General features: G+C 70.5%; 51 protein-coding genes and 1 pseudogene (2 of these 52 running past the window's edge). 28 read left to right on the forward strand and 24 right to left on the reverse strand.

What is annotated here, in order from left to right; genetic code table 11:
- From OHA11_RS16280 to OHA11_RS16295, 4 genes are all read right to left on the reverse strand, one after another.
- Positions 1-602 carry the 5' portion of an ABC transporter ATP-binding protein gene (locus OHA11_RS16280; RefSeq protein ID WP_266496844.1) on the reverse strand. It extends 82 nt beyond the left edge of the window, so only the first 602 of its 684 coding nucleotides appear in the window; it begins with the start codon at positions 600-602; its stop codon lies off the left edge, out of view.
- Positions 603-678: 76 nt separating this feature from the next.
- Positions 679-2,157: an ABC transporter permease gene (locus tag OHA11_RS16285; RefSeq protein WP_266496845.1), complete on the reverse strand. Its 1,479-nt coding sequence runs from the start codon at positions 2,155-2,157 to the stop codon at positions 679-681.
- Between the two features lie 254 nt (positions 2,158-2,411).
- Positions 2,412-3,677: an Ig-like domain-containing protein gene (locus OHA11_RS16290; protein WP_266496846.1), complete on the reverse strand. Its 1,266-nt coding sequence runs from the start codon at positions 3,675-3,677 to the stop codon at positions 2,412-2,414.
- A 249-nt stretch (positions 3,678-3,926) separates the two neighbouring features.
- Positions 3,927-4,268: a hypothetical protein gene (locus OHA11_RS16295; RefSeq protein ID WP_266496848.1), complete on the reverse strand. Its 342-nt coding sequence runs from the start codon at positions 4,266-4,268 to the stop codon at positions 3,927-3,929.
- A 110-nt stretch (positions 4,269-4,378) separates the two neighbouring features.
- On the opposite strand from OHA11_RS16295, the gene OHA11_RS16300 reads away from it, so the two are divergent.
- Entirely contained in the window at positions 4,379-4,729 is a 351-nt protein-coding gene (locus OHA11_RS16300; protein WP_266496849.1) for an LPXTG cell wall anchor domain-containing protein, read from the forward strand.
- A 48-nt stretch (positions 4,730-4,777) separates the two neighbouring features.
- A complete protein-coding gene (locus OHA11_RS16305) occupies positions 4,778-6,853 on the forward strand; it encodes a glycosyltransferase family 4 protein (protein ID WP_266496851.1) in 2,076 nt (691 codons plus the stop codon).
- 160 nt (positions 6,854-7,013) lie between these two features.
- Here the strand turns inward: OHA11_RS16305 and OHA11_RS16310 are convergent, their stop codons facing one another.
- From OHA11_RS16310 to OHA11_RS16325, 4 genes are all read right to left on the reverse strand, one after another.
- Positions 7,014-8,591 carry a DEAD/DEAH box helicase gene (locus tag OHA11_RS16310; RefSeq protein ID WP_266496853.1) on the reverse strand — a complete coding sequence of 526 codons (1,578 nt, stop codon included), beginning with the start codon at positions 8,589-8,591 and terminating at the stop codon, positions 7,014-7,016.
- Positions 8,592-8,713: 122 nt separating this feature from the next.
- Positions 8,714-8,917: a cold-shock protein gene (locus tag OHA11_RS16315; protein WP_053661143.1), complete on the reverse strand. Its 204-nt coding sequence runs from the start codon at positions 8,915-8,917 to the stop codon at positions 8,714-8,716.
- A gap of 238 nt (positions 8,918-9,155) precedes the next feature.
- Positions 9,156-10,694 carry a histidine ammonia-lyase gene (gene hutH / locus OHA11_RS16320; protein WP_266507217.1) on the reverse strand — a complete coding sequence of 513 codons (1,539 nt, stop codon included), beginning with the start codon at positions 10,692-10,694 and terminating at the stop codon, positions 9,156-9,158.
- Between the two features lie 105 nt (positions 10,695-10,799).
- A complete protein-coding gene (locus tag OHA11_RS16325; protein WP_266496858.1) occupies positions 10,800-11,942 on the reverse strand; it encodes a diguanylate cyclase in 1,143 nt (380 codons plus the stop codon).
- Between the two features lie 144 nt (positions 11,943-12,086).
- Here OHA11_RS16325 and OHA11_RS16330 point away from each other — a divergent pair, with 144 nt between their 5' ends.
- Both OHA11_RS16330 and OHA11_RS16335 read left to right on the forward strand, forming a co-directional pair.
- On the forward strand, positions 12,087-12,935 hold the full coding sequence (locus tag OHA11_RS16330) for an enoyl-CoA hydratase/isomerase family protein (RefSeq protein WP_266496859.1): 849 nt from the start codon (positions 12,087-12,089) through the stop codon (positions 12,933-12,935).
- 252 nt (positions 12,936-13,187) lie between these two features.
- Entirely contained in the window at positions 13,188-13,907 is a 720-nt protein-coding gene (locus tag OHA11_RS16335) for a hypothetical protein (protein ID WP_266496860.1), read from the forward strand.
- A 63-nt stretch (positions 13,908-13,970) separates the two neighbouring features.
- Here OHA11_RS16335 and OHA11_RS16340 read toward each other — a convergent pair.
- Together OHA11_RS16340 and OHA11_RS16345 are read right to left on the reverse strand one after the other, a co-directional pair.
- Positions 13,971-15,026, reverse strand: a pseudogene (locus tag OHA11_RS16340) (adenylate/guanylate cyclase domain-containing protein); the annotation flags it as partial.
- Positions 15,027-16,046: 1,020 nt separating this feature from the next.
- On the reverse strand, positions 16,047-16,985 hold the full coding sequence (locus tag OHA11_RS16345; RefSeq protein ID WP_266496861.1) for a biotin--[acetyl-CoA-carboxylase] ligase: 939 nt from the start codon (positions 16,983-16,985) through the stop codon (positions 16,047-16,049).
- Between the two features lie 323 nt (positions 16,986-17,308).
- Between OHA11_RS16345 and OHA11_RS16350 the strand changes: the two genes are divergently transcribed.
- Complete coding sequence (locus OHA11_RS16350) at positions 17,309-18,907, forward strand: acyl-CoA carboxylase subunit beta (protein WP_266496863.1); 1,599 nt, start codon at positions 17,309-17,311, stop codon at positions 18,905-18,907.
- 53 nt (positions 18,908-18,960) lie between these two features.
- Positions 18,961-19,170, forward strand: a complete 210-nt coding sequence (locus OHA11_RS16355) for an acyl-CoA carboxylase epsilon subunit (RefSeq protein WP_266507219.1) — start codon at positions 18,961-18,963, stop codon at positions 19,168-19,170.
- 80 nt (positions 19,171-19,250) lie between these two features.
- Here OHA11_RS16355 and OHA11_RS16360 read toward each other — a convergent pair whose 3' ends face one another.
- Complete coding sequence (locus OHA11_RS16360; protein ID WP_266496865.1) at positions 19,251-20,381, reverse strand: SGNH/GDSL hydrolase family protein; 1,131 nt, start codon at positions 20,379-20,381, stop codon at positions 19,251-19,253.
- Positions 20,382-20,533: 152 nt separating this feature from the next.
- On the opposite strand from OHA11_RS16360, the gene mmpB reads away from it, so the two are divergent.
- A complete protein-coding gene (gene mmpB / locus OHA11_RS16365; RefSeq protein WP_143636837.1) occupies positions 20,534-20,662 on the forward strand; it encodes a morphogenic membrane protein MmpB in 129 nt (42 codons plus the stop codon).
- Positions 20,663-20,694: 32 nt separating this feature from the next.
- Complete coding sequence (locus OHA11_RS16370) at positions 20,695-21,315, forward strand: nucleoside triphosphate pyrophosphatase (protein WP_266496867.1); 621 nt, start codon at positions 20,695-20,697, stop codon at positions 21,313-21,315.
- A gap of 37 nt (positions 21,316-21,352) precedes the next feature.
- Here OHA11_RS16370 and OHA11_RS16375 read toward each other — a convergent pair whose 3' ends face one another.
- A complete protein-coding gene (locus OHA11_RS16375; protein ID WP_266496868.1) occupies positions 21,353-21,889 on the reverse strand; it encodes a hypothetical protein in 537 nt (178 codons plus the stop codon).
- 438 nt (positions 21,890-22,327) lie between these two features.
- Here OHA11_RS16375 and OHA11_RS16380 point away from each other — a divergent pair, with 438 nt between their 5' ends.
- Positions 22,328-24,100 (forward strand): biotin carboxylase N-terminal domain-containing protein, encoded by a 1,773-nt coding sequence (locus OHA11_RS16380; protein ID WP_266496870.1) that lies wholly within the window; start codon positions 22,328-22,330, stop codon positions 24,098-24,100.
- Between the two features lie 223 nt (positions 24,101-24,323).
- Positions 24,324-24,890, forward strand: coding sequence for a TetR/AcrR family transcriptional regulator (locus OHA11_RS16385; protein WP_266496871.1), 567 nt, complete (start codon positions 24,324-24,326; stop codon positions 24,888-24,890).
- Between the two features lie 159 nt (positions 24,891-25,049).
- Here OHA11_RS16385 and OHA11_RS16390 read toward each other — a convergent pair whose 3' ends face one another.
- Both OHA11_RS16390 and OHA11_RS16395 read right to left on the reverse strand, forming a co-directional pair.
- Entirely contained in the window at positions 25,050-26,018 is a 969-nt protein-coding gene (locus OHA11_RS16390; protein WP_266496876.1) for a DeoR/GlpR family DNA-binding transcription regulator, read from the reverse strand.
- 190 nt (positions 26,019-26,208) lie between these two features.
- Positions 26,209-27,657, reverse strand: coding sequence for an NAD(P)H-quinone dehydrogenase (locus OHA11_RS16395; RefSeq protein WP_266496879.1), 1,449 nt, complete (start codon positions 27,655-27,657; stop codon positions 26,209-26,211).
- A 151-nt stretch (positions 27,658-27,808) separates the two neighbouring features.
- Here OHA11_RS16395 and OHA11_RS16400 point away from each other — a divergent pair, with 151 nt between their 5' ends.
- From OHA11_RS16400 to OHA11_RS16410, 3 genes are all read left to right on the forward strand, one after another.
- Entirely contained in the window at positions 27,809-28,246 is a 438-nt protein-coding gene (locus OHA11_RS16400; RefSeq protein WP_055615596.1) for a gamma-glutamylcyclotransferase, read from the forward strand.
- A gap of 404 nt (positions 28,247-28,650) precedes the next feature.
- Entirely contained in the window at positions 28,651-29,475 is an 825-nt protein-coding gene (locus OHA11_RS16405) for a purine-nucleoside phosphorylase (protein ID WP_266496883.1), read from the forward strand.
- Positions 29,476-29,771: 296 nt separating this feature from the next.
- Positions 29,772-31,412: a phospho-sugar mutase gene (locus OHA11_RS16410; protein WP_266496886.1), complete on the forward strand. Its 1,641-nt coding sequence runs from the start codon at positions 29,772-29,774 to the stop codon at positions 31,410-31,412.
- Positions 31,413-31,613: 201 nt separating this feature from the next.
- On the opposite strand, the gene OHA11_RS16415 is transcribed toward OHA11_RS16410, so the two are convergent.
- The 4 genes from OHA11_RS16415 to OHA11_RS16430 all read right to left on the reverse strand — a co-directional run bounded on the left by OHA11_RS16415 (position 31,614) and on the right by OHA11_RS16430 (position 36,975).
- Positions 31,614-33,275, reverse strand: a complete 1,662-nt coding sequence (locus OHA11_RS16415; protein ID WP_266496888.1) for a hypothetical protein — start codon at positions 33,273-33,275, stop codon at positions 31,614-31,616.
- A gap of 363 nt (positions 33,276-33,638) precedes the next feature.
- Complete coding sequence (locus OHA11_RS16420) at positions 33,639-34,313, reverse strand: PH domain-containing protein (protein ID WP_266496891.1); 675 nt, start codon at positions 34,311-34,313, stop codon at positions 33,639-33,641.
- A gap of 237 nt (positions 34,314-34,550) precedes the next feature.
- On the reverse strand, positions 34,551-35,120 hold the full coding sequence (locus OHA11_RS16425; RefSeq protein ID WP_266496894.1) for an antibiotic biosynthesis monooxygenase: 570 nt from the start codon (positions 35,118-35,120) through the stop codon (positions 34,551-34,553).
- A 349-nt stretch (positions 35,121-35,469) separates the two neighbouring features.
- Positions 35,470-36,975: an aldehyde dehydrogenase family protein gene (locus OHA11_RS16430; RefSeq protein WP_266496897.1), complete on the reverse strand. Its 1,506-nt coding sequence runs from the start codon at positions 36,973-36,975 to the stop codon at positions 35,470-35,472.
- Positions 36,976-37,081: 106 nt separating this feature from the next.
- Between OHA11_RS16430 and OHA11_RS16435 the strand changes: the two genes are divergently transcribed.
- Complete coding sequence (locus tag OHA11_RS16435) at positions 37,082-37,582, forward strand: MarR family winged helix-turn-helix transcriptional regulator (RefSeq protein ID WP_266496901.1); 501 nt, start codon at positions 37,082-37,084, stop codon at positions 37,580-37,582.
- A gap of 300 nt (positions 37,583-37,882) precedes the next feature.
- Here the strand turns inward: OHA11_RS16435 and OHA11_RS16440 are convergent, their stop codons facing one another.
- A complete protein-coding gene (locus tag OHA11_RS16440; protein WP_266496903.1) occupies positions 37,883-39,073 on the reverse strand; it encodes an FUSC family protein in 1,191 nt (396 codons plus the stop codon).
- Between the two features lie 78 nt (positions 39,074-39,151).
- On the opposite strand from OHA11_RS16440, the gene OHA11_RS16445 reads away from it, so the two are divergent.
- From OHA11_RS16445 to OHA11_RS16465, 5 genes are all read left to right on the forward strand, one after another.
- Positions 39,152-39,682, forward strand: coding sequence for a MarR family winged helix-turn-helix transcriptional regulator (locus OHA11_RS16445; RefSeq protein ID WP_266496905.1), 531 nt, complete (start codon positions 39,152-39,154; stop codon positions 39,680-39,682).
- 189 nt (positions 39,683-39,871) lie between these two features.
- Positions 39,872-40,966 carry an NAD(P)-dependent alcohol dehydrogenase gene (locus OHA11_RS16450; RefSeq protein ID WP_266496908.1) on the forward strand — a complete coding sequence of 365 codons (1,095 nt, stop codon included), beginning with the start codon at positions 39,872-39,874 and terminating at the stop codon, positions 40,964-40,966.
- A 221-nt stretch (positions 40,967-41,187) separates the two neighbouring features.
- Complete coding sequence (gene deoC / locus OHA11_RS16455; RefSeq protein WP_266496911.1) at positions 41,188-42,144, forward strand: deoxyribose-phosphate aldolase; 957 nt, start codon at positions 41,188-41,190, stop codon at positions 42,142-42,144.
- Between the two features lie 6 nt (positions 42,145-42,150).
- Complete coding sequence (locus OHA11_RS16460; protein ID WP_266496921.1) at positions 42,151-43,611, forward strand: aldehyde dehydrogenase family protein; 1,461 nt, start codon at positions 42,151-42,153, stop codon at positions 43,609-43,611.
- Positions 43,604-44,557, forward strand: coding sequence for an aldehyde dehydrogenase family protein (locus tag OHA11_RS16465; RefSeq protein WP_266496929.1), 954 nt, complete (start codon positions 43,604-43,606; stop codon positions 44,555-44,557). The genes OHA11_RS16460 and OHA11_RS16465 overlap by 8 nt, the downstream gene beginning before the upstream one ends.
- 220 nt (positions 44,558-44,777) lie before the next feature.
- Here OHA11_RS16465 and OHA11_RS16470 read toward each other — a convergent pair whose 3' ends face one another.
- Entirely contained in the window at positions 44,778-45,179 is a 402-nt protein-coding gene (locus OHA11_RS16470; protein WP_266496932.1) for a hypothetical protein, read from the reverse strand.
- A 127-nt stretch (positions 45,180-45,306) separates the two neighbouring features.
- Here OHA11_RS16470 and OHA11_RS16475 point away from each other — a divergent pair, with 127 nt between their 5' ends.
- Entirely contained in the window at positions 45,307-45,954 is a 648-nt protein-coding gene (locus tag OHA11_RS16475) for a uridine kinase (protein WP_266496934.1), read from the forward strand.
- 430 nt (positions 45,955-46,384) lie between these two features.
- Here OHA11_RS16475 and OHA11_RS16480 read toward each other — a convergent pair whose 3' ends face one another.
- Entirely contained in the window at positions 46,385-47,146 is a 762-nt protein-coding gene (locus OHA11_RS16480; protein ID WP_266496937.1) for a SigE family RNA polymerase sigma factor, read from the reverse strand.
- Positions 47,147-47,409: 263 nt separating this feature from the next.
- On the opposite strand from OHA11_RS16480, the gene afsQ1 reads away from it, so the two are divergent.
- The 5 genes from afsQ1 to OHA11_RS16505 all read left to right on the forward strand — a co-directional run bounded on the left by afsQ1 (position 47,410) and on the right by OHA11_RS16505 (position 51,386).
- A complete protein-coding gene (afsQ1, locus tag OHA11_RS16485) occupies positions 47,410-48,087 on the forward strand; it encodes a two-component system response regulator AfsQ1 (RefSeq protein WP_217452845.1) in 678 nt (225 codons plus the stop codon).
- A complete protein-coding gene (locus tag OHA11_RS16490) occupies positions 48,084-49,685 on the forward strand; it encodes a HAMP domain-containing sensor histidine kinase (RefSeq protein WP_266496949.1) in 1,602 nt (533 codons plus the stop codon). Before afsQ1 ends, OHA11_RS16490 begins: the two co-directional genes overlap by 4 nt.
- The gene (locus tag OHA11_RS16495) at positions 49,685-50,350 is read left to right on the forward strand and encodes a hypothetical protein (protein WP_266496951.1); all 666 of its coding nucleotides are present in this window, start codon (positions 49,685-49,687) and stop codon (positions 50,348-50,350) included. The genes OHA11_RS16490 and OHA11_RS16495 overlap by 1 nt, the downstream gene beginning before the upstream one ends.
- Before the next feature lie 168 nt (positions 50,351-50,518).
- A complete protein-coding gene (locus OHA11_RS16500; protein ID WP_266496954.1) occupies positions 50,519-51,085 on the forward strand; it encodes a VanZ family protein in 567 nt (188 codons plus the stop codon).
- A 94-nt stretch (positions 51,086-51,179) separates the two neighbouring features.
- Positions 51,180-51,386, forward strand: a complete 207-nt coding sequence (locus OHA11_RS16505; RefSeq protein ID WP_266496956.1) for a PspC domain-containing protein — start codon at positions 51,180-51,182, stop codon at positions 51,384-51,386.
- Positions 51,387-51,475: 89 nt separating this feature from the next.
- Here the strand turns inward: OHA11_RS16505 and OHA11_RS16510 are convergent, their stop codons facing one another.
- Positions 51,476-51,829, reverse strand: coding sequence for an ATP-binding protein (locus OHA11_RS16510; protein ID WP_266496958.1), 354 nt, complete (start codon positions 51,827-51,829; stop codon positions 51,476-51,478).
- A gap of 125 nt (positions 51,830-51,954) precedes the next feature.
- A complete protein-coding gene (locus OHA11_RS16515) occupies positions 51,955-53,121 on the reverse strand; it encodes an adenosine deaminase (protein WP_266496961.1) in 1,167 nt (388 codons plus the stop codon).
- Between the two features lie 113 nt (positions 53,122-53,234).
- Here OHA11_RS16515 and OHA11_RS16520 point away from each other — a divergent pair, with 113 nt between their 5' ends.
- The gene (locus OHA11_RS16520; RefSeq protein WP_266496963.1) at positions 53,235-53,996 is read left to right on the forward strand and encodes an alpha/beta hydrolase; all 762 of its coding nucleotides are present in this window, start codon (positions 53,235-53,237) and stop codon (positions 53,994-53,996) included.
- A gap of 77 nt (positions 53,997-54,073) precedes the next feature.
- Here OHA11_RS16520 and OHA11_RS16525 read toward each other — a convergent pair whose 3' ends face one another.
- Positions 54,074-55,027 carry a LysR family transcriptional regulator gene (locus tag OHA11_RS16525; RefSeq protein ID WP_266496965.1) on the reverse strand — a complete coding sequence of 318 codons (954 nt, stop codon included), beginning with the start codon at positions 55,025-55,027 and terminating at the stop codon, positions 54,074-54,076.
- A 62-nt stretch (positions 55,028-55,089) separates the two neighbouring features.
- Between OHA11_RS16525 and OHA11_RS16530 the strand changes: the two genes are divergently transcribed.
- Both OHA11_RS16530 and OHA11_RS16535 read left to right on the forward strand, forming a co-directional pair.
- Entirely contained in the window at positions 55,090-56,397 is a 1,308-nt protein-coding gene (locus tag OHA11_RS16530; RefSeq protein WP_266496967.1) for an MFS transporter, read from the forward strand.
- A gap of 251 nt (positions 56,398-56,648) precedes the next feature.
- Positions 56,649-57,172, forward strand: partial view of a sigma-70 family RNA polymerase sigma factor gene (locus tag OHA11_RS16535; RefSeq protein WP_266496970.1) — the 5' portion only. Its footprint extends 484 nt past the window's final position; 524 of the gene's 1,008 nt are visible here — the first part of the coding sequence; its start codon is at positions 56,649-56,651; its stop codon lies off the right edge, out of view.

The following is a 57,172-nucleotide window of genomic DNA, read 5'->3' on the forward strand; positions in this document are numbered from 1 at the left end:
TCGTGCGTGACCATGATGAATGTGAGCCCGTGCTCCTTCCACATGGTTTCGAGTACGTCCATGATCTCGTCGCGCATGGACTCGTCGAGGTTTCCGGTCGGTTCGTCGGCGAGGAGCACCTTCGGCTGCTTGACCAGGGCACGGGCGATCGCGACGCGCTGCTGCTGACCGCCGGACAACTCGGCCGGCAGATGCCCGAGCCGCTCGGCGAGCCCCACCGACTCCAGTGCCGCCGCGGCCCGTTCGCGCCGTTCCTTCGCCTTCACTTTCAGCGGTACGAGGGCGGTTTCCACGTTCTCCTGGGCGGTGAGCGTGGGAATGAGGTTGAAGCTCTGGAAGACGAAGCCGATGTTCTCGCTGCGTACGTTGGTGAGTTTGGTCTCGGACAGTTTGGCGAGGTCCGTGCCGTCGAGTTCGACACTTCCCGTGGTGGGCCGGTCGAGTCCGCCGAGCATTTGCAGCAGGGTGGACTTGCCGCCGCCGGTGGGGCCCTGGATGACCAGGCGGTCGCCGTCCCCGATGGTCAGGTCGACCCCGTCGAGCGCGTCGACGGTCTCCTTGCCCCGCTTGTAGCGCTTGGTGACGCCTCTGAGTTCGTACATGGTGCAACTCCTGGGATATGTAAGGGGGTTGGCGCCCGCCGCGACGCGCGGCCGGGACGGGCACCGAGGCGGCGGGCTATTCGACGCGGCGCAGGGCGTCCGCCGGTCGCAGCCGGGAGGCGCGCCAGCCGCCGAAGGCGCCCGCGATCAGGCCGCCGGCGACGGCGAGGCCGACCGCGACGGCGATCGTGCTGAGGGCGACGGGCGCGGTCAGCGCCACGTCGAGGGCCTGGGACGCCGTCTGCCGGGCCGGGCCGCCCATGCCACCGCCGCCGCCCGGGCCACCGCCCCCGGGGCCGCCCAACGACGCGCCGGTGGAGCCGAGTTCGGCCTGGAGCGTCGGGCTGATGGCGGTGACTGCGTAGGCGCCGCCGAGGCCGAGCGCGATACCGAGGGCGCCGCCGACCAGGCCGTTGACGACGGCCTCGCCGACGACCTGCCGGGTGACCCGGCCGGACTTCCAGCCGAGCGCCTTGAGGGTGCCGAACTCCCGTACGCGGCGGGAGACGGCTGATGAGGTGAGCAGCCCGGCGACCAGGAACGCGGCCACGAGCACCGCGATCGACAGCCACTTGCCCACGTTCGAGGCGAGGTCGGAGGCGGTGGAGAGGGAGCCGGAGACCGTGTCGGCGAGGTCGGCGGAGGTGGTGACGGTGGTGCCCGAGATGTTCTTCTGGATGGTCGACTTGACGGCGCTGATCTGCTGAGAGTCGGACGCCTTGACGTAGATCGTGGTGACCTTGTCCTTGGAGTCGCTGAGCGTCTGCGCCTGCTTGAGCGGGATGTAGAGGTTGGCCGCCGCGTCACCGCTGTCCGGCGTCGCGATGCCGATGACCTTGTACTTGACGCTCTTGATGGTGACGGTGTCACCGACGGCGTACTTCTTCTCCTTGGCGTAGGACGCGTCGGCGACGACGACCTTGGCGTTGGTCTCGGAGGAGGTGAACGTCCGGCCGCTGGTGATCTTCGAGGAGGTCAGCGGGCCGAGCGCGGGCTTGGTGACGTCCGTGCCGTAGACGGAGTAGTTGTTGACGTCGAAGTCGGCGCCACCGCCCTCGACCCGGCCCTCCGGGGACTGCTGGGCGCCGGGTCCGCCGCCCTGCTGGTTGCCGCCGCCGCTCTGCTGGTCCTGCTGGAACTGGCCCTGGCGGAACTGGCCGCTGACCTTGACGACTTGGAGGCTGAGCCCGCCGACGGCGTCCGAGACACCGCTCTGCGTGCCGACCTTGGAGACCGTGCTCGTGGCCAGGGTCTGGAAGCCCTGCACCATGACGCGGTCGCTGCTCTGTTCTTCGTCGGAGTCGCTGCCCCGGGCGTCGAACTGGAAGCGCGGGCGTTCGCCCGTGCTCGACTGTGCCTGGGCCGCCTTGGTGACCGTCATGTCCGTGCCCAGTCCGTACAGCGACTGGAGGACCTTGCCCTGCGCCTTCTCCATGCCGGACGACACGGAACTGACCACGATGACCAGGGCGATGCCCAGGGCGAGCCCGGAGGCGACGACGAGCGCCGCCTTTCTGCGGCGGCGCAGTTCGCGCCTCAGGTAGGTGAAGAACATGGCCGAAAGCTAGGGACACCGCGTGATGGCGGGATAAGGCCCGCATAAGAGAAGGATGAGAACACTGTGCGCGGCCGTGGAACCCTGTGAGAACGCCGAGAGCGGCTGCCCGTACGACGCCGAGAGCGGCTGCCCGTACAACGCCGAGGGCGGCTGCCCGTACGCGTACTGGTACGGGCAGCCGCCCTCGGGACGGAATACGTGCGGGTCGGATCGGATCCCGGTTCGGTCGGGTCGGGTCGGATCCGGTCGGCTCAGACGGCCGAACCGGCCTTCCACGCCGCCCAGTCCAGGTTCCAGCCGTTGAGGCCGTTGTCCGGGGCGATGGTCTTGTCGCCGGTGTTCCGCACGTCCACGACGTCACCGACGATCGAGTTGTTGTAGAACCAGGCACCCTCGGTGTCCGGGTCGTTGGCGCCCTTGGTGTCGTTCAGGCCGACGCAGCCGTGGCTGGTGTTGACGCTGCCGAAGATCGAATCGGCGCCCCAGTAGTTGCCGTGGATGAACGTGCCGGAGCTCGACAGGCGGATGGCGTGCGGCACGTCCTTGATGTCGTACTCGCCCTTGCCGTCGTCGTCCGTGAAGCCCACGGTCGCGCCGTCCATGCGCGTCTCCTTGAACTTCTCCGACATCACCATCTTGCCCTGGTACGTCTTGTTCTCGGGCGAGCCGGCGGATATCGGGATGGTCTTGATCGTCTTGCCGTCCTGGGTGACCTTCATGGTCTTGGTCTTGGCGTCGACGATGGAGACCTGGTTGCGGCCGATCTTGAAGGTGACCGTCTTCTGCTGCACGCCGTAGACACCGCTCGCGCCCTCGACACCGTCGAGCTTCAGCTTGAGGGTGACCGTGGAGTTGCCCTTCCAGTACTCCTCGGGTCGGAAGTCGAGCCGGTTGGCGCCGAACCAGTGGCCGACGACCTCCTGGCCGCTGCTGGAGGAGACGGTGATCCCCTTCTGCACGTCGGCCTTGTTGGTGATGGCCTTGTCGAAGTTGATCGAGACCGGCATGCCGACGCCGACGGTGGAGCCGTCCTCGGGCGTGAAGTTGCCGATGAAGCTGTTGGCCGGGGAGACCGTCGTGAACGACGAGTTCTCGTGGGCGGCGCGGCCGTCGGCGTCCTTGGCCGACGCGGCGATCTTGTAGCCGGTGGCGCGCTCCAGCTGAGAGGTGGGCTTCCAGCTCTTCTTGTCCGCGGATATCTCACCCGCGACCGCCGTACCGGACGACGTCTTCATGGTCACGCTGGTCAGCGTGCCCTTGGTCACAGTGACGGCCGCGGCGCTGTTGATGGAGGCGTTGTCGGAGCCGTCCTTGGGCGTGATCTTGATCTGGGCCTCGGAGGACTTCTGGTCCGCCGCCTCGTCGACCTTGGACTGCGAGGTGCCGTCCCCGTCGCCCTTGGGGTCGTCGTCGCCGCCTCCGCTGCACGCAGAGAGCACCAGCACCCCGCCGAGCAGTGCGGACGCGACCGTCAGGCCCTTGCGCCGCTTACTGTCCGTCATCACACGCTTCTCCATCGTTGCCGAATCCCCAGAAACCCCGAGAGCCCCCGTGACACTTGCCCACGCTACGACCGGTTCGTCCCGATCCACACCCTTCTCAGGTGTGGGGCACACCACGTCGATCGCTATCCGGCCACGCCGGATCGTCGTCGATCCGACCGGTGTGGCTGATGCCACTGGTGCGGGTGCCGGTCCCTGCGCCCCTTGAGACGACAAAACCCGGGCGGCGGTTGCCGCCCGGGTCACGATTCCCGCACAGCTGCCTCAGCCGACCACTTCTTCGTCGTCTCGTGCCTCATCATCCTCGTCGAGGTCCCAGTCCGGCGAATCGGGGTCGTACTCGATCTGCTCACTGCTCCAGGAAGCCTGCGCGAGTTCGACCCCGGGCACCTCACTGACCAGGTCGAACGGGTCGACGAGATACGCGAGGGCCTCGGCAGTGTCTTCCGTCACTGTGCTCTCGGCGTGCGCCCGCTCGTCCGGCGCGACGTCGGGATCCTCGGCGACGCGCTCCAGCGCGGCCTTGGTGAGCGCGTTCTCGTCGTCGACCTCGACGACCAATTCCACGCGCAGTCGTACAAAACGTGATGTCTCAGGAGTGCTCATACGTCGGAGCGTACGACTCTTCACCACCGTGACTTTCCCGTGACCCGCACCTTTCACTAACATCGGCCCACACGGCCAATTCGCCAGCGTCACAAGGGGATCGATATTCCGTGTCCGCACGTCGATCGTTGCTGACCGCCACCGCCGCGGGGACCCTCCTGGGTGCCCTGTGGTTCGTCCCGTCCGCCAACGCGACCGGGGACGGGACGGCGGAGCACAGAACACAGACAGCGACGACCACGACCCTGCGAACCGAGGCTGCGGCCGAGGCCAGGACCGAGACGTCCGAGGAGAGCTCGACGTCCGAGGGGAACTCGACCAAGTCTTCCGGCCAGGCACAACTGGCCGACACAGGAAGCTTCGACACGACCCCGTACGTGGTAGGTGGCACCCTTTTCCTGGGTCTGGGAGCCGGTTTCGTGGTGTATTCGGTACGCCGGGAGCGTACGACCCTGTACTGATGGTCTCCCTGCTGTTTCTCCACACCGCGTGCACAGGGAGCCGCCCACGTGAAGATCACCTTCTTGCTGCACAACGCTTATGCCATCGGCGGCACGGTGCGCTCCACGCTCAACCTCGCCGGTGCGCTGGCCACGCGGCATGACGTGGAGATCGTCTCGGTCTTCCGCAGCGAGGAGAGACCCGTACTAGGGGTGGACCGCAAGGTCCGTCTCGTCCCGCTCGTCGACGAACGCCCCGATGCGCCGACGTACGACGGCGGGAACCCGCTCATGGCGCGCTCCTCCACGGTCGTTCCGCCCACCGAGGTCCTCGCCCACCGCTACACCGAGCTCGCGGACGAGCGACTCCGCGACTTCCTCGACCGGACGGACGCGGACATCGTCGTCGCGACCCGCCCGGCCCTGGTGGTCTTCCTGGCCGAGCACGGCTCGCGCCGCTACGTGCGCGTAGGACAGGAGCACCTGTCGTACGACAACCACGTCCCGGGCGTACGCGCCGCGCAGAACGAGGCCATCGCGCGCCTGGACGCCTTCGTCACCGTCTCCGCCCAGGACGCCGCCGACCACCGTATCCACCTGCCAGGGCTGAGCACGCGGATCCTCGACGTCCCGAACGCCGCGCCCCGGCCGAAGGCCGAACGCTCCGACGTACAGGCCCCGTTAGTGGTCGCCGCGGGCCGGCTGACGCGGGTCAAGCGCTACGACCTGCTCATCGAGGCCTTCGCCCGGGTCGTCGCGGTACGGCCTGAGTGGCGGCTGCGGATCTACGGTCAGGGTCCGGAACGGGCCCGCCTGCGCGCCGCCGTCGACGGGCTCCGCCTGAACGACCACGTGTTCCTCATGGGCCCCCACCCGAGGATGGAGACCGAGTGGGCCAAGGCCTCGGTCGCCGCCGTGAGTTCGGACTGGGAGTCCTTCGGCATGACGATCCTGGAGGCCATGCACGCCGGCGTCCCGGTGGTGGCCACCGACTGCCCGCACGGCCCCGGGGAGATCATCACCGACGGCTCCGACGGACTGCTCGTACCGCCGGGAGACGCGGACGCGTTCGCGGCCGGGCTGCTGAAGCTCATCGAGAACGCGGACCAGCGTCGGCTGATGGGCGAGGCGGCCAGGAAGAGCGTTCAGCGGTTCGCTCCCGACACGATCGCGGACCAGTACGAGCAGCTGTTCGGCGAACTGCGCGAGGCCCGGGCCCCGATGGCGACAAAGGTCACACGCCAACTGCGCCGGACACTCGCCGCGCTGCTGCCCCGCGGCACGCGCTCCCGCCCCGTGGAAGCACCACAGACGGCCCCGCAGGCCGCTGAAGGCCAACCGCACGCCCTGCGCCCGACAGCCGACTGCACGACCGACTCGACCGGCGGCGTACGGATCGCGGTGAGCGCGTCAGGGGTGTCCGGCAAGGACCTCACGCTGGTCCTACGTCACCGGCACGGCGACGACAACGAGACCCGCGTTCCGCTGGAACGCCCGAACGGCACGAACTCGCCCTGGACGGCGGACCTTTCCCTGCGTCGGCTCACCCTGGCGGAAGGCCGCTGGGACCTGTACGTCGAGCGCGCCGAGGACGGCGCACGGCGCCGGCTCAGGGCCGAACTGGTAGAGCAGCGCGGCCTGTTGAGCGCGAAACCGGCTCCGGGCAGCCCGTTCGCCTGGTGGATCCCGTACCCGACCAAGGCCGGCCATCTGGCGCTACGGACCTTCCACCGCCCGGCCCACGCGGAGGCCACCGCCCTCCGCACCGACGAGGGCTCCCTGTCCGTGGAAGGCACACTCCTAGGAGCCGCCCTTGGCGAGGGCGCGGCCCTGCTGGGCGTCTCCCGCGACGGCAGACCGTACGACTTCGAAACCCCGGCAACGCTCACGGGGGAACGAACGTTCCGGGCCGACATCACGACCCTGCCCCGCCCCACAGACACCGACAAGCCGCTGTGGGACGTCTTCCTACGCCCCACCGAGGCAGCCGCCCCGGTACGGGTGGGCCGCATCACGGACGACATGGTCGACCGCAAAACCACGACGAAGCACCCGAGCACGACCCTGACCACCCCAACGGGCACGTCAGTGCAGGCCAACTTCTTCTTCACGATCACGAACGACGTGGCGATCCGGGCTACTTGACGCGCTTTCGAGCACAGGGCACGTCTTCAGGGGCGCGGGGCTGTGACATTGTGCGGCTCCTCCCCCACTCTCGGCTTCGCTCGAGCGGGGGGACCCCCATCGTGGGCGCGACAAGCCACATCGGACCCGCAGCCGCCAACCCACATTCCCCGCCGAGCTGTCAGGCGGACCGACGCCCGCCCCCCTGGCCTCCACGCGCACGCGAAGAACCCGCACCACCACGCCCCCGCGAACCCCCACTGGTGCCGGCGCCGGACCGCGCCCCGGCGGGCGCCCCACGCCCACCACCACCCCGCCGAGCCCGCGGCTGCGACTTCGGCTGAGCCTGCGCGGCAACCGGCTCCGGTACGGGAATGACCACAGGCACCCCGGACGGCTCCCGAGCCCCCGTGATCCGTACGAGCTCCTCGTCGCTGGACTTGATCCGAACCGTCCGCGGACTGATCCCGGCGTTGGCCATCAGCTGGGTCATCTCCCGCTTCTGCTCGGGAAGAACGAGCGTGACGACGCTCCCTGACTCCCCCGCGCGAGCGGTACGCCCGCCCCGGTGGAGATAGTCCTTGTGGTCGACCGGCGGATCGATGTTCACGACGAGGTCGAGATCGTCGACGTGAATCCCGCGAGCGGCGACGTTCGTGGCGACGAGAGCGGTCACGAGCCCCGTCTTGAACTGGTCGAGGGTCCGGTTCCGCTGCGGCTGGGACCGTCCGCCGTGCAGCGCGGAGGCCCGCACACCGCTGGCCAGCAGCCGCTTGGCGAAGCGGTCGGCGGAGCGCTTGGTGTCGACGAAGAGGATCACGCGCCCGTCGCGCGCGGCGATCCGCATGGCGACGGCCTTCTTGTCGGTCTCGTCGGCGACGTGCAGCACGTGGTGCTCCATCGTCGTCACCGCGCCCGCCGAGGGGTCGACGGAGTGCACGACGGGGTCCGTGAGGAACATCCGTACGAGCTTGTCGATGTTCTTGTCCAGGGTCGCGGAGAACAGCATCCGCTGCCCGTCCGGCTCGACCTGGTTGAGCAGCGCCGTGACCTGGGGCATGAACCCCATGTCGGCCATCTGGTCGGCCTCGTCGAGGACGGTGATGCCGACCTGGGCGAGGGTGCAGTCGCCCCGGTCTATGAGGTCCTTGAGGCGCCCGGGCGTGGCCACGAGCACCTCGGCACCGCGTCGCAGCAGACCGGACTGCTTGCCGATGGAGAGCCCGCCGACAACGGTCGCGAGCCGCAGGTTCACGGCCGTGGCGTACGGCGTGAGCGCGTCGGTGACCTGCTGCGCGAGTTCGCGCGTGGGGACGAGGACGAGCGCGAGCGGCGCCTTGGGCTCGGCACGTCGGCCGGCCGTGCGGGCGAGCAGCGCGAGGCCGAAGGCGAGGGTCTTGCCCGAGCCGGTGCGGCCCCGGCCGAGGATGTCGCGCCCGGCGAGGGAGTTGGGGAGCGTCGCGCCCTGGATCGGGAACGGCTCGGTGACGCCCTGGGCGGTGAGGGTCTTGGTCAGTGCGGCCGGCATGTCCAGCGCGTCGAAGGACTCGACGGCGGGCAGCGCGGGCGTCAGCGTCTGCGGCAGGGTGAACTCCCGCGGCGCCGTCGACTGCTGGGACGGCTTCTTGCGTACGTTCCTGGCGCCACCGTTCGCGGAAGCCGCCGGGGCTCCGCCGCGCGTGCCACGAGAACCGCGGGTACCCCGGGAATTCGCCGGTCGTTTGCCGACGGGTCGTTCAGGATGTTCGGATCGAGTCATGCTGGATCTGGAATTCCTTCCTGGGCCTCACGGTTACCCGTGTTCAAGAACACACGGACAGCACAAGCCGGGGCCCGCACCCGAAGGTGCGGGCCCCGGCTCGCGTGTTACGCGTCCCGGAATTAGGCGGGGACGATGTTCTCCGCCTGCGGGCCCTTCTGACCCTGCGTGACGTCGAAGGAGACCTTCTGGCCCTCCTGCAGCTCACGGAAGCCCGAGGTGGCGATGTTCGAGTAGTGGGCGAAGACGTCGGCGCCGCCGCCGTCCTGCTCGATGAAGCCGAAGCCCTTTTCCGCGTTGAACCACTTCACGGTGCCAGTAGCCATGTCATTTCTCCAAGATAGGTGGCTCCCATCCGGAAATGACCGGAAAAACAAAACGCGCCTGAGAGAGGATTCCTTTCAGGCGCACAAAGTTAATGGGTACCAAAAACGTTTCGTTAGAGACCCTAGCACAGTTTCCGACGGGGGCGTCGCAACGCGGCGGCGCCCCCGCTCTCGTACACCCGAAGGAACCCCGGAACCCCAGAAGTCCGAGGTCTGGAAGTCCGGAACCCCAAGGCCCCTACGCCAGCGGGCCCGTTACGGGTTCCACGGCCGCGACCAGGTGGCCGCCGCGTACGAAGGCGTCGGCGGCGGCCAGGTCCGGGGCGAGGAAGCGGTCCGGTCCCGGGCCCGCGACACCGGCGGCGCGGGCGGCGGAGATCGCGGCCTGCGAGGCGGGCGCCGGGGTGAGGCCCGTGCGCAGTTCGACGGCCCGCGCGCCGGCGTACAGCTCGATGGCGACGATCCGCGTCAGGTGGTCGACGGCCGTACGGAGCTTGCGGGCGGCCGACCAGCCCATCGAGACGTGGTCCTCCTGCATGGCGGAGGACGGGATGGAGTCGGCGGAGGCCGGGACGGCGAGCCGCTTCATCTCGCTGACCAGGGCGGCCTGCGTGTACTGAGCGATCATCAGGCCGGAGTCGACACCGGCGTCGTCCGCGAGGAACGGCGGCAGGCCGTGCGAGCGGTTCTTGTCGAGGAGCCGGTCCGTGCGGCGCTCGGTGATGGAGCCGAGGTCGGCGGCGGCGATGGCGAGGAAGTCCAGGACGTACGCGACGGGGGCGCCGTGGAAGTTGCCGTTCGACTCGACGCGGCCGTCGGGCAGGACGACGGGGTTGTCGACGGCGGAGGCGAGTTCGCGGTCGGCGACCAGCCGGGCGTGGGCCATGGTGTCGCGGCCGGCGCCCGCGACCTGCGGGGCGCAGCGCACGGAGTACGCGTCCTGGACGCGGGGCGCGTCGTCCTGGTGGTGCCCGGTCAGCTCCGAACCCTTCAGCACGGCCAGCATGTTGGCGGCGCTGGCGGCCTGGCCCGGGTGGGGCCGGATGGCGTGCAGCTCGGGGGCGAGGACCCGGTCGGTCCCGAGGAGCGCTTCGAGGGAGAGGGCCGCGGTGATGTCGGCGGACTTGTAGAGGGTGTCGAGGTCGGCGAGGGCCATGACCAGCATGCCGAGCATGCCGTCGGTGCCGTTGAGGAGGGCCAGGCCCTCCTTCTCGCGCAGCTCGACGGGTTCGATGCCGTGCGCGGCGAGGAGTTCACCGGCCGGGCGAATCGTTCCGTCCGGACCCTCGGCATCCCCCTCACCCATGAGCGTGAGGGCGCAGTGGGAGAGGGGCGCGAGGTCGCCGGAGCAGCCGAGGGAGCCGAACTCGTGGACGACCGGGGTGATACCGGCGTTGAGGATGTCGGCCATGGTCCGGGCGACGGACGGACGGACGCCGGTATGCCCCGAGCACACGGTCTTCAGCCGCAGGAACATCAGGGCGCGGACGACCTCGCGCTCGACGTGCGGCCCCATTCCGGCGGCGTGCGACCGCACGATGTTGCGCTGCAGCTGGGCGCGCAGCTCGGGGCTGATGTGCCGGGTCGCGAGGGCTCCGAAGCCGGTGGAGACCCCGTACACGGGCTCCGGCTTGGCCGCCAGCGCGTCCACGATCTCGCGGGCCGCGGCGAGCGCGGACACCGCCTCGCCGGAGAGCTCGACCCGGGCGCCGCCGCGCGCCACGGCGAGAACGTCGGACGCGGTGACACCCGTCGTCCCCACCACCACAGTGTGCATATCCATATTCAGGAGCGTACGCAGTGAATGCCTCGGTGTCACTAGTGGGTGGCGGGTTGGGTCCTTACACACAGGACCCCACCGGGACGGACGGACGGGGCAGCCCTACCGACGACCGCGGAACCGCCGGCGTTCGGCCGCCGCGGGCGGGGGTGCGTCGGCGAGGCGTACGACGGGGTCGTCCGGCCCCTCGCGGCCCGCGACGACGGGCTTCGCGGCGCGTACGGCCTTGGCGCGGTACTGGGCCGCGTCGGCGAGGCGGAAGAGGCGGCGGGCGGAGCGGACGGGCCCGAGCGGGTCCTCGGTCGACGCGACCCCGCACGCGACACCCTCGCCGAGCTCCAACTCGGCGGCGCGGTGGCACAGTTCGTCGGCGACGCGGACGACCTCGTCGGCGGCCGGGCCCACGGCCAGCAGGCAGAACTCGTCGCCGCCGAGGCGGGCGGCGAGCGTGCCGGGCAGCATCGCGCCGCACAGCGAGAGGACGGACCCGAACCGTTCCAGGAGCCGGTCGCCGACGGCATGGCCCTGGGTGTCGTTGACGCGCTTGAGGCCGTTGAGGTCGCACACGACGAGACTCACGACCACGCCCTCGGCACGGTGGCGTTCGATGGCCTCGTCCAGCCGCATGTCCACGGCACGGCGGTTCGCGAGGCCGGTGAGCGCGTCGGTGAAGGCGAGGCGGCGGGCCTCCTCCAGACGTTCGGTCTGCGCGATCCCGGCGGCGACCACGGAGGCGAGGACGGTCGCGAAATCGGCGTCGGCGCGATCGAAGACGGGGGCTCCGGCAGGCCGGGCCACATACAACTCCCCCCAGGCCCGCCCGTGCAGGACGATCGGCGCGACGACACAGCACCCGCGACCGCGCCTGCGCAGGGCGGCGACGCGCTGATGGCAGTACTCGGCGCGCCCCGTGGCCGGCCCGTCGGCCGTCTCCACCCAGGCGTTGGGTTCGCCGCCGCCGATCCAGAGTTCGTGCAGGAACTCGGTGATCTCCGGAAACTGGTGCACGGGGTATGCCTCGTCCTCCGGGAACTCCTCCTCGTCCCGGGCCCGCTCCCCCACGTTCGCCAGGACGCGCAGCCGCCCGAGCTCCCGCTCCCACACGGACAGCGCGGCGAAGCTCCCGCCGAGCGCCCGGCAGGCTCCGGCCGCCGCCGCGCGCCACGACTCCCGGGGGGCGTGCGCGGCGGCCATGCCCTGCGCCAGCGCCACCACGGCCCTCAATCGCACATCGTCACCGCCCATCACTCCAGGTTAGGTAGTTTTGTATCGTTTTGGGACATCGGGGCGGCGAACAGGGGTCCGGGGCGGGGCTTTCTTTGGAGGCGGGCGGCTGGAATGATCGAAGTGCGGGAGTTAACCGGCGTTAACGTGGACCGGGAGGGTCTCATGTCCGAGCAAGGCGCGGATCAGAGGGCGGATCAGAGCGCGGAACAGCGGGTGGAACAGCGGTTCGGGGAGTACGTCGTGGTGCGGCGCCATGCCTCCTCGTACGTAGCGGAACTCGTCCTGGACCGGCCCAAGGCCATGAACGCGGTGTCGACGGAGATGGCCCGCTCGATCACCGCGGCGTGCGAGGCCCTGGCCGCGGACCGGGAGGTGCGGGCGGTCGTCCTCACCTCCACCCACGAGCGGGCCTTCTGCGTCGGCGCCGACCTGAAGGAGCGCAACTCCCTCACGGACGCCGAGCTGGTCCGTCAGCGTCCGGTGGCGCGGGCCGCGTACACCGGCGTACTGGAGCTGCCGATGCCCACCGTCGCCGCCGTGCACGGGTTCGCGCTGGGCGGTGGCTTCGAGCTGGCCCTGGCCTGCGATCTGATCGTGGCGGACGGTACGGCCGTGGTGGGGCTGCCCGAGGTGTCGGTCGGCGTCATTCCCGGGGGCGGGGGTACGCAGCTGCTGCCGCGGCGGGTGGGGGCGGCGCGGGCGGCCGAGTTGATCTTCTCGGCGCGGCGGGTGGAGGCGTCGGAGGCGCGGGAGCTGGGGCTGGTCGATGTCCTGGTCGCCGTGGGCGAGGACCGGGCGGAGGGGTTGGCGCTGGCCACGCGTATCGCCGCGAACTCTCCGGTGGGGCTGCGGGCCGCGAAGCGGGCGCTGCGGCTTGGGCATGGGCTCGATCTCCGGACGGGCCTGGAGATCGAGGACGCGGCGTGGCGTTCGGTCGCCTTTTCGGGGGACCGGGCGGAGGGAGTGGCGGCGTTCAACGAGAAGCGCCGGCCGGAGTGGCCTGGGGAGTAGTTTTTCGCCCCCGCCGCCCCTACCCATTCCTGTCACTTCTGGGGGCAGCGCCCCCGAGGCAGGGACGGGAATGGGTAGGGGCGGCGGGGGCGAAAGAAACCCCCACGGACCCGCAACCACCCCCAAGCCGTCGGACAACTCCCCGTTCGGGTGACGGCCGACCCGACTCACCCCGAACCACCCCACCACCCACATAACCTGCGCACCGCGACACCGCGCCGGGGGCGAACTCGCATCGGGGAGGGGATCCACATGCCGAACACGGCAACGACGCAAGCAACCACGGCCACACCGGAGACAACACCACCGGAGCCCGTCCTCGACCGCCCCCGCGGACGCCACCGCAAACCCCGCCCCCGCCGAACCCTGTTCGCGGTCGGCGGCCTCGCCCTGGCCGCGGGAGCCCTGAGCCTGCTCCGCATGACGCCCCAGCCCACCGGCGGAGGCACGGGCCTGGAGGCCTCGGACATCGACCCGAGTTCGGCCGGCGCCACGGAGGACACGGCGCAGGACGACGCGGGACCGGCGGCGGGAGACACACCCACGGCGAGCACGTCCCCCTCGGGAACGGCATCCACCTCAAAACCGAACGAACTCAGCGAGATCAACAGGATCAACAACCCGAACGGGCCGAACGGATCGGCACCCCATGGATCACCAGGCGCACCGGGATCACCGGGATCACCAAGCGGAGCCACAGGCCCGACCGGAATCCCAGGTCAGACAGGCACCCACTCGATCCTCAACCCCGCCCCCAACCCCTCCGGCGCCTTCCAGAGCATCCGCCCCATCACCAGCACCACCAACCCACCCACCCGAGCAGGACGACAACCGGCGGCCCCTCGACCCCCCGCCGCCACACCCTCGGCCCCGGCTCCGGCGCCCTCCGGCGCATCCCAGAATCCCGCCCGCCCCGGCACAGGCCTGTGCGTACCGATCGTGGGCTTCTGCCTCGGCGGAAACGACGAGTAGGTCAGGTAGCAGACGAGTAGGTCAGGTAGCAGAGGACGAGCAACCGCTGCCCACTGCGGCTCGTTAATGCGGCTGGTTGCTGCGCCGGCTCAGCAGCCACGGCTCGACCACGCCCAGCCCCCGCACCGCCCGCTGCCACATCGGCTGAAGCACGAAGCGGTACGCCGGCGGCTCCTCGCCCTCCTTCTCCGCGGCGGCGGCTTCCTCCGCAGCCGCGGCCTCGGAGGCGGGCGCGTCCCCTGTCCGCGTGACTTCCTCGGCGAACGCCCCGTCCACCAGGACGGCGTCCTTCGGGGCTATCGAGGTCAACCGGGACGCGAGGTTGACGGTCGTACCGAAGACATCGCCCATACGGGTGGTCACCGTGCCGAAGGCGAGGCCGACGCGCAGCTCGGGCATGGTCTCGTCGTGGGCCATGGTCTCGATCAGGCGGAGCGCGATCTCGGCGGCGAGGCCCGCGTCGTCGGCCGCGTACAACACCTCGTCGCCCAGTGTCTTGATCAGGCGCCCGCCGTGCGCGGCCACCAGATCCGCCGCCGTGGTCTCGAAGGCCTCGACGAGTTCGCCCAGTTCCTCCTCCTCCATGCGGCGGGTCAGCCGCGTGAAGCCGACGAGATCGGCGAAGCCGACGGCCAGCCGGCGGTCGACCATCTCCTCGTCGTCCGCCGCCTGCACGACACGGCCGGTCGCGGCGGCGAGCTGGCGCCGCCAGACATAGACGAGGAACTCCTCCAGCTCGGGCAGGAGCAGCTCGACGAGGGGGTACGTGACCTCGGTGCGGGTCATGCCCGGTTCCGGGGGCTCGGTGAGGCCCTCCAGGAAGGAGTCGATCTGCCACTCGGCCAGCCGGGCGGTGGTCTGGCCGGTGGAACGGGCGACCTGGACCGCCATCGCCTCGCTCAGCAGCCCGGCCTCCACCAGACCGGAGAGCCGACGCAGGGCGAGTACGTCGGCCTCTGTGAGCGCCTTGGCCTGCCCGATGTCCGCAAAGCCCATGGCGCGCCAGAACCGGGTGGCCAGCTCCACGGAGACGCCCGCGCTGCGGGCGGCCTGGAAGGGGGTGTAGCGGCGCTCGGCACCGAGGATGAGCTGTTCGAGGCGCAGGGCCAGCGGGTCATCCTCGGAGGCGGCGGCCTGCGCCTCAGCACGCTCCGACGCCTCACTCCGACCGGAACTCTCCGCCCCACGCGATCCCTCGCCCCGACCAGAGCTCTCCGCGCCACGCGATCCCTCGCCCCGGCCGGAGCTCTCCGCGCCACGCGACGCCTCGCCCCGCCCGGAACCCGCCGTCTCCGCCCCACGCGACGCCTCAGCCCGGCCCGAGCCAGAGGCCCCGCCCCCGCCCCCGCCCGGCACCTCAGGCCGACCTGACATCTCCGACCGACCCGGCGTACCCACCTCGCCCGACGCCCCAGCCCGGCCCGGCAAATCCGCCCTGCCCGACGCCTCCCACCGGCCGGGCATACGTGCCCGCCCCGACGCCTCAGCCCGATCCGGCGCCCCCGCCGCACCCGGCATCCCCGCCACACTCGACGGCTCCGCCCGGCCCAACGATCCCGCGTCACCCGACGATCCCGCGTCACCCGACGCCTCAGCCCGGCCCGGCGTCTCCGCCCGGCCCGGCGTCCCCGCCGCACCCGACACCTCAGCGCCGCCCGACGGTCCCGCCTCGCCCGACGTACTCGCCCCGCCCATCGCCTCAGCCCGGCCCGGCGTCTCCGCCGTGCCCATTCCGCTTTGGCCGTTCTGCGCGTCCACTCGGTCTTGCTCCTCCACCCGCGCGTGCGCCTCGGCCCGATCGACCCGCGTGGCCGCCGTGTCGGCGACAGACCCGGCGGTACGCCCCGACTCACCGTCGGAGGCGGGGTTACCCGTGCCGGAGCCCGTGTCGTCGACAGTCACGCCTGCTGCCCTTCCGATCTGCCGCGGTCAGGTATCGACCGGCCTCAACTCTACGGCAGGTGTGCTCTGGCTCACTCCGGACCGGCGAGGCCGAACGACCCATGACCCCTACTCACGCGTACGACCGGCTGCTCGCTCCCTCTCGTACGACGCGCGCGCCCTCCACGCTCACCACCAGGCACGAAGTGCCCCGCAGACCCTCGCAGGCTCTCGCAGACAACCCGCCGGGCGCGCCCCTCACCGGCCCCCCGCGTCTCCCGCGTCTCCCGCATCCCCCGTGCCCCCCGCCTGCCGCAGATGCACGATGTCCCCCGCCCCCACGGGCTGCTGCACGCCCTCCGCCGTCGCCAGGACCAAGCGCCCGTCGCCGTCCACGGCCACCGCCTCCCCGGTGATCGACTTTCCGCCGGGCAGCTCGGCCCGTACGACCCTGCCGAGGGTGGCGCATCCGGCGGCGTACGTCTCCTGGAGGCCGGACGCGGCAGGGTCGCCGCCCGCATGCCGCCATTTCTCGTACCACTGTTCGAGAGAGCGGAGGACGGCCCGCAGCACCGTGTCACGGTCCGTGGTCGTCGCTCCCGCGAGGGCGAGTGAACCGGCACCCGGCACGGGCAGCTCGTCCTCGCGGAGCGTGACGTTGATGCCGATGCCGACGACGACCGCGTCGGACGATGCACGCTCGGCGAGGATGCCGCCGGTCTTGCGTTCCTGGCCGTCCACGGTGACCAGCAGGTCGTTGGGCCACTTGAGAGCCGTGTCGACCCCGGCCGCCCTGGAGAGCCCCGTCGCGACCGCGACCCCGGTGAGCAGCGGCAGCCAGCCCCAGCGCTCGACGGGCACCCCGGTGGGCTTCAGGAGGACGGAGACGAAGAGGCCCGAGCGGGCGGGCGCCGTCCACTGGCGGTCGAGGCGCCCCCGTCCGGCGTTCTGCTCCTCCGCGACGAGGACCGCGCCCTCGTCCGCCTTGCCCTCCGCGGCGCGGGCGACGAGGTCGGAGTTGGTGGACCCGGTCGCGGCCACCACGTCGAGGGAACTCCACAGTCCGCCGTCTCGCACCAGGGCCCGGCGCAGGGAGGCGGCGTTGAGGGGAGGCCGGCCGAGGTCGGACCAGCGGCTCGGCCCCGGCTCACCCGGCTCGTTGGACGGGTTTCCTTGTGCACCTGGTGGCGTCGTCATGCAACCCACCCTAGGTTTGACATCCTCCGCCCCGCAGAAGGGGACGGATTCCAGCCCTGACGGGCTGAGGTTCACGGGCGCTCAACCACTCTCGTGACGTCACCCCTCCGGCGTGTCCCGCCGCGACGCGCTGATCTTACAACCCGCAAAGGGAAGGGGAGTGTGGTAAACGCCGCACTGCCGAACGGTATGCCCGCCATTACGCTACGGATGAGTAGCCAACCCCCCTTCTGAGCACCGTTCAGCACGTCTCAGCACTTCACCGTCACCTCACGTCACCTCACCCTCACGTCCCCACTGAGCAGGCAGGGAGCCGCGTCCCGATGTCCGAGCCGGAACAGCAGCACGAGATCGACATCCACACCACCGCGGGCAAGCTCGCGGATCTGCGGCGCCGCATCGACGAGGCGACGCACGCCGGCTCGGCACGTGCCGTCGAAAAGCAGCACGCCAAGGGCAAGTTGACGGCTCGTGAGCGGATCGAACTGCTGCTGGACGAGGGCTCCTTCGTGGAGTTCGACGAGTTCGCGCAGCACCGCTCGACGGACTTCGGACTGGCGGACAACCGCCCGTACGGCGACGGGGTCGTGACCGGCTACGGCACGGTGGACGGCCGCCCGGTCGCCGTGTTCTCCCAGGACTTCACGGTCTTCGGCGGCGCCCTCGGCGAGGTCTACGGCCAGAAGATCATGAAGGTGATGGACTTCGCGCTGAAGACCGGCTGTCCGGTCATCGGCATCAACGACTCGGGCGGCGCCCGGATCCAGGAGGGCGTCTCGGCGCTCGGCATGTACGGCGAGATCTTCCGCCGCAACACCCACGCCTCGGGCGTGATTCCGCAGATCAGCCTGGTCGTCGGCCCCTGCGCGGGTGGCGCCGTCTACTCCCCCGCGATCACCGACTTCACGGTGATGGTCGACCAGACCTCGCACATGTTCATCACCGGTCCCGACGTCATCAAGACGGTCACCGGCGAGGACGTCGGCTTCGAGGAACTGGGCGGCGCGCGCACGCACAACGCGGTGTCGGGCGTGGCCCATCACATGGCGGGCGACGAGAAGGACGCGATCGAGTACGTCAAGTCGCTGCTGTCCTACCTCCCGTCGAACAACCTCAGCGAGCCGCCCGCCTTCCCGGAGGAGGCGGACCTGACCCTGACGGACGAGGACCGCGAGCTCGACACGCTGATCCCGGACAGCGCGAACCAGCCGTACGACATGCACACGGTCCTCGAACACGTCCTGGACGACGCCGAGTTCTTCGAGACCCAGCCGCTGTTCGCGCCGAACATCCTCACCGGCTTCGGCCGGGTCGAGGGCCAACCGGTGGGCCTCGTCGCCAACCAGCCGATGCAGTTCGCGGGCTGCCTCGACATCGACGCGAGCGAGAAGGCGGCCCGCTTCGTCCGCACCTGCGACGCCTTCAACGTCCCCGTCATCACGTTCGTGGACGTCCCCGGCTTCCTCCCCGGCGTCGACCAGGAGCACACGGGCATCATCCGCAGAGGCGCGAAGCTGATCTACGCGTACGCGGAGGCCACGGTCCCGCTCATCACGGTCATCACCCGCAAGGCCTTCGGCGGGGCGTACGACGTCATGGGCTCCAAGCACCTGGGTGCCGATCTCAACCTCGCCTGGCCGACCGCCCAGATCGCCGTGATGGGCGCGCAGGGCGCGGTGAACATCCTGCACCGCCGCACCATCGCCGGGGTCCCGGACGACGAGCAGGAAGCCACCCGGGCCCGCCTGATCCAGGAGTACGAGGACACGCTCCTCAACCCCTACACGGCGGCCGAGCGCGGCTACATCGACGGCGTGATCCTGCCGTCCGACACCCGCTCCCACGTCGTACGCGGCCTGCGCTCGCTGCGTACGAAGCGGGAGTCCCTGCCGCCGAAGAAGCACGGCAACATCCCGCTGTAGAACGCCGGCCGAGAGTGTCGAGAATTGAGAATCAAGAGTCGAGAGCGGGAACGATCATGATCAAGGTCGTACGGGGCAATCCGACCCCCGAGGAGCTGGCCGCCGCACTGGCGGTGGTCCAGGCCCGCGCCGCGGCGGCGGCAACCGCCCCGCCCGGCGCGACACAGGAACGAGCAGCCTGGTCCGACCCATCCAGAGTGGCCCAGAGACGCCTGCCCACCCCGGGCCCACGCACATGGGCCCGCACCTTCTGGCCCGGTTAAGGAGCGCCCCCTGAGGGGCGCGGGGCTGTGACATATGCGGCTCCGCCGCGTGGGCGCGACAAGCCACAGCGCACCCGCAGTCAAAGAACGGCGGCAACGACTTCGGCCATCACCGCGTACCCGGCATCATTCGGGTGCAAGTGATCGCCGAAGTCGTACGCACCCCGCAGCACATCCGGCGAGGCGGGATCACCCAGCGCCCGGTGGAGATCGGCGACCACGTCGTACTCCCCCGAGCAACGAATCCATTCGTTCAGCTCATGACTCACCTTCGCCGCCCGCTCCCCCCAGTGGTCAGACCCCCCGAAAGGCAGCAGGGTCGCCCCCACGACCCGCACCCCCCGCTCCCGGGCCTGCCGTATCAACTCCCGGTGCCCCGCGATGAGTTCACCCACTTCCACCCGCGGCGCGGGCCGATACGTGGGCTGTTCGTCCGTCTCGCTGAAGCCGATGTCGTTGAGCCCCAGCAGAACGACAAGCGTGTCGACGCCCGCGAGCGCGAACACGTCCCGCTCGACACGCCGGACGCCCTTCTCCCCGTACCAGGCCGAGTCGTTGAGCAGCAGGTTCCCGCCGATGCCCGCGTTGAGAACGGGCCGCCGCGTGCGCTCGGCGAGGGCGTCGGACCAGCGCCGGTTCGCGCCCGGCGTGGACCCGAACCCGTCGGTGATCGAGTCGCCGAACAGGGCGACGGCGTCCGTACGCCCCGCGGAGACGTCGACGCCGGACAGGAAGTACCAGGATTCACTGACCTCGTCGAAGGCCTCGCCCCCGGTGTCCTCCAGGAGATCGCCCGCGCCCCGGTAGCTGGTGGTGAAGGCCTGCGCATGGAAGGTCGCGGGTCCGGTGACGGCGTCCAGATGAAGGGTGACCGTCACCGAATCGCCTGATTCCAGGGCGAGTTCGGCCGCATCGCCGATGATCTCCCCGCGCGCCGGGACGTCGGCGGACGCGGACCCCGCGAAGGTGAGCCGCCGGACCGAGTCCGGCCGCACGGCGGCTCCGCGGGCCGTACGGGCGACCGTCGCCCCCGCGATCCGCAGCGGCGAGGTCCCGTACGCGTTCGAGAGGCGGATACGGACCCGGTCGCCGCCCGCGCCGAGGCTGACGACCTGACGCAGGGACTGCCGCCAGAAGCCCTCCTGCGACCAGTTCGGCGTGAAGCCCGTACTGGGCGACTGGGGCGAGGCGGTCCAGGCGGTGGTGAACACGACACATCCCTTCCTAATGGGATCAGAGTCCCTTTAGTTACGCCGGGAACGGTAGCAGGGAGGCGAGCTCTAATGAAACCCCAGGCCCTTTTAGTCAAGATGAGTACGCGTACTCAGGCGTCCGGGACCGCACCGGAGTCACGATCGTTCGCATGCTGTGGTCCGACCCGGAGAACGAGCCGCCGAAGGAACTGCGCGACATGCAGGACATGTTGCGGCGGCTGGGCGTTCTCCTGGCGCTGGCAGCGGTGCTCGCGATGATCGTGCTCGGCGTGATGTGAGGCCCCCGCGGCCCCGCCGATACCCTGGCCGCATGACTGATCAGCCACTCCGCCGACTCGTCCTCGCCTCCCAGTCCCCCGCCCGGCTCGGGCTGCTGCGCCAGGCCGGACTCACCCCCGAGGTCATCGTCAGCGGGGTCGACGAGGACGCCGTGACCGCCCCGACCCCCGCGGAGCTGGCGCTCGCGCTGGCCGAGGCGAAGGCGTCCGTGGTGGCGGCGAAGCCGGAGGTCAAGGGCGCCCTGGTGATCGGCTGCGACTCGGTGCTCGAACTGGACGGCGTGGCGTACGGCAAGCCCGCCGACACCGAGGAGGCGACCGCGCGCTGGAAGGCGATGCGCGGCCGGGCGGGCACGCTGCAGACCGGCCACTGCGTCTGGGACACGGCGGCCGGACGGTATGCCTCGGGGGTCGCCTCCACCGTGGTCCGCTTCGGCGAGCCGAGCGACGCCGAGATCGCCGCGTACGTGGCGTCGGGCGAGCCCCTCCACGTCGCCGGGGCGTTCACGCTCGACGGCCGCTCGGCCCCGTTCATCGACGGCATCGACGGCAGCCACGGCAACGTGATCGGGATCTCGCTGTCGTTGGTACGCCGTCTGCTGGCCGAACTGGGCGTCGGAATCACGGAGTTGTGGACATCGAGCGAAGCGTGACGGGACGCGGAAGCGGAAGCGGAAGCGGGACGGGCGGTCAGGAGGTCGAGGGCGTCGGAGGCGGTATGACCGGCGTTCCGCCATTGCCGCCACCCGCGACACCACCATCCGTGGCGCCGCCACCCGTGGCACCACCGTCCGGCTTGGCGTCGTCCAGGCCCGCGTCGGAGGCGGCGGCACCGCCCTGACGGTCGTACGTCATGAAGATGAGCACGATCAGGCCGAGCACCACCATCATGAAGGCGAACGCGCCCCAGCCCACCAGGCCGACCGTGAACGCGCCGAGCAGGGCGTGCACCACCGCGGCGCTGAACAGCAGGATGCGGCCGAGGCCGGCGGGGGCTCGGTCGCGCAGGCCGACGCGCAGCGCGACGACACCGCAGAGCGCGAAGTAGAGGCCGAAGAGCAGGCCCGCGACCTTCGAGGACATGGACATCACGTCGGGGTCGAGCCCCGCCAGGGACATGTCCTGCCGGTCGACGACGACCCCCATGAACCAGTTGACCAACGCGATGCCGATCGCCTCCACGAAGAGCACGATCGCGGTCACCCACGCCACCGGTCTGCGGACCACCGGTCCCCACCCACTTTCGACTGCCACTCGATTGCCGCTCGATCAAGACTGCTGTTACCTCAAGTGCTCCCACCCGCCGCCCGACCACCGCCCCTCAACGGGGCCCTTCGGGCCGCAGACTTTCTTCAGCAGCGTGCACGCTACTAACGGGTAAACCGCGGGACAAGGGATCTGCGGCGGGCAAAGATTCATTGGGCCATTCGTAGGGACTCCACAAAGAAACGCGGTGGGCGGCAGCACGCTCTCACAGAGACCTTGCCCACATCGGAGGGCTAGGGTTCTTGGGAAGCCCCCTGCGTACCGCGGTGCGACAAGGGATTTCGTGGGCGAGCAGGCCTCGTATCACGCTCCGTGTGGGCAAGCTCACCACCGGGGACGGGTCGATACGTCGTGTCGGCAGTCCCTAAACTCGGCTTGTTTCAAGGAGAGGGAGCCAACGTGCGCAAGGTGTTGATCGCCAACCGTGGCGAAATCGCTGTCCGTGTCGCCCGGGCGTGCCGAGACGCCGGTATCGCGAGCGTGGCGGTGTACGCCGAGCCGGACCGGGACGCACTGCATGTGCGGGCCGCCGACGAGGCGTTCGCGCTGGGCGGTGACACCCCCGCGACCAGCTACCTCGACATGGCCAAGGTGCTGCAGGCGGCCAAGGATTCCGGGGCAGACGCGATCCACCCCGGGTACGGCTTCCTTTCCGAGAACGCCGACTTCGCGCAGGCGGTCCTGGATGCCGGGCTGATCTGGATCGGCCCGCCCGCGCAGGCCATCCGCGACCTCGGCGACAAGGTGGCGGCCCGCCACATCGCCCAGCGCGCCGGTGCCCCGCTGGTGGCGGGTACGCCGGATCCGGTGTCGGGCGCCGAGGAGGTCGTGGCCTTCGCCGAGGAGCACGGCCTGCCGATCGCCATCAAGGCGGCCTTCGGCGGCGGCGGCCGCGGCCTGAAGGTGGCCCGCACCCTCGACGAGGTCCCGGAACTGTACGACTCGGCCGTCCGCGAGGCCGTCGCCGCGTTCGGCCGGGGCGAGTGCTTCGTCGAGCGCTACCTCGACAAGCCCCGCCACGTCGAGACCCAGTGCCTGGCCGACTCCCACGGCAACGTGGTCGTCGTCTCGACGCGTGACTGCTCGCTGCAGCGCCGGCACCAGAAGCTGGTCGAGGAGGCCCCGGCGCCGTTCCTGTCCGAGGCCCAGAACGCCGAGCTGTACGCCGCCTCCAAGGCGATCCTCAAGGAGGCCGGTTACGTCGGCGCGGGCACGGTGGAGTTCCTGGTCGGTACCGACGGCACGATCTCCTTCCTGGAGGTCAACACCCGCCTTCAGGTGGAGCACCCGGTGACCGAGGAGGTCGCCGGTATCGACCTGGTCCGCGAGATGTTCCGTATCGCCGACGGCGAGGAACTGGGCTACGGCGACCCGGAACTGCGCGGCCACTCCTTCGAGTTCCGCATCAACGGTGAGGACCCGGGCCGGGGCTTCCTGCCCGCTCCCGGCACGGTGACCACGTTCGCGCCGCCGTCCGGCCCCGGTGTCCGGCTGGACGCGGGTGTCGAGACCGGCTCGGTCATCGGCCCGGCCTGGGACTCCCTCCTCGCCAAGCTGATCGTCACCGGCGCCACCCGCGAGCAGGCCCTTCAGCGGGCCTCCCGCGCGCTCGCCGAGTTCACCGTCGAGGGCATGGCGACCGCCATCCCCTTCCACCGCGCGGTGGTCACCGACCCGGCGTTCGCTCCCGAGCTCACCGGCTCCGGCGACCCGTTCACGATCCACACCCGCTGGATCGAGACCGAGTTCGTCAACGAGATCAAGCCCTTCGCGGCCCCCACGGACACCGAGGTGGAGGACGAGCCGGGCCGCGAGACGGTCGTCGTCGAGGTCGGCGGCAAGCGCCTGGAAGTCTCGCTGCCCATCTCGCTGGGCATGTCGCTGGCCCGCACCGGCCTCGCGGCGGGCGCCAAGCCGAAGCGCCGCGCGGCCAAGAAGTCCGGCCCGGTCGCCTCCGGCGACACCCTCGCCTCCCCCATGCAGGGCACCATCGTCAAGGTCGCCGTCGAGGAGGGCCAGGAGGTCAAGGAGGGCGACCTGGTCGTCGTCCTGGAGGCCATGAAGATGGAACAGCCCCTCAACGCCCACCGCTCGGGCACCGTCAAGGCCCTGGCCGCCGAGGTCGGCGCCTCCGTCACCTCCGGCGCCGTCATCTGCGAAATCAAGGATTGACCCCCACACACCGTCCCGAGGCGCCCGGCAGACAGGCTTAGCCTGTCTGCCGGGCGCCTCGCCCTTTAGGGGCGCGGGGCTGTGACATATGCGGCTCCGCCGCGTGGGCGCGACCAGCCACACACAACCCGCAGCCCCCGGACGACAGCAATGGGGCAGACGAAACGGGCATCGGGCAACCACATCCCGACCCCCGGCACGCAGGAGAGGCTAGGTGAATCACATGGCCAAGCCACCGGCAGGCCTGCGCGCCGACGCACGCCGCAACCACGACCGGCTGGTCTCGGAGGCACGGACCACGTTCGCGGAGTACGGCGCGGACGCGTCCCTGGAAGACGTGGCCCGCCGGGCCGGCGTCGGCATCGGCACGCTGTACCGGCACTTCCCGAACCGGCACGCCCTGCTGAGCGCGGTCTTCTCGGACGCGGTGAGCGATCTGCTGGACCGCTCGCGCGAACTGCTCGACGACCCGCACCCGTGCACGGCGCTCGTGACGTGGCTGCGCGCCATCATCACCCATGCGGGTGAGTACCGCGGTCTGTCGCGTGCGCTCATGACGGCCTCGCACGACGACACCTCGGAACTCGCCCGGTGCAGCGGTCCGATGCGGGAGGCGGGCAGCGCCCTGCTCGCCCGGGCACAGCAAGCGGGCGCCGTACGCCCCGATGTCTCCATCGGCGACCTGCTCCAACTGACCAACGCGATCGCGCTGGCCGCCGAAGAGACCCCGGGCGACCCGGAGTTGGCCGACCGCCTGCTGACACTGACGCTACGGGGCCTCAAGGCCTGACGCCCCGACACGTACGTACCGCCGACCTGCACCTTCACACCTGCACCTGCACCTGCACCTGCACCTGCACCTGCGTTCTGCCGCGAACGCGGTACCTGACGTACGAACTGGACCGTCGTCCGTCAGAGCCGACCGGCCGCCAACGGCCTCGGTGGCCCGTCAGCGTCGGCGCAGGTCCGCGACCCGTGCCCGCTCGCTCTGGGGCTGTTCCCGTTCCCCCACAACCGCGGCCGCACTGCGCAACTGCGGGCTTCCACCGGGGACCTGACCCCGCCTGGGGCCGGGCAGCGGCATGTCCCGGCGTGGCGGCTGACGCCCCGCCGGGACCGTATCCCCGCCCTCACCGCCGGCTCCGGCCACCGCGATCTGTACGCCCTGGTCTGCCAGGGCCTGCAGTTCGGTGCCCGCGCGGTCGTCGTGGGCGGGCGGCTCGTCGGTGACGAGCCGGGTGATGACGTCGGTCGGCACGGTCTGGAACATCGTGTCGGTGCCGAGCTTGGTGTGGTCGGCGAGGACGACGACCTCGCCGGCCGCCTGCACCAGCGCGCGGTCGACGGACGCCGACAGCATGTTGGAGGTGGACAGACCGCGCTCGGCGGTCAGTCCACTCCCCGACAGGAAGGCCCGGGAGACCCGCAGCCCCTGGAGGGACTGCTCGGCCCCGCTGCCGACCAGGGCGTAGTTGGAGCCGCGCAGGGTGCCGCCGGTCATCACGACCTCCACGCGGTTGGCGTGGGCCAGCGCCTGGGCCACCAGCAGGGAGTTGGTGACGACGGTCAGACCGGGAACCCGCGCGAGCCGGCGGGCCAGCTCCTGTGTCGTGGTTCCCGCCCCCACCACAATGGCCTCGCCCTCTTCGACGAGACTTGCGGCGAGATCGGCGATGGCCGTCTTCTCGGCGGTCGCGAGATGAGACTTCTGCGGAAAGCCGGACTCCCGCGTGAACCCGCCCGGCAATACCGCACCGCCATGCCGGCGGTCGAGGAGTCCTTCTGCCTCCAGTGCGCGCACGTCCCGCCGTACGGTCACTTCGGAGGTCTGGACGACGCGGGCGAGCTCACGGAGCGACACGGCCCCATTCGCTCGCACCATTTCGAGGATCAATTGGCGACGTTCTGCAGCGAACACGAAACTGACAGTAACCCCAACGACCGTCTGCTTTCAGCAGTTTGCGCCGAATAACAGAAGTTGTTCGCACGGTGGGGCACGAAGTGGTATACGGGCCTAATCGCCACGCCTATGCCGTACGAATGGTCGGCGACTCCCCGTCACCAAATGCCCCACGATCCCGTGACCAGCGGGGAATCGCCTTTCGGCGTCAGGACTCGCCCTCGGTCTTGCGGGTGTGCAGCTGCCGCGCGACCTCGGCGATCGAGCCCGACAGGGACGGGTACACGGTGAAGGCGTTCGCGATCTGTTCGACGGTCAGGTTGTTGTCGACGGCGAGCGAGATCGGGTGGATGAGTTCCGAGGCGCGCGGCGAGACGACCACACCGCCGACGACGATACCGGTGCCCGGGCGGCAGAAGATCTTCACGAAGCCGTCGCGGATGCCCTGCATCTTGGCGCGCGGATTGCGCAGCAGGGGCAGCTTCACGACCCGGGCGTCGATGACGCCGCCGTCGACGTCCGCCTGGGAGTAGCCGACGGTGGCGATCTCGGGGTCGGTGAAGACGTTCGACGACACCGTCTTCAGGTTCAGCGGGGCGACCGCGTCACCCAGGAAGTGGTACATGGCGATCCGGCCCTGCATCGCGGCCACGGAGGCGAGGGCGAAGACACCGGTCACGTCACCGGCCGCGTACACGCCCGGGGCGGTGGTCCTGGAGACCTTGTCGGTCCAGATGTGCCCGGACTCCTGGACCTTGACGCCGGCCTCTTCGAGACCCATGCCCTGGCTGTTCGGGATGGCGCCGACGGCCATCAGACAGTGCGAGCCGGTGATGACGCGGCCGTCGGCGAGCGTCACCTCGACGCGGTCGCCGACGCGCTTGGCGGACGCGGCGCGCGAGCGGGCCATGACGTTCATCCCGCGCCGCCGGAACACGTCCTCCAGGACGGCCGCCGCGTCCGGGTCCTCGCCCGGCAGCACGCGGTCGCGGCTGGAGACGAGCGTGACGCGCGAGCCGAGCGCCTGGTAGGCACCGGCGAACTCGGCACCGGTCACACCGGACCCGACGACGATGAGCTCCTCGGGCAGCTCGTCGAGGTCGTAGACCTGGGTCCAGTTGAGGATCCGCTCCCCGTCCGGCTGCGCGTCGGGCAGCTCGCGGGGATGCCCGCCGGTGGCGATGAGCACGGCGTCGGCGAGGAGGGTCTCCTCGCTGCCGTCGGCGGCCCGGACGACGACCTTGCGCGACCCGTCCAGGGCCTGCATGCCTTCGAGCCGTGCGCGGCCCCGCAGCACGCGGGCACCCGCGCGCGTCACCGAGGCGGTGATGTCGTGCGACTGGGCGAGCGCGAGCCGCTTCACACGACGGTTGACCTTGCCGAGGTCGACACCGACGACCCGCGCGGGCGTATCGATGTGAGGAGTGTCATCGGCGACGATGATCCCCAGCTCCTCGTACGACGAATCGAAGGTGGTCATCACCTCGGCCGTCGCGATCAGGGTCTTCGACGGCACGCAGTCGGTGAGCACCGACGCACCGCCCAGACCGTCGCAGTCGACGACGGTCACCTCCGCGCCGAGCTGGGCGGCCACCAGGGCCGCCTCGTATCCGCCGGGTCCGCCGCCAATGATCACGATCCGAGTCACGTACTCCATTCTCCCGCACGCCTCAAGGTGCTTCCGCCCCGGGGGGCGCCGACGGGCTGCCGACGGGTGCCCCATGGGCCGCCCATGGGGCAGGGATCACGGAATCCCGGTGCTCCGGTTACGGGAGAGGCGTACGCGTTCGCTGCCGTACTCTCGATCCATGTCGCTCTACGCCGCGTACGCCGGCAATCTCGACCCGCGGCTCATGACGCGCCGCGCTCCGCACTCGCCGCTGCGCGCCACGGGGTGGCTGAACGGCTGGCGGCTGACGTTCGGCGGCGAGCACATGGGCTGGGAGGGCGCACTGGCCACCATCGTCGAGGCCCCGCGCTCGCAGGTCTTCGTCGCCCTGTACGACATCGCGCCCCCGGACGAGGAGTCCATGGACCGCTGGGAGGGCGTCGGCCTGGACGTCTACCGGCGGATGCGGGTACGGATCCACACGCTGGAGGGCGAGGAGGCGGCGTGGGTGTACGTCCTCAACGGCTACGAGGGAGGGCTCCCCTCGGCCCGCTACCTCGGCGAGATCGCGGACGCGGCGGAATCGGCGGGGGCCCCGCACGACTACGTGATGGAGCTGCGCAAGCGCCCTTGCTGACGGCCTCGCCGACCGCGGCGCCCTCGGAGGGCTTGACGGCCGCGGATGGCTCGACGGCCGGGGAAGGCTTGACGTCTCGGCTGACTTGACGGCCGCGGAAGGCTTTACGCCCTCGACTGGCTCGTCGGCCTCGGAAGGCTCGACGGTCGGGGAAGGCTTGACGTCTCGGCTGACTTGACGGCCGCGGATGCCTCGACGGTCTCGGATGGCCTGACCGACTCAGCTGGCTCGACGGCCGCGGAAGGCTTGGCGGTCCCGGGTGGCTTGATGGCTTCGGAGGTCTTGACGGTTTCGGCGACCCCGGTCGCCCTCGGCGACCTTGGCGGAAACAACAAGACAACGATCGCAATCCGGTGACCATCACCATCTACGCGCGTAGGCCCGGACCGGCTACCCTCGTGCGCGTGAACGCATCTCTTCTTCCGGACGACATCCAGGGCGACCCGTACGCCGCCGCCGACGCCGCCGCCGCGCGCGTACGGGAACTGACGGGCGCCGAGACCCACGACGTCGCCCTCGTGATGGGCTCCGGCTGGGCACCGGCCGCGGACGCCCTCGGCGACCCCGCGGCCGACTTCCAGGTCACCGAGCTGCCCGGTTTCCCGCCGCCGGCGGTCGAGGGCCACGGCGGCAAGGTCCGCTCGTACCAGATCGGCGACAAGCGCGCGCTCGTGTTCCTGGGCCGCACGCACTTCTACGAGGGCCGCGGTGTCGCCGCCGTCGCCCACGGCGTCCGTACGGCCGTGGCCGCCGGCTGCAAGACGATCGTGCTGACCAATGGCTGCGGGGGGCTGCGCGAAGGCATGCGTCCCGGGCAGCCGGTCCTGATCAGCGACCACATCAACCTGACGGCGGCGTCGCCGATCGTCGGCGCGAACTTCGTCGATCTGACGGATCTGTACTCGCCGCGGTTGCGGGCGCTGTGCAAGGAGATCGACGGGACGCTTGAGGAAGGGGTGTACGCGCAGTTCCCCGGGCCGCACTACGAGACGCCTGCGGAGATTCGGATGGCGCGGGTCATCGGGGCGGATCTGGTGGGAATGTCGACGACGCTCGAGGCGATCGCCGCGCGTGAGGCGGGGGCGGAGGTGCTCGGTATCTCGCTGGTCACGAATCTCGCCGCGGGGATGACGGGCGAGCCCCTCAACCACGAGGAGGTCCTCCAGGCGGGCCGCGACTCGGCCACGCGGATGGGGGCGTTGCTGACCCAGGTCCTGGATCGGCTGTAGGTTTCTCGCCCCCGCCGCCCCTACCCATTCCCGTCACTACTCGGGGGCCAGCCCCCCGAACCCCCCGCTCCGCAAACGCCGGAGGGGCTGATCTTCAGCCCGTCCGGCGTTTGAGGACGAGGCCGTTCAGGCCGATACGGGGGTCTGGGGGCGGAGCCCCCAGAAAGGACGGTGGGGGTCCCCCCGCTCGAGCGAAGCCGAGAGTGGGGGAGGGTAGGGGCGGCGGGGGCGAGAAACCGGGTACACAGGACGCCAGGACTCCAGGACACCAGGACAAAGAGAGAGGTTGACCCGACGTGCAGGACGGACTCATCGCGCGGGCCAAGGCCTGGCTGGCCGAGGACCCCGACGCGGAAACCCGTGAGGAACTCGCCAAGCTGATCGACGCCGAGGACACCGCGGAGCTCACCGCACGCTTCAGCGGCACCCTCCAGTTCGGCACAGCGGGCCTGCGCGGCGAACTCGGCGCGGGCCCGATGCGCATGAACCGCGCGGTCGTCATCCGCGCCGCCGCGGGCCTCGCCGCGTATCTCAAGGCGAAGGGACAGACGGACGGCCTCGTCGTCGTCGGCTACGACGCCCGCCACAAGTCCGCCGACTTCGCCCGCGACACGGCGGCGGTCATGACCGGCGCCGGCCTGCGCGCGGCCGTACTCCCCCGTCCCCTCCCCACGCCCGTACTCGCGTACGCCATAAGGCATTTGGGCGCGGTGGCGGGCGTGGAAGTGACGGCCAGCCACAATCCCCCGCGCGACAACGGTTACAAGGTCTACCTCGGCGACGGCTCCCAGATCGTGCCCCCGGTGGACGCCGAGATCGCCGCGGAGATCGCCGCGATCGCGAGCCTGGCCGACGTCCCCCGTCCGGACAGCGGCTGGGAGACCCTCGACGACGGCGTCCTGGACGCCTATCTGGCCCGTACGGACGCGGTTCTGGCCGCCGGCTCCCCGCGTACCGCCCGCACGGTCTACACGGCCATGCACGGCGTCGGCAAGGAGACGCTCCTCGCGGCCTTCGCCCGTGCCGGTTTCCCGGAACCGGTCCTCGTCGCCGAACAGGCCGAGCCCGACCCGGACTTCCCCACCGTCGCCTTCCCCAACCCGGAAGAGCCCGGCGCGATGGACCTCGCCTTCGCGAAGGCCCGTGAGACCGACCCCGACCTGATCATCGCGAACGACCCGGACGCGGACCGCTGCGCGGCGGCGGTGAAAGACGACCGGGACGGCGGTCACTGGCGCATGCTGCGCGGTGACGAGGTGGGTGCGCTGCTCGCCGAGCACCTCGTCCGCCGTGGCGCGCGGGGCACGTTCGCGGAGTCGATCGTCTCGTCCTCCCTTCTGGGCCGGATCGCCGGGAAGGCGGGCCTCGCGTACGAGGAGACGCTGACGGGCTTCAAGTGGATCGCCCGGGTGGAGGGCCTGCGGTACGGCTACGAGGAGGCGCTGGGCTACTGCGTCGACCCCGAGGGCGTACGGGACAAGGACGGCATCACGGCGGCCCTCCTGATCACGGAACTGGCCTCGGAGCTGAAGTCCGAGGGCCGTACCCTCCTCGATCTCCTCGACGACCTCGCGGTCGAGCACGGGCTGCACGCCACGGACCAGCTCTCGGTCCGCGTGGACGATCTGTCCCTCATCTCGGACGCGATGCGCCGGCTGCGCGAGCAACCGCCCACGCTGCTCGCGGGCCTGTCCGTCACGAAGGCCGAGGACCTGACGAAGGGCACGGACACGCTCCCGCCCACGGACGGCCTGCGCTACACGCTGGACGGCGCCCGCGTCATCGTCCGCCCGAGCGGTACGGAGCCGAAGCTGAAGTGCTACCTGGAGGTCGTGGTCCCGGTGGGCACCCACGCCGGCCTCCCGGCGGCCCGCGCGAAGGCGACGGAGCTGTTGGCGGCGATCAAGCGGGATCTCGCGGCGGCAGCCGGTATCTGAAGACCCGGCGGATGCCCGACGGGGGTCGCACCATCACGGCCCCCATCGCGGCCTCGATCGCGGTCCCCATCGCGGCCTCGATCGCGGTCCCCATCGCGGCCTCCATCACGGACCTCTGTCGGACATACCGGTCAGCGGCGAGGCGTCAGAGGCCGGACCGGCTCTCCACCTCGCGCTCTGGGTCTCGCACTCTCGCTCTCCTCAGCCCCACACCACCAGCACCGCCGCCCACACCAGCGCCAGCAGCACGGCCAACGGCCAGAGCGGACGGCCGCGTTCGGGTGCGGTGCTCTCGCCGGTGGGCCGCAGCGCGGGGTCCGTACGCATGGCCGTGAGCTCGGCCGCCAGCGCGTCGTACGGATGGACCAGGCCCTGGCGTCGCTCGAACCACGCCCAGCGCGGCGCCGCGACCGACCAGTCGTCGCCCCGCCAGCGGAGCTTCAGTTCGAAGGACCGGCGGCGTACGGAGCGAATGTCGTCCCAGGGAACGTGCTGCGGGCCGCGCAGCCCGGTGACCCACAGACCCGAGCGGTCGGCGGTGATGCGCCAGGCGAGTTTCACGGGGACGCGGGCGGCACCGTAGAGACCGAGGGCCAGGACGGCGGCCAGCTCCCAGATCGGCCGGCCGGAGTCCGTGAACCAGACCCAGCACATCCAGACACCCCACTGCACGAGCAGCGCGGCCGCCAGCCAGTCCAGCCAGCCCGCACGCCACCGGCGTACCGGGACGGGCGGCCGGTCCACGACCAACTCCCGTGCCTGCTCCTCCAGTTGACGACTCTGCGCCGCCCGGGCCTGCTCCTTGGCGACCCGCCTCATGCCCGCGCTCGCCGACAGCGGCCGGACCGGCCCCGCCGACCACTCCGTCAGCGGCGGCTGGTCCGGGTCCTCGTCGGCGCTGACGATCACGAGCTCGGCGCCGTCGAAGGGAGCGCCGTAGAGGACGGCCTCGCGGACGGGCCCGGGGGTGTCGTCGTTCACGGCGTCGAGAAGCCGCTCCAGCTCCTCGTGATCCGCTGCGGCGTCTTCGTCGTCCTCGTCGTCCTCGTCGTCGTCCGGCTCCTCACCGTCGTGCGACGTCAGGTCCACCGTGAAGAGGGGGCGCACCGCGGCGAGGTCGTCGGCCGCGTACACCTCCGTGGTGCCCTGGGCGTCGTCGCGTACGAGGACGCGCAGGACGGGCGCGGGGGTCCGGCGCAGGGCGAGGGCCCGGTGCCGGCCCAGCCACGCCGAGACGAGGGCGGTCAGGGCGAGCCCGGCGAGGTAGAAGGCCATGACCCAGGAACCGCGTTCGTCGTCGACCGTGCCCCACAGGCCCGCGGTGGCGCCGGTGAGCACGCCGAGCCCGAGCACCACGAGACCGAGCGGAAGCAGGAACCGGCCGCGCCGCACCACGGCGTCCGCGCCCGGGATCCGTGCCGTACCGTCCCCGGCGGCCTCCAGCGCCTGTTCGAGCTGACCGCCGCGAGCCCGCAGGCGTACGGCGACGGCGGCCCAGGTGACCACCACGACGAACGCCACGACACCGGTCACGACCCACGGCAGCGACCGCGCCTCCAGCGCGAGCGCCAGCAGCAGGACGGGCGCCCCGGCCCAGACCAGCTCGGGCCGTGCGAGCACCCACAGGACGTACACCGCGAACGCCGCCGCGACGAACGGCCACAGCCCGCCGAGCATCGCGGCCCAGGCGCCCACGCACAGCGCGAACGTGGTCACGGCTCCCGCGATCGACCTGCGCACCCGCAGGAACGTCCAGCGCGGCGGCAACGCGGCCGACCAGCCCGCCGCCCGCCCGGCCGACCAGTCCCGGCAGCCGTCGGGTATCGCGGCCACGGGCAGTCGCAGCGGCTCGTCGTACGACACATGCACTCCTGGATCACGTGGGATGGCCGGTGGTGACACCGGCGCAGGCACAGGTGGTGACAGTAGCGACCGAGCGCCCCTGCGCGGACCGCCCGGCCACCTTCGCCACCACCGAGGTACCGCCCTCTCGTACGGCCGGACGCGCCCATCGCCTCAAACGGGCGGGGACGTCGAGCCACGAAATGCCATACGAAGCCTCACCAATTCACGAGAACCGAGCACGCGCCCCGGGCGCCCCCGCCCCAGCCGACGTCGACGACCTCAGCGGGCCCCGCCCCTCCCCCGGCGCTCTCAGCCCATCCGGTCTCACCGACCTCGCCGGTGACACCGACCTCGCTGGTGGCGCAGGTGGCGCAGGTGGAGTCAGCCCACCGCGAGCAGAATCGCCAGCAGCACGGCACCGGCCACCGCCGGCGCCACGATCTCGTACGCCCACCGCACCGACACGTCGCCCTGTGCCCTCGGGTCCTTGCCCCGGGCCTCCAGCAGCTCGCGCAGCTCGTGCATGGTCTGGTCGGCCTGGGCGCGTACGGGTCCGGCGGGTCCGGTGGTCACCGCCGCGGGATGGCGCTGCTGACCGCCGCGGGCGGCGTCCGCGGCCCCGCGGCTCTCCCCACGCGCCTCCCGCCGGGCGGCCCTCTTGCGGGCCCGCAGCGAGACGGGCACGGCCCACACCTGGTACTTGGTGCCGGAGGTGTCGAGCACCTCGTTGGAATAGCCCGACTTGAACGTCTCCACCGTCCCCCAGGGCAGCACGATCACCCGGAAGGGGTTACGGATACGCAGCCGCTGCTCGTTGGCGTAGACGGCGGGACGCAGGGTGAACGCGGCGACCAGCGGGACCAGGAAGATCAGCGAGGCCAGCGCCACCCACGGCGTACGTCCCTCACCGGTGACCAGGGCGTCGATTCCGAGCCAGCCCACGATCGCGAGCAGCAGCACACCGCCCGCGATACCGGAGGGCGACCGGTAGACCCGGTCCTTGAACTGGGGATCCGGTGCGTCCGGTGCGGATGGCTGATGGTCCGGGGTCGTCATGGCCCCGATTCTGCCCGACGCGCTCCGGGGCCGATTTCCAGCACCCGCACGTGGCCTTTGCCAATCGGCTGGGCGATGGGCCCCCGCCTGCCCCGAACCGCACTTGATCGGCCGCGGCACCTCGCCAAGACCGCGGACTGCCTCAGCCTGGCGGATGCCGGCGAGACCGCCGGACGAGAGCTCGATACGGCCACCCGCGGCCGGCGGGAGGCTGCGACAGGGTGAGGGATCCGGCGCTCAGTACAGCCAGCGTCGCAGAACCCGCGTCACGGTCGGCATGACCAGGTAGGTCATCAACCCTCCTATCAGCACGTTGGTAATGACGTTGGTCAAGTAGAACGACCAGGATCGCGGCACCCATGCCATCTCGAGCGGGATGATGACCGCCGTCAGCCCGTAGACAGCACCGATGGTCACCAGTGCCATCTTCCACTTCTTCGGTGGCGGTAACGCGGGAGCTTCACTGATGGAGAACCACGTTTCCATCCCGGTCGCAGCCTGGCGCTGCGAGGTCGAGAACGCGTCTGCCTCGGCTGAGAGTGCATGGCGAATATCGGAGTCCTCCCACGCCCGGAGAGATTCCTGGTCGGTAAAGCGGTGAACGAGCCGGAAGACGTTCGACTTACCGGGCGTCGGGGCGAGCACTGCCGTCCCAAGGTTGTTGGGGAACTTCTCGGCAGCGTTGATCAGCCGCACCAGCCAGTGCTTGTAGTCGTCCTCGCGCCCGGGATGGACGGTGCGGGTAATCATCACGGAAGCCGGATCGGACTGCACGGCTTCGACCGATTGGCCTGTTTCGATCGGCATCTCACCTGCTCCTGTTCTCCAACGGGTAACTGCTGCGGCACGTGCAAGGCGCGCCGGGCCGTTGTTGGGCCGCGCCGCGCTCCACCGTGCTTGGCCGGTCGGCCGGCGATCTGGGCCCTGGTATCGGATGTGGTCGGACTACGGAGCCTTCAATTTCGTCTCACCGGTGGGGATCCGGCTCAGGGAAGACCGGTCGGCGCGGTTGCGGGACCGGCGAAGGCCGGGGTCGAGGCGACATGCTCGGGGCGGACGACCCGCAGACTGCCGTCGGCGTGGTCGGAGGCACTCCTTGGCGCGAGGACGGCCGGACGCCTTCGGGCTCGCTCGGGTCACGCCGCGCCTGTGGCGATCAGCCGAAGTAGTGGCGCGGAGTGCGCTGGACGCTGATCCAGTGAACGGTGGTGAACTCCTCCAGAACCCACTGACCGCCGAACCGGCCCAGCCCCGAGTCCTTCTCGCCGCCGAAGGCCACGTGTGCTTCGCCCTCGGGTGAGGCATCGTTCACGTGGGTCATGCCGGCCTCGATCTGCTGGGCGAAGACCACACCGCGGTCGAGGTCGCCCGTGAAGACCGCGCTGGACAGCCCGTAGTCGGTGGCGTTGGCGATCCGAAGCGCGTCAGCCTCGTCCTCAGCGCGGATGATCGTGATGACCGGGCCGAACACCTCTTCGGCGGCGGTCGGGGTCTCGTTGTCACCGACGATGATCTGCGGGGGCAGCAGCAGCCCGGAAGGTCCCGTGGGCTCACCGCCGAGGATGTGCTTCGCGCCGGACTGGCGGGCCCGCTCCAGTTTGTCGAGGATGCCGTCCAGTTGACGACGGTTGATGACCGGACCGATGAACGTCGACGGGTCGGCGGGGTTGCCGACCGGCAACGACCGCACCTTCTCGACGAACCGGTCGACGAACCGGTCGAAGATCGGCGCCTCGACGATGAGGCGGTTGCCGGACATGCAGATCTGACCCTGGTGGTGGAAAGCCGAGAAGGCCGCACCGTCCACCGCCTGGTCGAGATCGGCGTCCGCGAGGACCACGATGGGGGCGTTGCCGCCGAGCTCGAGAGCCATCCGCTTGATTCCGGCCTTGCGGGTGATGCCCCTGCCGACGTTGGTGGAGCCGGTGAACGAGATGAACCTCGGGATCGGGCTGGTGGTGATGGCGTCGCCGACCGCTCCGGCGTCCTCGCGGGCATGGGTGACGACCTGCAGGACTCCCGCGGGCACGCCGGCCTCCTCGAACACCTTGGCCAGGAAGAGACCGCCGGTGACGGGGCTTTCCTCGGAGGGCTTGAGCACCACCGAGTTCCCCAGCGCGATGGCCGGTGCCACCGACCGGGTCGTGAGGTTCAGCGGGAAGTTCCAGGGGCTGATCACGGCGATGACCCCCAACGGGGCCCGGTAGACGCGGTTCTCCTTACCGGGAATGTCGGACGGAAGGATCTGCCCGGTGACGTGGTAGGACATCGACGCGGCCTCGTAGACCTCTCCGCGGGCAACCTCCCACTCCACCGTGGCCTTGCCGACGGTGGATCCGACCTCGCGGACGGACCAGTCGATGAACTCCTGCTTGCGGGCGGTGAGGATGTCGCCGGCTGTTCGCATCACCTGTGCGCGCAGGCCCGGACTCGTCTTCGCCCAGTCACGCTGAGCGTCCCTGGCGGTCTCCAGCGCCTCCTGCACATCCCGCACGGTGGCCCGTGCGATGGGGGTGATGCTGTGGCCCGTCCAGGGGTCGAGGTCGTCGGTGTACTGGCCCGCTCCGCCGGAACGCCACATCCCGCCCACGTAGAGGGTGTCGAAGCCCTCATAGCGGACGTTGGCATCTATCGGCGATCCGACGGTGGGGGTCGTGGTCATGATGTCGCCTTCCCGGGTGGTCAACCATATGGAAGTTTTCCATATGGAAGTTAGGATACTGCTTGTGCCGCCGTTTTTCCCAGACTTGACGGCTAGGCTCGGGCCCATGACCACGCGCCGCACTCGCGACATCGTCGACACTCTGGGGTTGCTGTTCGAGGCGTCGAGATATCTGGAGCTGCGGGTCACCGCGGACATCGAGCACGAGACAGGTTTGCCCGCGAAGTGGTTCGAGACCCTGATCCGGTTGCGCCGCAGCCCCGAGGGAACAGCCCGGATGGCTGAGATCGCCGCCCGCGTCTTCCTCCCGCCGAGCAGCTTCAGCCGACTGGTGGATCAGATGGAGTCCGCGGGCCTGGTCAGCCGCGCACCCGACCCGTCGCACAGACGGGCCACGCTGGTGCGCGTGGAGTCGGCCGGAGAACGCGCCCTCGACGACGCCTTGGGCGCCTGCGTCACGAGCGGCCGGCGGCACATGGTCGATCTGCTGACCGACGACGAGCTCGACCAGCTCGAGCGGATCACCCACAGGCTCAGGGACGCGAACCAGCCTGGGCGGTGGCCAGAACGGGAGACCCGGCACCGGCCGCCGGCGAATTCATCGTGATTCTCGCCGGCCACTACGGTCTCGGGTGGTCTCGGGTGGTCTCGGGTGGTCTCGGGTGGTCTCGGTCTCGGGTGGCCTCGGTCTCCGGTGGCCTCGGGTGGCCTCGGTCTCGGGTGGCCTCGGTCTCGGGTGGCCTCGGTCTCGGGTGGCCTCGGTCTCGGGTGGCCTCGGTCTCGGGTGGCCTCGGGTAGTCCTCGCCACCGCCATCCTCGACCGGCCCCTCCATCACTGCGAAGGGGGTCGACGGCCAGGCGGAGTCGGTACCCGCGGTGGCCGGCGTCGCGGATGCCCGGCGGGAGATCAACGACCGGGATCCCTGCCAGCCCCGGGCCCCCGGAAGGGGCGAGGATCTGACAGGCCGTGAACGGCCGGCGGCCGGCTGACGGCTGAAGCGGGCGGATGAGATGCGGGGGCGGGCTCGGGGTGCTCCGCGGACCCCGCGGCCGTCGGGGGGTGGCGGACCGGGTGCGTTGCCAGGATGGCGATCACGGCAGCAGCCACCCCTATCGCGGTCTCCGCACCACGGTCGATCAGCAGGGTGGGCAACGGCGCCCCCTCCCCGACGAGCGCCATGCCGATGGTCATCGGGGTGAGGAACAACAGAGCGCCGGCATAGTTTCGGGCCGCCAGCATCTCCGTGCAGGCCATCAGGGCCACCAACACGACCAACAGAACCGTCTGGCTCATGCGGATCTGAAACAGCAAGCCGGCGGGCGCGATGCCGGCGATGGTGCCGACGAAGCGGTGACCGGCGCGCGAGATCTGCGCGTAAGTGGTGGCTCCGACGATCGGGGCGATAGCGGAGACCATGGCCCAATAGGGCCGGTCGAGACCGAAGGCGGCCGCGGTCAGTCCGGCCGCGAGAGCGGCCAGCAGGCACGCGAGGGCCTGAACGGCGATGACGGGATTGCGCAGCCGTGCCGGGACCGGCGTGTTCGTGTCGCTCGGATGCGTGATCGGGGAGTCCAACGCGGTCACGGCAAGCACTGTCGCCGCGGACGCCGCCGAGACGGCGAGCGCGATCAGGACACTCGACCGGGTTCCGTCGGGGAGGCTGGCGCACACGGCCAGCGCGAACACGAAGAAGAGAGCACCGGGCGGGTTCCATTGGAGGATGTCCGCTACCGCCGCGGCTGCGGCGGCGATGACCGCGGTGCAGACCACGAGGACCCACGGGGCAACGCTCGCTGTGGCCAGCGCCGCCCCGGCGACGATCAGCAGCACTTGGGCGACCGCGACCTGGCACTGAATGCGAAGTCGCACTCCGGGCGGGCGTCGGCGTCCATAGATGGAGACGGTCGCAGTCAGGAGTGCGTAGGCCGACCAGTCCTGGTGGCCCATGGCACAGAGCACGATGACGGGCAGGAGCGCCGAGATCGCCAGGCGGATCGCGACACGGTGAGCCCCGGCGTGCGGGCCGAGCCGCACCAGGTCGACCGGATACGGGATCGCTTCGCCGGCCCGAAGCCGCGGCTGAGAGTCCGATGACACGCCTTCCACCCCTTCCTTGACAGAGAAAAGTACTTCGCCAGCTAGGTTATTCCTTAGCCAGCGAAGTATATTGGGGGTGTGGCAGACGCGATTGACATCATTCGAGCGCAGTGGGCGGCGGCAGAGCCGGATGTGGACACCAGTCCGGCAGAGGTCGTCGTTCGCGTGCTGCGCATCGCCCGAATCCTGCAGCGGCGCAGCGATGAGGAGCTGGAGCGACTCGGGGTGACCCGCGCCGAGTTCGACATCATCTCCTTGCTGTTCCGAGCCGGAAGACCGGTCAGCCCGACGGAGATCTCCGACCAGTTGTGGACGTCGGGAGCCGGGACCACCAAGCGGTTGCACAAGCTCACCGACACGGGCCTCGTCGTCCGCGTCCCGAACCCGGAGGACGGCCGCAGCACGCTGGTGCAGGCGACCGATGCCGCCAGGGAGCGGCTGTTGCCGATCCTCCACGAGCTGACCCGCTTCGAGGGGGAGATCCTCGACCGGCTGGGAGACTCCCGGGACTCGGTGATCGGCGCGCTCCGGACCCTGCTGGCCGCGGTCGACGACGACCATGACCGGCTGACCGGGCAGCCGCTTCTGCCCACCGGCCGCCCGACGTAAGCCGACGGACGTCGCAGCCGACAGACGCTGCAGCCGGCTGCCCGCCCGGACGAAGGACAACCCCGTCGCGCAACCCCGTCGCGCGATGACTCCGCCTCAGCCCCGCTCCCGGCCGGCGCGGGGGCCGGACGACTCTGCCGCCCCGGGCCCCTGCTCACGTGCCATTTCCCACCAGCGAAAGGAACGTCCATGGTCGCCGTCACCGCCGCGGTTCTGCGCGGCACGGGCTCCCCGTTCACCTTCGAGGAGCTTGAACTGTCGCCCCCGCGGTCGGACGAGATCCTCGTCAAACTGTCCTCAAGCGGGCTGTGTCACACCGATCTGGCTTTCGCGCACGGAGACATGCCGGCTCCCACTCCCGTAGTCCTCGGACACGAGGGCGCCGGAATCGTTGTCGAGACCGGCTCAGCCGTGACGGACTTCGAAGTCGGCGACCGCGTCGCCGTCTCCTTCGCCTCCTGCGGCCGCTGCCCCATGTGCCTCGCCGGGAAGGAGGCGTACTGCGCCATCTTCGAGCCGTTGAACTTCGGAGGCGCACGGGAGGACGGGTCCACGACGCTGACCGCCGCCGACGGCTCGGTGGTCCACGGCAGCTTCTTCGGCCAGTCCTCGTTCGCCACCCACGCGCTCATCTCCGCCCGCAACGCGGTGAAGATCCCCGAGGCTGTCGACCTCGACCTGACCGGGCCGCTGGGCTGCGGCATCCAGACCGGAGCGGGCGGAATCATCAACGCGCTGAAGGTCGGAGCCGGCAACAGCGTGATCGTTTCCGGTACCGGGGCGGTGGGACTGTCGGCCGTGATGGCCGCCAAAGCGGTGGGCGCGACCACGATCATCGCCGTCGACGTGCTGGAACCGCGTCTCGACCTCGCTCGCGAGTTGGGCGCCACCCATGCGGTCAACGGCAGCGAGGAGGATGCCGTGGCCCACATCAAGGAGATCACCGCCGGGGGTGCCGACTTCGCCCTCGACACCACAGGCGTGCCCAGTGTGATCCTCAACGACATCAACGCGGTCACGTTCGGCGGCACCATCGGCCTGGTCGCCATCGGACCGAGCACCGCCACCATCCCGATTCCCGCGATCACCGGGAAGACCATCCGCCACATCAGCGAGGGAGATTCCGTACCGCAGGTGTTCATCCCCCGGCTGATCTCCCTCTACCGGCAAGGTGCCTTCCCGTTCGACAGGCTCATCACCACCTACCCGTTCAAGAATCTCGATCACGCCATAGCCGATACACGTTCCGGCGCAGCCGTAAAGGCCGTGCTCATGTTTGATTAGCAGCGCCGTCGACCCCGCGTCCGGGCGGTTCCCCACGCGCGGACGCGGGGCGCCCGGCCGAACCGTTCCGTCGCTTCACGCCACCGCCGGCAGGTGCGGCGGGGGCGAAACCCGCATCCACCTGCGCACCCACACATCCAGACCCGCCCCCGAACGCAGACCTACACCCACCCCCAGGGCTGTACAGCCGCTACGCGCGTAGATATGCTCGTCTAGTGACCATGTCCACCACCGCATCCGCCGCACCCGCATTCACGGACGTGACCGCGTCCAACAGCACGCTGCGCCGCTTCCTCCACGGGCTGCCCGGCGTCGACACGGTCGGGCTGGAGGCGCGTGCCGCCTCGCTCGGCACGCGTTCCATCAAGACGACCGCGAAGGCGTACGCCATCGACCTCGCCATCTCGATGGTCGACCTGACGACGCTCGAAGGCGCGGACACCCCGGGCAAGGTCCGGGCGCTCGGCGCCAAGGCCGTCCGCCCCGACCCCACGGACCGTACGACCCCGACGACGGCCGCCGTCTGCGTCTACCCCGACATGGTGGCCACCGCCAAGGAGGCCGTCGCCGGCTCCGGCGTGAAGGTCGCCTCCGTCGCGACCGCCTTCCCGGCCGGCCGCACCGCGCTCGACGTGAAGCTGGCCGACGTGCGGGACGCCGTCGCCGCGGGCGCCGACGAGATCGACATGGTCATCGACCGCGGGGCGTTCCTCGCGGGCAACTACCTGAAGGTGTACGACGAGATCGTCGCCGTGAAGGAGACCTCGGGCGCCGCCCGCCTGAAGGTCATCTTCGAGACCGGCGAGCTGTCGACGTACGACAACATCCGGCGCGCGAGCTGGCTCGGCATGCTGGCGGGCGCGGACTTCATCAAGACCTCGACGGGCAAGGTCGCCGTCAACGCGACGCCCCCGAACACCCTCCTCATGCTGGAGGCCGTCCGTGACTTCCGCGCGCAGACCGGGGTACAGGTCGGCGTGAAGCCCGCCGGCGGCATCCGCACCTCCAAGGACGCCATCAAGTTCCTGGTCCTGGTCAACGAGACCGCGGGCGAGGACTGGCTGGACAACCACTGGTTCCGCTTCGGCGCGTCCTCACTTCTGAACGACCTGCTGATGCAGCGTCAGAAGCTGGCCACCGGCCGCTACTCCGGCCCCGACTACGTGACGGTGGACTGATCCAACATGGCATCCACACCCGCATCCACATCTGCGTCCGCTTTTGAGTACGCACCGGCTCCCGAGTCCCGCTCGGTCGTCGACATCGCGCCTTCCTACGGCCTGTTCATCGACGGCGAGTTCACCGAGGCCGCCGACGGCAGGGTCTTCAAGACCGTCTCCCCCGCCACCGAAGAGGTCCTCTCCGAGATCGCCCAGGCGGGCGAGGCGGACGTCGACCTCGCGGTGGCAGCCGCCCGCAGGGCCTTCGGCACGTGGTCCGCGCTCCCCGGCTCCGAGCGCGCCAAGTACCTGTTCCGCATCGCCCGGATCATCCAGGAACGCTCCCGCGAGCTCGCCGTCCTCGAAACCCTCGACAACGGCAAGCCCATCAAGGAGACGAGGGACGCCGACCTCCCCCTGGTCGCCGCGCACTTCTTCTACTACGCGGGCTGGGCCGACAAGCTCGACCACGCCGGCTTCGGCGCGAACCCGCGCCCCCTCGGCGTCGCGGGCCAGGTCATCCCCTGGAACTTCCCGCTCCTGATGCTGGCCTGGAAGATCGCCCCGGCGCTCGCGACCGGCAACACGGTCGTACTCAAGCCCGCCGAGACGACCCCCCTCTCCGCCCTCTTCTTCGCGGACATCTGCCGCCAGGCGGGCCTGCCGAAGGGCGTCGTCAACATCCTTCCGGGATACGGCGACACGGGCGCGGCCCTCGTCGGGCACCCGGACGTGAACAAGGTGGCCTTCACCGGCTCCACGGCGGTCGGCAAGGCCATCGCGCGCCAGGTGGCGGGCACGAGGAAGAAGGTCACGCTCGAACTCGGCGGCAAGGGCGCGAACATCGTCTTCGACGACGCCCCCATCGACCAGGCCGTCGAGGGCATCGTCTCCGGCATCTTCTTCAACCAGGGCCAGGTCTGCTGCGCGGGCTCCCGGCTCCTGGTCCAGGAGTCGATCCAGGACGAGCTGCTGGACTCCCTGAAGCGACGGCTCGCGACCCTGCGCCTCGGCGACCCGCTCGACAAGAACACGGACATCGGCGCCATCAACTCCGCCGAACAGCTCTCGCGCATCACCACGCTCGTCGAACAGGGCGAGGCCGAGGGCGCCGAGCGCTGGTCCCCCGCCTGCGAACTCCCCTCCGCCGGCTACTGGTTCGCCCCGACGCTCTTCACGAACGTCACCCAGGCGCACACCATCGCCCGCGACGAGATCTTCGGCCCGGTCCTGTCCGTCCTCACCTTCCGCACCCCGGACGAGGCGGTCGCCAAGGCCAACAACAGCCAGTACGGCCTCTCCGCGGGCATCTGGACGGAGAAGGGCTCCCGGATCCTGGCCGTCGCGAACAAGCTGCGCGCGGGCGTCGTCTGGTCCAACACGTTCAACAAGTTCGACCCGACGTCGCCGTTCGGCGGCTACAAGGAGTCGGGCTTCGGCCGCGAGGGCGGTCGCCACGGCCTGGAGGCGTACCTCGATGTCTGAGAAGCCCAAGAACACCGAGAAGCCGAAGAACACCGAAAAGGCGGAGCAGCAGCGCCTGAGCGTCTTCAAGACCTACAAGCTGTACGTCGGGGGCAAGTTCCCCCGCAGCGAGAGCGGCCGGGTGTACGAGGTGACCGACACAAAGGGCGAGTGGCTGGCCAACGCGCCACTCTCCTCCCGCAAGGACGCCCGTGACGCGGTCGTCGCCGCCCGCAAGGCCTTCGGCGGCTGGTCCGGCGCGACCGCGTACAACCGCGGCCAGGTCCTCTACCGCGTCGCCGAGATGCTGGAGGGCCGCAGGGACCAGTTCGTACGGGAGGTCGCGGAGGCGGAGGGCCTGTCGCCCTCGAAGAAATCAGACACGGTGAAGGCGGCCGCGATCGTGGACGCGGCCATCGACCGCTGGGTCTGGTACGCGGGCTGGACCGACAAGATCGCCCAGGTCGTGGGCGGCGGCAATCCGGTCGCGGGCCCGTACTTCAACCTCTCCACTCCCGAGCCGACGGGTGTGGTGACGGTCCTGGCCCCCCAGGATTCGCCGTTCCTCGGTCTGGTCTCGGTGATCGCCCCGGTGATCGCGACCGGCAACACGGTGATCGTGATCGCGAGCGAGAAGTCCCCTCTCCCGGCGCTGTCGCTGGGCGAGGTACTGGCCACCTCCGACGTGCCGGGCGGTGTCGTCAACATCCTGTCCGGCCGTACGGCGGAGATCGCGGCCCCGCTGGCCGCGCACCAGGACGTCAACGCGATCGACCTCGCGGGCGCCGACGACGTACTCGCGAAGGAACTGGAGGTCGCGGCCGCGGACAACCTCAAGCGGGTCGTCCGTCCACAGGCTGTGGATTACTCCGTGACACCGGGCCTCGAACGCCTGACGGCCTTCCTGGAGACGAAGACGGTCTGGCACCCGACGGGCGCACTGGGCGCCTCCGGCTCGTCGTACTGAGGGGCCACCGCGCTCGTCGTACTGGCAGCCACCGTGCCCGTCGCGTACCGACGTCCGCCGCGCCCGTCGTACTGACGGGCCACCGTCCGTCGTGCCGACGGCCGCCGAAGACGGGAGAGCCGCGCTTCCCCTCCGTCCGGGGGAGGCGCGGCTCTCTCTTCGGCCTTCGCACGGATCGCCGCCGCACAACGGGACGCCGTACTACGGGCTGTCGCACGGCTCAGCGCAGCAAGCCCGTCGCCGGGCCCAGTACCGGAACGGCGCCCAGCGACTGGGCCTGGGCCACCGGTGCCGTCAGCGTGGTCGTCGCCAGCGGCGGGAAGTCGGCGACCTGCGTGGCGAGTCCGTTGTCGAGGGGGTCGACACCCGTGCCGGCCAGCGGGTTGGGCTTCAGTCCCGCGACCGGCCCGGTCACATGGCCCACGGTCCCGGTCGGCGCCTGGACGCCCGCCTGCGGGTCGATGTCGCCCACCGAGGTGGGCCGGGTGCGGACCCCGTCCACGGCGGGGCCGGTGGCCGCGGCCACCGAGGTAGCGCCCGCGCCCACCGCGATGCCCGCGGTCGTGAGGGCCAGCAACACGCGCCGGGCGGTCGGGTTCTGGGAGTCCGAGAGTCGTGCCATGGCTGCTGCCGCCTTCTGCCGCGCAAAGTAATCAGGTTGACACTAAGGGTAGTTGAGGTGTGATGCCCACTCCAAAAGCGACCCGCGGGGTCGGCCGGGGACGCGCGATACGTCAGACTGGTGACTCGTGAGTTCCCATCTCCCGAATTCCGCGACAACCGCCCGCGTCGTGCTGCTGTGCGGCCCCTCCGGCTCCGGCAAGTCCCTGGTCGCGGCCCGCTCCGGCCTTCCGGTGCTGCGGCTCGACGACTTCTACAAAGAGGGCGACGACCCGACGCTGCCGCAGGTGGCGGGGAGTTCGGACATCGACTGGGACCACCCGCTGTCCTGGGACGCGGACGCCGCCGTCGCGGCGATATCGGAGCTGTGCCGGACGGGGCGTACGAGCGTTCCGATGTACGACATCGCCCTGAGCGCGCGCAGCGGTGAGGAGACCGTCGCCATCGAGGGAGCGTCGGCCTTCATCGCGGAGGGCATCTTCGCCGCGGAGATCGTGGCGCGGTGCCGCGAGGCCGGAGTGCTCGCCGACGCGCTGTGTCTCAACCGCGGGGCGGTGGCCACGTTCCGGCGGCGGTTCCTGCGGGATCTGCGGGAGGGGCGCAAGTCCGTGCCGTTCCTGCTGCGTCGCGGCTGGCGGCTGATGCGGGCCGAGCGGTCGATCGTGGCCCGGCAGACCGCGCTCGGCGCGTACCCCTGCGACAAGGCCGAGGCCCTGGACCGGCTGGCCGCGGCGGCAGCCGGGCACCACGCGGCACCACGCCCGACAACGGCGTAGCGACGACGGCGTGGGGACGACGGCGTGGCGACGACATCACCGGCGGCGCGGAAGCAAGTGCCGTAACCAGCGCGCACACGATGCGCACGGGACGGCGCACCCGACGGCACACGCGAAACGACGGCACACACGAAAGAAGGTCCAAACAGACCCCCCGGTCTGTCTGGACCCGCTCTCGTTTCCCCGTGATCCCCCGCGGTCCCCCGTGACCCCGTTGGTTCCCCCCGGTAGTGCTCCCCCGTGCTGTCCGCCGCCTCCCCCCGGAGTGGCGAACATTCTCCGTCCGTCGCCTCCCCCGAAGTGACGGACACCCTTTGCCCGCCGGCTCCCCCCGGAGCGGCGAACGCCTTGCTTGCCCGCCGCCTCCCCCGAAGCGACGAACATCCTGCCCGCCGCCTCCCCCCGGAGTGGCGGACATCCCCCGCAGCCTTCAGGCGACAAGCTCCCCGAAGGACTCCTCCTCGTCACGGCCGAAGCTGAGGACCTGGTCCTCGCGCATCCGGCGGAGCGACCGCCAGATGCTGGACTTCACCGTGCCGACACTGATGTCGAGGATCTCAGCGATCTCCGGGTCCGTGCGGCCCTCGTAGTAGCGGAGGACCAGCATGGTGCGCTGGAGTTCGGGCAGCCGGGCGAGCGCCTGCCACAGAACGGCGCGCAGCTCGGTGCCGCGCATCGCGTCCGTGTCGCCGGCCGTCTCCGGCAGCTCCTCGGTCGGGTACTCGTTCAGCTTGCGGCGGCGCCACGCGCTGATGTGCAGATTGGTCATCGTGCGGCGGAGGTAGCCCCCGACCGCGGCCTTGTCGCTGATCCGGTCCCAGGCTCGGTAGGTCGAGAACAGTGCGCTCTGCAGCAGGTCCTCGGCCTCGAAGCGGTCACCGGTCAGGTGGTAGGCGGTTGCGTACAGGGAGGCGCGGCGCTCCTGGACGTAGGCGGTGAACTCCGCCTCCGACGCCGAACGACGCTCCCCCGAGCCCTCCCCGTACGCTGCCCCCGTTCCCCCGTGGGCAACCCCCGTGTTGCTTCCCCCCACCTGCGCGTCAACCACCGTCATGTACGACCCGGTGTGCTGACGCCCGGTGCCGCGAGCGCACCCCCGCCCGCTCACGGCACCGGACTTCTCCGTGCTCCTCGTGACGTCGTGGAGACGCGTGACAACTGCGCCAGTGTTGGTGCTGTGCAGCGTGTTCATCTCGCGCCCCCCGTCGTGGAGTTCCGGTTCTGCGGTGCTTCCTTGCCTGTGACGAAAAGCTTGCCGGGGCCACTTCATGACGGTGTCCCCCGACTGTCACAGACCTGTCACAGGGGTTCAGCCCAGTCACCTCACAGACCGATCACAGAGAAGCGTCGTACGGCTACTCATCCGGCACCTGTTCCCCCTACTCGTACGCGGGACATGTGTGGGAGCGCTCCAACAGTCGATACACCGCCACGTCATGGGACAGAATGACGTCCGTGCCTTCCCTGTTGCTGATCGAGGACGACGACGCCATCCGGACGGCCCTGGAGCTCTCTCTGACGCGCCAGGGACACCGGGTGGCCACCGCTGCCACCGGCGAGGACGGTCTGAAGCTGTTGCGTGAGCAGCGGCCGGATCTGATCGTCCTCGACGTGATGCTGCCCGGCATCGACGGCTTCGAGGTGTGCCGACGCATTCGGCGCACCGACCAGCTGCCGATCATCCTGCTGACCGCACGCAGTGACGACATCGACGTCGTCGTCGGACTGGAGTCCGGCGCCGACGACTATGTCGTGAAACCCGTGCAGGGGCGGGTGCTCGACGCCCGGATCCGGGCCGTGCTGCGCCGCGGCGAGCGCGAGGCGAACGACGCGGCGACGTTCGGTTCGCTGGTCATCGACCGCGCGGCGATGACCGTGACGAAGAACGGCGAGGATCTCCAACTGACGCCCACCGAGCTGCGGCTGCTCCTGGAACTGAGCCGGCGGCCCGGACAGGCGCTGTCCCGCCAGCAGTTGCTGCGGCTGGTGTGGGAGCACGACTACCTCGGCGACTCGCGGCTCGTCGACGCGTGTGTGCAGCGGCTGCGCGCGAAGGTGGAGGACGTGCCGTCGTCCCCCACCTTGATCCGTACCGTCCGGGGTGTCGGCTACCGGCTGGACAATCCTCAGTGACCAAACCGCAGGACAAGCTCCGCGGCTGGGCCGCGGCGCGCAAGAGGATACTGGCGGGTCTGCGCTTCACCAGCCTGCGGCTGCGCCTGGTCGTGGTGTTCGGGCTGGTCGCGCTCACCGCCGCCGTGTCGGCGTCCGGGATCGCGTACTGGCTCAACCGCGAGGCCGTGCTCACCCGTACGCAGGACGCGGTGCTCGGCGACTTCGAGCAGGCGATGCAGACCCGCGCCAGCACGCTGAGGCCGCATCCCACGCGGGGGGAACTGCAGCGCGCCGCCGGGCAGATGGCGAACAGCAGCCAGCGCTTCAGCGTGCTGCTGCTCGCTGAGGACGAGAACGGCAAGACCGTGCGCGGGAACTCCGACCTGGACACCTTCACGCTGGAGGACGTACCGAAGTCCCTCCAGAAGGCGGTGAACAAGGAGCAGGAGATCTCCTCGAACAACAAGTACACCTACCACCTGTACTGGCAGCGGATAGTCCAGGGCGACAAGCCGTATCTCGTGGGCGGCGCGAAGGTGATCGGCGGCGGGCCGACCGGCTACATGCTCAAGTCGCTGGAGCCGGAGGCGAAGGACCTCAACTCCCTGGCCTGGTCGCTGGGGATCGCGACCGGGCTCGCGCTGATCGGCTCGGCGCTGCTCGCGCAGGCCGCCGCGACGACCGTACTGAAGCCGGTGCACCGGCTGGGCACCGCGGCCCGGCGGCTCGGCGAGGGCAAGCTGGACACCCGGCTGCGGGTGTCGGGCACGGACGAACTCGCCGATCTGTCACGGACGTTCAACCGCACCGCGGAGTCGCTGGAGAAACGGGTCGAGGACATGAGCGCCCGCGAGCAGGCTTCCCGGCGGTTCGTGGCGGACATGTCGCACGAGCTGCGGACGCCGCTGACCGCGATCACGGCCGTGACCGAGGTGCTGGAGGAGGAGCTCGACGCGGAGACCGGCAGCGTCGACCCGATGATCGAGCCCGCGGTCCGGCTCGTCGTCAGCGAGACCCGGCGGCTGAACAACCTCGTGGAGAACCTCATGGAGGTCACCCGCTTCGACGCGGGCACGGCCCGGCTCGTCCTCGACAACGTCGACATCGTCGACCAGATCACCGCGTGCATCGACGCGCGGGCCTGGCTGGACGCGGTGGACCTGGACGCCGAGCGCGGCCTCATGGCGCTCGTCGACCCGCGCCGCCTGGACGTGATCATGGCGAACCTGATCGGCAACGCCCTCAAGCACGGCGGCTCCCCGGTGCGCGTGTGCGTGCGCGACGAGGGCAATGACCTGGTCATCGAGGTCCAGGACCACGGTCCCGGCATCCCGGAGGACGTCCTGCCGCACGTCTTCGACCGCTTCTACAAGGCGAGCGCCTCCCGGCCGCGTTCCGAGGGCAGCGGCCTCGGCCTGTCCATCGCCCTGGAGAACGCCCATATCCACGGCGGTGAGATCACCGCCACGAACTCGCCCAAGGGCGGCGCCGTCTTCACCCTGCGGCTGCCGCGCGACGCCTCGGAGCTCCGGGACCCCGACAGCCCTGACAGCCCCGAGAACGCCGTGCACGCGGACCCGGCCGACGTCGGCGACCGCACCGAGGGGGGCGCGTGATGTTCGGACGACATGCATGGGGCGTACGCCGGACGCGTGCGGCCTCCGCACGGGGCCGCCGGACGCGTGCGGCTCGTCTCGTGCTCGCCGTGCCGTTGCTGGCCGTGGCCCTCGCCGGGTGCGGGATCCGGGCGACGGAGGTGCCGACCGACTTCGGTCCCGCGCCCTCCCGGGTGCCGTGCACGCTGACCGCCCCCGACATCGGTACGCAGTCCTCGCGCGGGATCCTCGTCCAGGTCTTCCTGCTCTGCTCCTCGCAGCTGGCGCCGGTGGACCGGACCGTGCGCATCGGGGCCGGACCGGCGGACACGGACCGCGTACGGGGCGCGCAGGCGCTCCTCGACGAGCTCTCCGAGCCGCCGTCGGACGCCGAGCAGCAGGCGAACTACACGACGAGCGTGCCGGACGGCCTGACGGTGAACGGCCCGAACCGCGGCGACCCGGACGACACCCTGCGTCTGAGCACCCGGCCCACGGACCTGTCGTCGTACGCGCTCGCCCAGATCATCTGCACGTTCAGCGACTCGGCGGCCGCCGCCGACGGCGCCATGGTCACACTCGGCGGGCCCGGTACGGACACCCCGCGCCGCTACGAGTGCACGGAGGCGGTGCGCTCCCGCCCGGGCACGGAGACCCCGCCGCAGACGGAGACCGAGGGGACCTGAGCTTCCCGGCCAAGCCCCCGCCAGGCCTCCGTCAAGCCCCCGCCAGACCCCTGTCAGGTCCCCGCCAGGCCTCCACCGGGCCCCCTCTGTGGCGCACGCCTCACCCGTGCAGGCCAAGCGCCGCCGTCACACGGAACCGATCCTGCCGGTGGCAGCGTCTTGGGTGGCGTGCAGCGTCAAGGCTCGGACGGCAGCAGCGCCGTGATCCGCTTCCGTGCGACGGGGAGTGTCCTCCTCGTCGCACATCTCGCGCTCGTTGCCTGGTGCACGCTGCGGCCCCTGGACGTGCCCTGGGTGAGCGCCGCGAACCTGCGTCCGTTCGCGAGTATCCGGGCCGATCTGGCGCTGGGCCCCGAGGCCGCCGCCCGCGCCATCGGCAAGGGCCTGCTGCTGCTCGCCCCGCTGGGTGTCCTGCTGCCCCTGGCGGGCGGCAGACTCGCCGTCTCCCCGCTGCTGTCCCTGCTGCGTACGGTCGCCGCCGGCGCCCTGCTCTCGCTGGGCATCGAGCTCCTGCAGACCGGGGTGCCCGGGCAGGTCGTGGATGTCGACTCGCTGCTGCTGAACACCGTGGGCGTGGCACTGGCCCACGTCGCCGTGGTGCCCGCCGCCCGGGCCGTACTGCGCCACCGGGCCGAGATGCTGCGCCGGGCCGCCGCCCTCCGCCGGAAGGAAGCGTCCGAGGAGACGACTCAGGGTCGGACCCCGACGATTCCCAGGGTCGGGATCGCCCCGTAGAGCGACGCTTTGCCCCCTTCGGATCCGTAGCGTTGACGACAGATGAGGCAGCCACAGGGGAAGCCTCGGACCGACGCTCACGAAGGAGCCGTTCATGAACCGCCTTGCCCGCCCCACCGACGGCCGGATGATCGGCGGAGTGTGCGCCGCGCTGGCTCGGCGCTTCGGCACCTCCGCGACCACGATGCGGGTGATCTTCCTGGTGTCCTGCCTGCTGCCTGGCCCGCAGTTCCTGCTCTACATAGCGCTGTGGATCCTGTTCCCCTCCGAGGACAAGGCCACCACCCGTACCGCTTGGTGACGCGCTCCGCACGCACAGACGCCGATGGGGCGCACCCGAGCGGGGTGCGCCCCATCGGCGCGTACGAGGGTGGCGCCCAGGTGCCGGACTCAGCCCAGCGGAATCCCGTTCACCGGCTGGCCGTGCGTGGGCAGGCCCTGGGGCGGCAGGCCCCCGAGCAGACCGGCGGCCGGCGCGGCCGGACCCTCGGCGAGGGGATTCGCGACGGCCGGCTGGGCGGCGGCGAGGCCGCTGCCGAGCGCGTTCTCACCCTGGGCGACCGACTCACCGGCGCCGGGCAGGGTCTTGGTGACCCCGTCCACCGGCAGCGTGCTGGTGGCGGTGGAGAGCACCGAGGTGGCGTCCGGAACCGCCGGGGCCGCGTTGGCGGCACCCGCGCCCGCGGCGGCGAAGGCGGCACCGAGAGCGGCGACACCGAGGGTCTTGGCAGCAGACTGCTTCATCTTCGTCCTTGCATGCTGTGACGGGGATTGGAGCGGTCCGAAACGGTAATCACGTGCGAGCTCGCGCCGCAAACATCGAAAAACGGCCGAGTCGTCATCACCCGGCCGCTTCCCGTACCTCTTCTTCAGCCCTCTTCGCTCACAGAACCGCTGGTGGAAGCGGTTTGCTGGAACAGCCATTCGGACTTCAGCTCGGCATAACCGGGCTTGATGACGTCATTGATCATGGCCAGTCGTTCATCGAAAGGAATGAATGCTGATTTCATCGCATTGACTGTGAACCACTGCATGTCGTCGAGCGAATAACCGAAAGCGTCGACAAGGTGCTCGAATTCCCGGGTCATGCTGGTGCCGGACATCAGACGGTTGTCGGTGTTCACGGTCGCCCGGAAGTGCAGCCGCCGCAGCAGCCCGATGGGGTGCTCGGCGTACGAGTCGGCGGCGCCCGTCTGGAGGTTGGAACTGGGGCACAGCTCCAGCGGGATCCGCTTGTCGCGCACGTACGAGGCGAGGCGGCCGAGCTTCACGGAGCCGTCCTCGTGGACCTGGATGTCGTCGATGATGCGCACGCCGTGGCCGAGCCGGTCGGCGCCGCACCACTGGAGCGCCTGCCAGATGGAGGGGAGTCCGAAGGCCTCGCCCGCGTGGATCGTGAAGTGGTTGTTCTCCCGCTTCAGATACTCGAAGGCGTCGAGGTGACGGGTGGGCGGGAAGCCGGCCTCGGCGCCCGCGATGTCGAAGCCGACCACTCCGCTATTGGGGCCGGGGCCGCGGTAGCGGTTGGCGAGTTCGGCGATCTCCAGGGAGCGGGCCGCGTGCCGCATGGCGGTCAGCAGGGCGCCGACCCGGATCCGGTGACCGTCCTCGCGGGCCCGCCGCTCACCTTCCCGGAAGCCCTCGTTGACGGCCTCGACGACCTCTTCGAGGGTGAGCCCGGCGTCGAGGTGCTGCTCGGGCGCGTACCGCACCTCGGCGTAGACGACGCCGTCCTGGGCGAGGTCCTCGGCGCACTCGGCGGCGACACGGACGAGCGCCTCGCGGGTCTGCATGACGGCACAGGTGTGCGCGAAGGTCTCCAAGTACCGCTCCAGTGACCCGGAGTCGGCGGCCTCCCGGAACCAGATGCCGAGCTTGCCGGGGTCGGTCTCGGGGAGATTGGCATAGCCCGTGTCGCGGGCCAGGTCGACGATCGTCCCGGGGCGCAGGCCCCCGTCGAGGTGATCGTGCAGAAGGACCTTCGGCGCCTGGCGGATCTGCTCCGAACTCGGAGTGTTCTTGGTCTGGCTCGTCATCTCCGCACCCTAACGCCTACGCGCGTAGATCGCCTGTTGTGAGGAACCGTCGATACCCAATGGTGACCGTGCGGACGGATGGCGTACAGCATGGCTTCTGACACTGTTCTGTCATGGCACAGCAAGCGACGCCGGTTCGCACGGCCCGGCTCGGGCGGGCACTCGGTACGGAACCGACGGCGGTGAGCGGTGTGGTGCTGCTGTTGCCGGGCGGCGAGGAGGCCTCGGCCCGCAGACCGTCACCGATGCTGGCGACCGCGTCCGTACGGGCGTTGGGGCGCCGGCTCACCCGCGCGGGGCGGGACGAGGGGCTGGTCGTGCACGTGGTGCACTACCGGTTCCGGGGCTGGAACGGTGCGGAGGCGCATCTGGCGCGGGATGCCTCATGGGCCGCGGACGAGGTCGTACGGCGGTACGGGGACGTGCCCGTGTGTCTCGCGGGGGTGGACATGGGCGGGCGGGCCGCGCTGCGCGCCGGTGGCCACCCCGCCGTCAACTCCGTGCTGGCGTTGTCCCCTTGGCTGCCCGAGGAGGATGTCGCCGCGCCGCCCGAACCGGTGAAGCAGCTCGTGGGGCGGCGGGTGCTGATCGTGCACGGCACGAACGACGAGCGGACCGATCCCGAGCTGTCGTTCCGGCTGGCGGCCCGGGCGAAGAAGGCGAACCGGGACATCTGCCGGTTCGAGGTGCACTCCGACGGGCATGCGTTGCACGCGTTTCGCGATGAGGTGTTCGCATTGGCGGAGGATTTTGTGATGGGGGCGTTGTTCGGGCGGCCTTTCGCCCGGCCCGTGGAGGATGCGCTTGCGGCTCCGCCGCCGTTGGGGTTGCGTATGCCGCTTGCCTCCGGATTTGGGCGGTCCCTTCGCCGTTGATGGCTGGGGCCCCGGGGGTGTGCGGGTTCGTTGTGGCTGGTCGCGCAGTTCCCCGCGCCCCTGAAGGGCCGCCCTCGTCACTCTGGGAGCAAGGTTCCCCTCTTTGACAGTAGGAACTTCTTGAAGGCTGCCACGGGAGGCGTGTCCGGGTGACCGTCCAGCCAGGCCACGCCGATTTCTCTTGCCGCTCTTGGGGCTGTGACCGTCAGTTCCACAACTCCTGGGCGGGGTACCGCCGGTGGGGGCAGGAGGGCTACGCCCAGGCCCGCTGCCACCAGGCCCCGCAGTGTTTCCGCCTCCTCTCCCTCGAACGCCACCCTTGGGCGGAAGCCCGCCTGTTGGCAGAGGTCGTCGGTGATGCGGCGGAGGCCGTAGCCGGGTTCCAGGGTGACGAAGGTTTCGTCGGCGGCCTCGGCCAGGCGGATGCGGCGGCGGGAGGCGAGGCGGTGGTCCGCGGGGACGACCAGGCGGAGTTTCTGTTCGTCGAGGCGGCGGGCCACGAGGTCGGGGGCGTCCGGGACGGGGGACGTGAGACAGAGGTCCAGTTCGCCGGAGCGCAGGCCCTCGATCATGGCCTCGCCGTAGTTCTGGACGAGGCTGAAGCGGACCCGGGGGTGGTCGGCGCGGAAGGCGCGGATCAGGCCGGGGACCGTCTCGGAGCCCATCGTGTGCAGGAAGCCGAAGGCGACCTTGCCGGTGGCCGGGTCGGCGTCGGCGCGTACCTCGTCGGCGGCCCGCTCGATCTCGGCGAGGGCTCGCTCGACCGAGGCGAGGAACGTGCGGCCGGCCGGAGTGAGGGAGACCGTGCGGCCACTGCGGGCGAACAGGTCCACGCCCAGGTCCTGTTCCAGGCGGACCATCGCGCGGGACAGCGTCGACTGCGGGACCTGCATCTCGTGTGCGGCCCGCGTGACGTGCTCGGTACGGGCGACGCCGGCGAAGTACGCGAGGCGTGGGGCGAGAATCGCGACGATGTCTTCTGTGTCACTGGACGGTGACAGGCGGGTCTCTGACCTCTGCTGATGCATCACGGGAACGATTATGACGATTCCATGCATTGGACGGATGAGGGAGAGGGTTTTAGGTTCGAAACATGCCTTCCGCAAGTACCGAGGCGCCCGCCACCGTGGGCGCCTCCGCAGCCACCATCGTTCGCTCCGAAGCCGCTCCCGTCGCAGCCGTCGCCGTCGACTCCCGTATGACCCCGGGCGGGCCCGGCTACCGCCGGATGAGCCTCGCGCTCTTCCTCGCGGGTGTCGCGACCTTCGCGCTCCTCTACTCCACACAGGCCCTGCTGCCGCTGATCTCCGGCGACTTCGGGGTCACCGCGAGCACGGCGAGCTGGACGGTGTCGGCGGCGACCGGTGCGCTGGCACTGTTCGTCCTGCCGCTGAGCGCGGTGTCGGAGCGGTTCGGCCGTCGCACGGTGATGACGGCGTCCCTGGCGATCGCGGTGACCGTCGGACTGCTGGTGCCCTTCGCCCCTTCGGTCGGCTGGCTGATCGGGCTGCGGGCGGTACAGGGTGCGGCGCTGGCCGGGCTGCCCGCCTCGGCGACCGCGTATCTGGCGGAGGAAGTCCGGCCGAAGGCGCTGATCACCGCGATCGGCCTGTTCGTGGCGGGCAACAGCGTCGGCGGTATGAGCGGCAGGGTCATCACCGGCTGGGTCGCGCAGGAGTGGGGCTGGCGGGTCGCCGTCGGGACCATCGGACTGCTCGCGGTGGGCTGCGCGGTGGCCTTCCGGCTGCTGCTCCCGGCGCCGAAGCACTTCAAGGCCGGTTCGCTGCGGCCCACGGTGCTGGCCCGTACGGTCCGCGGCCACCTCGCGAACCCGCTGCTGTGCAGGCTGTACGCGATCGGCGCGCTGTTCATGACCGTGTTCGGCGCCGTCTACACGGTGATCGGCTACCGCCTCACGGACGCCCCGTTCTCGCTGCCGCAGGGCATCATCGGCTCGGTCTTCCTCGTCTACCTGGTCGGCACGGTCTCGGCCTCGACGGCCGGGAAGCTGGTGGGCCGGCTCGGGCGGCGGGGCTCGCTGTACCTGGCGGGCGGTACGACGACCGCGGGTCTGCTGATCTCGCTGGCGGACTCCCTGCCGCTGGTGCTGCTCGGCCTGGTACTGATCACCGCGGGCTTCTTCGCGGGCCACGCGGTCGCGTCCTCCTCGGTCAGCCACACCGCCAAGGAGGGCCGCGCACAGGCCTCCGCGCTCTACCAGTCCGCCTACTACCTGGGCTCCAGCGCGGGCGGCACGCTCGGCGCGATCGCCTTCCACTCCGGCGGCTGGGCCGGGACGGTGGCACTCGGGCTGCTGGCGGTGATCGGGGTCGTGACGATCACGGTGGTCGGCTCGCACGCGGCGCGGGCGCAGCGCCGCCTGGTGGCCGTACACCACTGAAGACATCGCGGGCGCACGGCGAACGCACCGAGGGCACACCACGGGCGCACCGCGGGCGCACCGCGGGTCGGCTTTCGAATATCGGCGAGCTTTCGAACATACGGGTGCAGGTCGGGACGACAAACTGTCCTGACCTGCACCTTTTCCGTCTCGGGGAGCCATTGTCAGTGGGCTGCGGTAGCTTCCGAGGTGCCGGCATCGCAACGGTGCGGTGAAGGTGACGACGAACATGCCACAGGGGTGGGTTGGCCATGAGCGACGGTACGGCGACGGTGGAGGACCTCGACGTCCGGCTTGAGAAGCACCGGGTCGAGTTGACGGGGTACTGCTACCGAATGCTCGGCTCGTCCTTCGAGGCGGAGGACGCGGTCCAGGACACACTGGTGCGCGCCTGGCGCAGCTACGACAAGTTCGAGGGCCGCTCCTCGATGCGCTCGTGGCTGTACCGGATCGCGACGAACGTATGCCTGGACATGCTGACGGCGGGCAACAAGCGGGCCCGCCCGGTGGACCTGACGGACTCGACCCCGCTCGCGCAGGCGGCACTGACCCCGCGCCCGGACAACACCTGGCTGGAGCCGATGCCGGACGCGCGCGTGCTGCCGACGGTCGCCGACCCGGCGGAGGCCGCCGTCGCCAAGGAGTCGGTGCGCCTCGCCTTCATGGCCGCCCTGCAGCAACTGCCGCCCAAGCAGCGGGCCGTGCTCATCCTGCGCGAGGTCCTCGCGTGGAAGGCGAGCGAGGTCGCCGAGCTGCTCGGCACGACGGTCGCCTC

Source organism: Streptomyces sp. NBC_00878 (assembly GCF_026341515.1).
GTDB lineage: Bacteria > Actinomycetota > Actinomycetes > Streptomycetales > Streptomycetaceae > Streptomyces.

Excerpts from the sequence above, each read along its gene's own strand:
- OHA11_RS16285 (WP_266496845.1), bottom strand. The coding sequence starts at position 2,157 with ATGTTCTTCACCTACCTGAGGCGCGAACTGCGCCGCCGCAGAAAGGCG.
- OHA11_RS16290 (WP_266496846.1), bottom strand. The coding sequence starts at position 3,677 with ATGGAGAAGCGTGTGATGACGGACAGTAAGCGGCGCAAGGGCCTGACG.
- OHA11_RS16295 (WP_266496848.1), bottom strand. The coding sequence starts at position 4,268 with ATGAGCACTCCTGAGACATCACGTTTTGTACGACTGCGCGTGGAATTG.
- OHA11_RS16310 (WP_266496853.1), bottom strand. The coding sequence starts at position 8,591 with ATGACTCGATCCGAACATCCTGAACGACCCGTCGGCAAACGACCGGCG.
- OHA11_RS16315 (WP_053661143.1), bottom strand. The coding sequence starts at position 8,917 with ATGGCTACTGGCACCGTGAAGTGGTTCAACGCGGAAAAGGGCTTCGGC.
- hutH (WP_266507217.1), bottom strand. The coding sequence starts at position 10,694 with ATGCACACTGTGGTGGTGGGGACGACGGGTGTCACCGCGTCCGACGTT.
- OHA11_RS16325 (WP_266496858.1), bottom strand. The coding sequence starts at position 11,942 with ATGGGCGGTGACGATGTGCGATTGAGGGCCGTGGTGGCGCTGGCGCAG.
- OHA11_RS16330 (WP_266496859.1), top strand. The coding sequence starts at position 12,087 with ATGTCCGAGCAAGGCGCGGATCAGAGGGCGGATCAGAGCGCGGAACAG.
- OHA11_RS16335 (WP_266496860.1), top strand. The coding sequence starts at position 13,188 with ATGCCGAACACGGCAACGACGCAAGCAACCACGGCCACACCGGAGACA.
- OHA11_RS16345 (WP_266496861.1), bottom strand. The coding sequence starts at position 16,985 with ATGACGACGCCACCAGGTGCACAAGGAAACCCGTCCAACGAGCCGGGT.
- OHA11_RS16350 (WP_266496863.1), top strand. The coding sequence starts at position 17,309 with ATGTCCGAGCCGGAACAGCAGCACGAGATCGACATCCACACCACCGCG.
- mmpB (WP_143636837.1), top strand. The coding sequence starts at position 20,534 with ATGCTGTGGTCCGACCCGGAGAACGAGCCGCCGAAGGAACTGCGCGAC.
- OHA11_RS16370 (WP_266496867.1), top strand. The coding sequence starts at position 20,695 with ATGACTGATCAGCCACTCCGCCGACTCGTCCTCGCCTCCCAGTCCCCC.
- OHA11_RS16385 (WP_266496871.1), top strand. The coding sequence starts at position 24,324 with ATGGCCAAGCCACCGGCAGGCCTGCGCGCCGACGCACGCCGCAACCAC.
- OHA11_RS16395 (WP_266496879.1), bottom strand. The coding sequence starts at position 27,657 with ATGGAGTACGTGACTCGGATCGTGATCATTGGCGGCGGACCCGGCGGA.
- OHA11_RS16400 (WP_055615596.1), top strand. The coding sequence starts at position 27,809 with ATGTCGCTCTACGCCGCGTACGCCGGCAATCTCGACCCGCGGCTCATG.
- OHA11_RS16420 (WP_266496891.1), bottom strand. The coding sequence starts at position 34,313 with ATGACGACCCCGGACCATCAGCCATCCGCACCGGACGCACCGGATCCC.
- OHA11_RS16425 (WP_266496894.1), bottom strand. The coding sequence starts at position 35,120 with ATGCCGATCGAAACAGGCCAATCGGTCGAAGCCGTGCAGTCCGATCCG.
- OHA11_RS16430 (WP_266496897.1), bottom strand. The coding sequence starts at position 36,975 with ATGACCACGACCCCCACCGTCGGATCGCCGATAGATGCCAACGTCCGC.
- OHA11_RS16435 (WP_266496901.1), top strand. The coding sequence starts at position 37,082 with ATGACCACGCGCCGCACTCGCGACATCGTCGACACTCTGGGGTTGCTG.
- OHA11_RS16450 (WP_266496908.1), top strand. The coding sequence starts at position 39,872 with ATGGTCGCCGTCACCGCCGCGGTTCTGCGCGGCACGGGCTCCCCGTTC.
- deoC (WP_266496911.1), top strand. The coding sequence starts at position 41,188 with ATGTCCACCACCGCATCCGCCGCACCCGCATTCACGGACGTGACCGCG.
- OHA11_RS16460 (WP_266496921.1), top strand. The coding sequence starts at position 42,151 with ATGGCATCCACACCCGCATCCACATCTGCGTCCGCTTTTGAGTACGCA.
- OHA11_RS16465 (WP_266496929.1), top strand. The coding sequence starts at position 43,604 with ATGTCTGAGAAGCCCAAGAACACCGAGAAGCCGAAGAACACCGAAAAG.
- OHA11_RS16470 (WP_266496932.1), bottom strand. The coding sequence starts at position 45,179 with ATGGCACGACTCTCGGACTCCCAGAACCCGACCGCCCGGCGCGTGTTG.
- OHA11_RS16480 (WP_266496937.1), bottom strand. The coding sequence starts at position 47,146 with ATGAACACGCTGCACAGCACCAACACTGGCGCAGTTGTCACGCGTCTC.
- OHA11_RS16495 (WP_266496951.1), top strand. The coding sequence starts at position 49,685 with ATGTTCGGACGACATGCATGGGGCGTACGCCGGACGCGTGCGGCCTCC.
- OHA11_RS16505 (WP_266496956.1), top strand. The coding sequence starts at position 51,180 with ATGAACCGCCTTGCCCGCCCCACCGACGGCCGGATGATCGGCGGAGTG.
- OHA11_RS16510 (WP_266496958.1), bottom strand. The coding sequence starts at position 51,829 with ATGAAGCAGTCTGCTGCCAAGACCCTCGGTGTCGCCGCTCTCGGTGCC.
- OHA11_RS16515 (WP_266496961.1), bottom strand. The coding sequence starts at position 53,121 with ATGACGAGCCAGACCAAGAACACTCCGAGTTCGGAGCAGATCCGCCAG.
- OHA11_RS16520 (WP_266496963.1), top strand. The coding sequence starts at position 53,235 with ATGGCACAGCAAGCGACGCCGGTTCGCACGGCCCGGCTCGGGCGGGCA.
- OHA11_RS16530 (WP_266496967.1), top strand. The coding sequence starts at position 55,090 with ATGCCTTCCGCAAGTACCGAGGCGCCCGCCACCGTGGGCGCCTCCGCA.